The organism is Paenibacillus sp. FSL H3-0302 (assembly GCF_037982245.1).
Taxonomy (GTDB): Bacteria; Bacillota; Bacilli; order Paenibacillales; family Paenibacillaceae; genus Paenibacillus_AQ; species Paenibacillus_AQ odorifer.
Window position 1 is genome coordinate 230,687 of the sequence record NZ_CP150284.1, and the last position, 57,671, is coordinate 288,357.

Genomic DNA, 57,671 nt, shown 5'->3' on the forward strand with positions numbered 1-57,671 from the left:
GCACGATAGGAGCATAGAGGTCTGCTTTTTCTAACTTTGTGATTGATTGTTGGAATATCTCTGTCCAGCGAGTAAGATCGATCAGTGGGATTTTTCTTCTAACTGCAGACATAAGTAGCCGATCCTGCAGATCGTTGACGGAATTGATGATTAGCGATACATTATCGCCTGCATAAAGCAGTGGATCATCCGCATTATTATCAACTACGACTGTTTGTACCCGTGTGGACTCAAAAGGTGCTGCTTTTTGCGGTGACCTTCCTCCCAATATAATCTCGAGATCGGGATGTCGATCGTGTAATATTTGAGCAATTTGTCTGCCGACGGCACCGTATCCTCCTACAATAAGTACCTTTTTCCTATGCATATCTGCAACCTCCGTTTAAATGTTTATATGTTTAAGTTATTTAACATATTGCTTAAAAAAATAGGAATGACAAGTGCTAGTCAGGTTAATGGCATTAATTAGCACTGGCATTCCTCTTCAACGAAATGGACAAGTTGTTTCATAAGCGCTATCGCTTCGTCAAACTCAAGTCTGTAGAACATTTCCGTGCCCTTCTTCTGAACCTTAAGCAGCCCTGCTTGCCGTAATATTTTCAGATGATGAGAGACTGTAGGCCGGGACATGGGGATATGCTCTGCAATTTGGCTCACATTCATACTCTCTTTGTCGATCAGCAATGCAATGATTTGCTGACGTATAGGATCTCCCAAGCCTTGGAAATAGGGGCTTAAATTCTCGAAAATATGAATCGCCTTCTGATTACTATTAGATTCGTTCATAACTCCCTCCGTTATAATGTTTAATTGTTTAAACGTATCATAATATATTTCAGGGAATAATTCAATGCGTTGATAATCTCCGTTATTTTGGAGGAATCCTAGTTTATTAAATATAATCAAGGGACATATGGATATTTGTATTAAAATTGTGAGGTCATATGGTAAGGCGGTTTTATGGATGAACTCAAGTAAAAAATAATCATGTCCTTAAACAAAAGACACCTCGATGGGTGTCTTTTGTTTAAGGAATTCCAGAAGGTAGCATACAAAGCTCGGCTTATTCGCGGGGATAAAAAAGGATCAATAAGAGGCTGCTCCTTTTTATGTTCTATTTTCCACTAGGTAATAATTTATTCAATAAGATTGCTGCCAATGAAGCAGCTAGGATAGGTGAGCCTAATAAATACTGTACGAATGTAGGCAAAGAGTTCAAGTAGTCACCAGGAATGAGTACCAAAGCCAAGGTGATGATCATTGGTAAGGCAATAATGTACATTTCTTTTTCGCCGATGGTTACATTTTTCATTACTTGCACACCATTAATTGCGATGATGCCGCAGATGATGGCGAAGACGCCGCCGATTACAGCGGATGGAATGGAAGAGATCAAAGCGGCGAGTTTACCGGAACAACCAAAGAGGACAAACCATCCTCCTACAGCGAGAAAGACCCGGCGGCTGGCAACACCTGTAATGGAGATGATCCCTGCATTAGTTGAATAACCTGTAACAGGAGTCGAACCGAGCACAGAAGCAATAAGACAGCCAATTCCTTCTCCAATTACGCCGCGGTTAATATTTTTGTCTGTCAAAGGTTTATTGATTACATTGCTGACCGCAAACCAGGTGCCTGTTGTTTCAGCCAGCAGCACGATATAAATAATAACCATGGTGATAATAGCTGAAAAGTTGAAGGAAAAGCCGAAATCGACAAAAGCGATCCGCGGCATGCTAAACCACTTGGCACTACTTATCGCTGAGAAATCTAAAACGCCCATAATATTAGCGGAAATACATCCGACTACTAACGCCATCATTACGGAAAGAATTCGGAAGACAGATCCTTTATTACGGAACAAAGTACCGAGAACCACAAAAATAAGCAGTGTAGCACCTGAAATAAGGGCTAATAATACATTTTGATTAATTGAAGCCCCGGAGGCTCCGTAGATATTATCTCTGATCGCAACAGGCAATAAAGATAGACCTACAATGAAAATGATTGTGCCACCTACGATAGGCGGAATAAAGTTTTTAACGATTTTATTAAAAATCCCCGCATAACCCAAAATAATAACCAGGATGGCCCCGATTAAGCTGGCACCTAACACGGAGCTCCAACCGAGCTCTCCGCCACCACTAGCTGCATAAATACTGACGATCGCACCCAGCGGAACATAAGAAGGACCTTGAGCGATAGGCAGCTTCATACAGAAATAGGTTTGCACAATCGTTGCAAGTCCTGCGGCAATAAAGGTGGATTGGATTAACGCGCTGGACTGATTGGGCTGTAAGCCGATTAACATCGCAATAAGGAATGGCACTACATAGACATCCATAGCCAATACATGTTGAAAGCCGAGAATGACGGATTTACTAAATGAAACTTTTTCATCGGGTAGGACAGTTAGTAGCTGTGATTCCAAATGTGCTTGCTCTTGTACGTTTACTTGTGTTTTCACTCCGATGCCCACCTTAAGTTTTCTAGTTTAATTAATCTTTAACGCGAATGAACTTTTTCACCCTGTACCCAGACTTCACGGATATTTTCAGGTCTAGCCAGATACATTATCTTTTGAAAAATATCTTGCAAATCTTCATTCTCATCAAAGACGGGCAATTTCGCCGAGGGTACTTTCGTATCGATTATTTGAACATCCCATGCATAACCTTCTAGTAACCGGCCGATAGGTAAGCTTAAGCTTTCTCCGCCGCCAGCGGTAGCAAGATAAAAGGATTCATGGATCGTAATTCGCGATCCGGGTACTCCGCGGTTTTGTGCAGAAAGTGAGGGATTCACTCCATCCTCCAGCATTCTTGAAGACATAACGGCTTGTCTAATGTTGTCGAAGAGACTAGGTGAAAAACCTCCGGAAATATCAGAGCCTAAACCAATCTCAACGCCTTTGGCATGGAAGTCAGCGATCGGAATGACACTATTGGCAAAATACGCGTTGGATATCGGACAATGCGCAATAGCTGTTCCTGTCTCTGCAAACAAATTCACATCATCTTCATCTAAAAAATTACAATGTGCCATGACAGATTTATCACTGAGCAGACCAAAATCATGCAAGGCAAAAGCATCGTTCTTCTGGAACCGTTCTTGCACATAACCATGTGCCCAATCACTTTCACTACAGTGCGATTGCACATACGTATCATATTTAGCGGCTAGTTCTCCCAAGCCTTGTAAAGCCTCATTAGTGCAGCTTGGAATGAACCTTGGTGTCACTACTGGATAAACGCCTTGTTTAGTAGATTTAGCGAGTTCTTGTACAGCTAGTATAAATTCTTCCGTATCCACTAGTGCGGTGTGGGTGTCGGAGTCGCGGTAATTCTCAGGATTTCCCTGCGGATCGTCCATAACCACTTTTCCAACGAGTCCACGTTGTCCTTTTTCCGCACATATTTTAGCCAATAATAGACTGGCCTCTTTATGCACCGTTGCAAAATAAAGTGCTGTAGTGGTTCCGTTTGCGAGCAAAGTGCCAACCACGTCATCGTAGACTTTTTTTGCAAAAGCCAGGTCCGAGAATTTAGACTCCAGTGGGAAGGTATAAGTATTTAGCCAATCATAGAGCGGGATATCTAATGCAGTTCCAGATTGAGCCCATTGTGGCGCGTGGACATGCAGGTCGATAAAGCCGGGTAAAAAATACTGGCCTTCAGCTAATAAATGAAAATTGTCCTGACCTTGATAAGCATCAAGCAAGGGTTGATAGTCGGGGTGATCCGGTGCAACGATCATTTCTATCATCCCATCCGAATTGATACAGAAGAGATGATCCTTTAAAATTTGTATTTCTTTTGGGGATAGGCTAGAAAATGAAGTGCCTAGGAATATTTGCATATAATTTCTCATGATTTCCGCCTTAATGTTCGTCTTTTGGTGTGCATTCGTTATTATAATCCGTGAAAAAGGATAAGTCCAGACCAAAAGTCGAATAAAGGCGTAATTGACGGATAGGAGAAGCTGAGGAATTGAAAGCGAATATGACACATAGACGTCACGTTCGCTAGGCTAGAATACAGAAAAAGATAGAGGGAAGTAAAAAATGCTGATCGGCTTCGATTTCTTTACGGTTATAGGAAATGAATGCGGTTACTATCTTGTGATATAATAGATGAAATCGATCAATAGTTTGAGAAAATTGGATTAGGAGTGTTGCCTGGATGAGAAGATACAACATTTGGCGCCCGTTGATGTTAATTATTGTTGCTGTACTTACAAAAAGCTTGGTCACTAACCTGTGCATTTTGTTTGGTATGCAGGCTGAATCAGCAAGTAGTATGGGGACGCTGGGCATGGTCATTGCCGGTTTAGTGATGTACAATCGCATGACAAATCGCCGACGTAAATAAGCTGGCCGGATAGATTATAAACGTCTGGTTATTATGTTATAGTAAAGATTGAAATAAAACTTGTATCGACCTGAAAAGGAGTACTTCATGACACAGTTTGTCTACAAACAAATTATTGATGACTTAAAAATGAAAATTTTTGCTGGGCAGTTTCCCGATATGAAATTACCGGATGAACGAACGCTTAGTGAAACTTATCAAGTGAGTCGTAGTTCTATTAAAAGTGCTCTGACTAAAATGGCAAATGCCGGCATTATTTTTAAAAAGCGTGGCTCAGGGACATTTATAAATCCTTTATACATAAAAAATGAATCTATTTTTAACTACGAAGGCTCTAATTTAGGTGTCACCGACAATTTTCAAATGAATGGGAAGAAGCCAAAGATTAAAGTTTTGAAATTTGAGGTCATTCCACCAACGGAAGAACTACAACGGGATCTGTTTTTAGGCCCTCATGATTTTGTTTACAAAATCATTCGCTTACGTCTTTTTGATGATGAACCCTTTATGATTGAAACGGGTTATATCCCAATCAAAATCGTGCAGAATTTAAATCAGACCATTATTGAAGGATCTATCTTTAATTATTTGGAGGATTCACGAAATCTGGCGGTAACCAAATCCTTTTTATCGATATCCGCAGAACCCTCTGAGGCTACGGATCAAGAGCTGCTGCATTTGCAGGCAAATGAGCCAGTAAGCATTATGGAAGGGATTTTCTTTTTAGATAATGGCACGCCATTTGAATTCTCCCATATGCGCTTCCACTATAAATACTTAAAATTTAATACCTTTGTGTCCGTTCATTAAAAGTAAGACTGGGGAATTTTTCTCGGTCTTATTTTTTTTGTTTTGCGCAAAATAGATGAAGGATAAGGAGCAAATACCCCCGCAAACTTCAGTCCATATTTTTACATATATATTAATATTGACGTATTTTTACAGACAATTGACACTGTATTTCATACTATGTTCATATTTTCACAAAATTGGACCGTATCATTTGTTGAAAAGGTTGAATTAATTTTTCGCGGCGGTATGATGTACTTGTGGAAGAAATTACGGCAATGTAGACACAGAAAAAATTTTGGGGAGTGGAAGAAATGGTATTATCCATGGATGTTGATTACTCATCAAAAACTTATTTAGAGAAGCTTGATGCATACTGGCGCGCAACTAACTACATCTCTGTAGGTCAACTGTATTTGAAAGATAATCCGTTGTTAAGAGAACCGCTGAAAGAAGCAGACGTAAAGATTAAGCCCATTGGACACTGGGGAACTATTCCAGGCCAGAACTTTATTTATGCCCATTTGAATCGGGTCATTACTAAATATGATTTGAATATGTTCTACATCGAGGGCCCTGGTCATGGCGGTCAGGTTATGGTTTCGAACTCCTATCTCGATGGTAGCTATACTGAAATTTATCCGGAAATCACACAAGATATCCCAGGCCTGAAGAAATTGTTCAAACAATTCTCTTTCCCAGGTGGAGTTGCTTCCCATGCTGCCCCTGAAACACCTGGATCGATCCACGAAGGTGGCGAATTAGGTTATTCTCTATCCCATGGTGTAGGTGCAATTCTGGATAATCCAGATTTAATCTCCGCTGTTGTTATTGGTGATGGAGAGGCTGAAACTGGCCCATTAGCGGCTTCATGGTTCTCCAACCGGTTCATCAATCCAGTTACTGATGGTGCAGTTCTGCCGATCTTGCACTTAAATGGTTTCAAAATCAGTAACCCAACGATTCTGTCTCGTCAATCCAAAGAAGAAATTACTGCATACTTTAAAGGTATGGGTTGGGAACCGTTCTTCGTTGAAGGCGAAAATCCTGATCTAATGCATCCGGAAATGGCTAAGGTGCTTGATACCATCGTTGAAAGAATTGAAGCGATTCAAAAGAATGCACGTGACAACAATGACCTGACGCGTCCGGTTTGGCCAATGTTGGTCTTCCGTTCTCCTAAGGGCTGGACGGGTCCAAAGCAATGGGATGGTGTTCCGAATGAGAACTCTTTCCGTGCCCATCAGGTGCCGATTCCAGTGGATCAAAAAAATATGAAGCATGCTCCAGCGTTATTGGAGTGGATGAACAGCTATAGACCAGAAGAATTATTTGATGACAATGGTCGTCTGAACGCTGAACTTGCTGAGATTCTGCCAACTGGCGACAGACGTATGGGAATGAACCCAGTTACTAATGCTGGCAACCAAATTAAAGATCTAAACTTACCGAATTTCCGTAAGTTCGCACTTGATAATTCCAAACCAGGTGAAGTAATAGCACAAGATATGGCCGTTCTGGGTAAATACATGAAAGATGTTATCTCTCTGAACGAAGAGAACCGCAATTTCAGAATTTTCGGACCGGATGAAACAATGTCCAATCGTCTGGGACCTGTCTTTGAAGTGACGAAACGTCAATGGTTGGATCAAGTGATTGAGCCGAATGACGAATTCCTAGCTTCTTATGGCCGTGTTATCGATTCCCAATTGTCTGAACATCAGGCAGAAGGTTTGCTTGAAGGTTACGTATTGACAGGTCGCCATGGTTTCTTTGCAAGCTATGAAGCTTTCTTGCGTGTCGTGGATTCGATGATTACTCAGCATTTCAAATGGCTACGTAAAGCAACAGATCAAAGCTGGCGTGCGGATATTCCATCATTGAATGTGGTAGCAACTTCAACTGTATTCCAACAAGACCACAATGGTTACACTCACCAAGATCCAGGTTTGCTAGGTCACTTGGCTGATAAAAAACCAGAATTTATCCGTGAGTATTTGCCGGCTGATGCCAACTCCTTGCTGGCTGTCTTTGACACCGTCTTAAATGACCGTCAAAAAATTAACTTGATTGTTTCTTCCAAACATCCTCGTCCACAATGGTTCAGTGCGGATGAAGCACAAGAGCTGGTGGATAAAGGACTGAAGATTATTGACTGGGCAAGCACCGATCAAGGTGGAGAGCCTGATGTTGTCTTTGCTTCTGCAGGTACAGAACCAACTATCGAAAGCTTGGCTGCCATCTCTATCCTGCATGAAAAACTGCCGAACCTTAAAATTAGATATATCAACGTGGTAGACTTGTTGAAACTGAGAAGTCAAAAATTAGATCCGCGTGGCTTATCTGACGAAGAGTTTGATCAATTTTTCACAAAAGATAAACCAGTTATCTTCGCTTTCCATGGATATGAAGGTCTGATTAAAGACTTGTTCTTTGATCGCCATAACCATAACCTGCACGTACACGGATACCGCGAGAATGGCGATATCACAACACCATTCGATATGCGCGTATTGAATCAAATGGACCGCTTTGACTTGGCGAAGGAAGCTGTTCTGAGCTTGCCTAATGCTAACGACTATAAAGCGATCGCAGATGAAATGGATGCTATCGTTAAGAAACATCACCAATTCATTCGTGAAGAGGGTATTGATTTGCCAGAAGTAGAGAACTGGGTATGGAAAGCTTTGAAATAAGCGTATAGCCAGTACCATAGGAAGTAATACAAAAAGACACCTTTAGAGGTGTCTTTTTATTTGTTTAAATTACCATACAAAACAATTATAATCATTTTTTCATCTTTACCACTGTAAATATATGTGAGTAAATAGTTGGGTAAAGAAAGGGGAGAAATGTATGACATCTATTGATAAACTTCCCAAGTCTATAGAAATACAGCTTACAGAACAACCTTTATTTCACTCTGTATCCGATTTAATGAAAGATGGGCAATTCGGTGAGCAGTGGCTTGTATTGACTGAGAAGGAGATTTCCGTTTGGGGAACGGACGGGAAACTGGTCTCAAAGCTTCTAGTCTCGAATATTACTGATGCCCGGGTAGTAGGCGGGGTAGGCGGCGGATCGTTGCTTGTGGATACCCAAGAGGGGCCTATTATACTTATACGTTATACAGCATCACTTACCTCTATATTTGGTTTTGCTTCTAAATTAATTGGCGCTGTAGCTAAAGGCGAGGAACGGCCAACCGCTTCTGAAAAAGAGTTTCCAAGAAATTGTCCAAAATGCCGCAATCCACTGCCGGAAGATTCGCAAGCTTGTCCGGTGTGCAAGAGTAACGGCAAGGTTCTATTTCGGATGCTGAGCTATGCCAAGCCTTATAAGATCCAAATGATCGCTGCGGCGATTATGTTGATTTTTACTACATTGGTAGAGCTTGTTCCACCATTTTTGACGAAGATGATCGTTGATAATGTGTTGACAGAAAAGGATATGGGCTCAACGCTTCTATGGATTGTGATCGGGCTAGCAGCCACGTCCTTAGTAATTACTTTAATGCAGACTGTACGTGGACTTATAGGGGTATGGATTGGTTCCAAAATCATGGGTGATCTTCGTCATGATGTGTATCATTCCTTGATGAAATTATCTTTATCTTTTTTCGACCGAAGACAATCTTCGCAATTTATTGGACGGGTGAATAATGATTCAGAGGCGATGCGGCAATTTATGACTGACGGTGTAATCTGGGTCTCGGGTGAATTGCTACGGGTAATCGCTATTTTCACTATTATGTTCAGTATGGATTGGAAGCTAACGCTGCTTGCTATGCTGCCTATGCCGCTTATGGTGGTGCTGTCGACCGTGTTATGGCCGATGATTGGCAGACGTTGGTACCAGCAGTGGAGATCTATTTTTAGATTAAACGCTTTGGTTGGCGATTCTTTGCAGGGGATTCGTGTAGTCAAAGCATTCGGTCAGGAAACAACAGAGATGTCACGTTATACAGTCGCCAATAAGGAGCTGGTTCGGCATAATATTCGGATCGAAGGCTTATGGCAGGGGATGTTTCCTGCTTTTGCGTTGGTTGCTGGTGTGGGTACGTTATTAATTTGGTTTTATGGCGGGAAAACGGTGCTACAGGGCCAATTATCCATCGGTACGCTAATCGCTTTGGTGACCTACCTTGGGATGCTTCTTGGACCTTTGCAGTGGGTGAGCCAAATGATCAACTGGGCCAGCCATGCGATTTCAGCAGCAGATCGGGTCTTTGAAATTATGGATACTCCGTCAGATGTGCCTGATACTGTGAATCCAGCAGCCATCGGCCGCGTAAACGGTGAGGTTGAGTTTAAGCGGGTTACTTATGGATACGAAAAACATCATCCTGTGCTCAAGAACGTGGATTTAAAAGTGGGTGCGGGCGAGATGATTGGTCTGGTCGGACATTCAGGTGCCGGTAAGTCGACTTTCATTAATATGATCTGTCGCTTCTATGACACAGATGAGGGAACCATTACCATCGATGGTGTGGACATCCGAAATATCAGCCAGTCAGATCTGCGTAGTCAGATCGGTGTAGTGCTGCAGGAGACGTTTCTATTCGACGGAACGATTGCTGAGAATATTGCCTATTCTAAACCGGACGCTACGGAATTAGAAATCATGCGCGCTGCAAAAATTGCCAACGCCCATGATTTTATCGTTCAATTGCCGGATGGCTATGATACAAGAGTTGGGGAACGTGGCCATAAATTGTCCGGTGGAGAGAAGCAGCGAGTGTCTATTGCCCGAGCAATAATTCACGATCCGCGAATTCTAATCCTAGATGAAGCAACAGCTTCTGTAGATACAGTGACCGAGCGGCAAATTCAAGAAGCGATCTCGCGACTGGTAAAAGGCAGAACGACATTCGCGATTGCCCATCGATTATCCACGCTAAGAAATGCGAACCGTCTTGTAGTGCTTGAACGCGGGAAGATCATTGAAGTGGGTACACATGAGGAATTGCTTGCTGCAGAAGGTGCTTACTTCAAGCTAGTTGAGGCACAGAAGGAAATGTCGCAGATTAAGGGGGTTGAGATGCATGAGTGATTCGAATCTTGTTAACGGGGAATTGAATCCTAAAGATCCCTATGAGATTAACATTCTTGAACCGGGTGCAATCTCTTTTAGCCGCAGTCAAGGTGGCGTGTTTCAAGGAGTAGTGGAGGGTCAAGTCTATGAGGAATTAATTCTTTTTCGTATATTTCCATTCCAATATACCACGGAGTATATTTCAGTTCGTAACTCCAAGAGTGAGGAGATCGGAGTCATTCGTGACATTGATCAGCTCGATGAAGAAAGTCGGGTGGAAGTGGACACAGAGCTCCGGCTGCGGTATTTTCTTCCGGTTGTAACCCGCATTGATTCTATTAAGCAAAAAGCGGATATGTGGATTTGGGAGCTGCAAACGAATCTGGGCCAGACCCGGATCGTTATGCGGAACCTGCACGAGCATATGCAGTATCCAAGTCATAAACGAATCATTCTTACGGATATCAATGGAAAAAGATGCGAAATCCGTGATTATCTAGCCCTGGATGTTCAGAGCCGAAGCAAGCTGAAGGATGTTTTATAGTCTAGTTATGAAAAAGCTCCGCAGCCATTTGTTGATGGCCTGCGGGGCCTCTTTTTTTATCCGTAGTTTCTGCTAAGGAAAAATTTGATGGCGTTCTCTCTTCGGTATGGTAATATATTACAACCGGATCTTAACCATAGGGGAGGTATGTGAGTGAAGCATAAATGGATCAATTCGCCGTACACCTTTGCTTTAGGGATGTTTGCGATGATGGTTCCCAGTCAGGCATTTAGTTCATTTTACAGTTACTTTTATGTTGAAAAATTAGGATTGGGCATTGGACTTGCTACATTAGCCAGAACCATCTTTCTGATCTGGGATGCGGTAAACAATCCGTTATTCGGCTATTGGTCAGATCGCACAGATACTCGTTTGGGTCGACGCAGACCATGGGTGTTTGGCTCAATTCCGTTATTCATGCTGGCATTTGTACTGGTTTTCTCCCCTCCCGGCGGATTATCTGAAAATGGATTGTTCACTTGGTTTCTAGTCACACTTATTTTCTATGAGGCTGTCGCCACTGTGTTATGGGTGAATTATGGAGCGTTACTCCCGGAGCTCTTCCGTGGAGACCGTATTCGGGCAAAAGCCTCTGCGATTCAGCAAGGCTATCAAGTTGTAGCTTTGTTAATCGGTACTGCCTTAACCCCAATTATTTTTGCAGCTATTGGTTTCTCTAATATGGCTATAGTGTATGCCTGTCTCTTTGGAGTGTTTATGTTTTTATGTATGATGAATGTCCAAGAAAAGAAGGAGCCCACAGAGCAGGAACCCTTGAAGTTGATTCCGGCTTTTCGGGAGACCATTCGGAATAAAAAGTTTTGGGTGTTTAATATTTCGAACTCTTTTGCCCAAACGGTGAATGGACTTGTAAGCTCGATGATTCCTTTTTATGCAAAATATGTACTTCATATCTCAGAGGCTCAGGTATCGATTTTACTCGCAGCTGTTTTTGTTTCGGTCATTCCATTAGTATTCGTGTGGTACTGGATGATTCGTAAGATGGACGGGGTTAAGGCGTGGCGGTTATCACTGATCTTATATGCGTTATCGGTAATTCCGTTATGGTTTGGTTATGACCTCTTAAGTGGCGTGGCTGCTGGCGTAGTTGTCGGTTTCGGATTAGCCGGATTTCTAGTGACCCCAGCAATAGTAGGTGGCAAGATTATTGATGAGGATGCGGAAAAAACAGGTCTGAGAAGAGAAGGAATCTACACGGCTGTAAGCGGATTCATCACTCGTTCAAGCGGGTTAATCTCTGCGTTAGCTTTTTTCATTGTAGGTATGATCTTTGGCTATCAAGGCGGCGATGACCCAGGGTCCAATCCTGAAGCGACATTTAGGTATTTAATAAGTGTGGTGCCATTATGTCTTTTGGCCATAGCTGTTGTCATATCCTTCACAATGAAATTTACATTTATGGACTCTTTGAGAGGTGAGGCTGACTATGAACAAAAAATTAATCATCAATTGTGATGATTTTGGGCAAAGTCCCCCCATGAATCAGGCGATAAAACATCTGCTGGAAGAGGAAAAGGTATCCTCAGCAACGATTATGGCGGTGGCCCCTGGCTTTGAGGAGGCGGCTACATGGTGTAGTCGCAGGCAACAACGGAATGTGGGACTTCACTTGACGATGACTAGTGAATTTGAGGCTTTGCGCTGGGCGAGCCTGACGGGGGAGGCTTCTCTTCACGACGAGAGCGGACATCAATATAGGACGGTAAAAGAGTTCGAACAGGGGGCGCAGACAAAAGCCGTACTAAAGGAGATAGATGCGCAGTACGAGCGAGTGAAACAGTCGGGAATAGTGATTAGCCATGTAGACAACCACATGGGTAGTTTATACGGAATGGAAACAGGACGCAGCTTGCTTCCGCAGACGTTGTGGAAAATTTCCCGCTGGGGATTGCCCTCACGATTCTTCAGATACATCCATGCTGAGGATCCGCTTTTGGCATCGCTGAAAAATATTGAACGACCAGTTGCCCTTGGAGCAGGGCTGGCGGATACGTTTGGGGTGCCGATTCCCGACTATTTGCTATCGCATCCTTTTGGTGTAGAGGAAGGCGAGACGTATGAAAGGTTTAAAAGATCTATTATTGCTAAGCTGTATTCGTTGCCGGATGGCGTTAGTGAGACCTATATTCATCCCGGGATAGACGATCCATGGATGCAAGCAAATATTCCGCACTGGAGTAAGCGAGTTTGGGAGTATAAGTTGCCCTTTGATGATGATTTTACCTATGCCCTCAGTGATGCTAAGGTTGAATTGACGAATTATCGTTATGTACAGGAGCATCTAAAACGTCCACGGTTAAGATCTGCAGGCAGATTGTTAAAGAACCTGATAAGATTATGAGCAAAAATAAAAGACACCTTGAGGGGTGTCTTTTGATTATCCCATTAATCCTTTTAGCCCGTTAAGGAAGGGGGAAATAGATTTAATCATATTGTAGCCCATCTTCATAACCGGCATAGTTTTTTGTACCATTCCAATAAAGTTGCCGATTCCCCCGAACCCGCCAAATCCGCCAAAACCACCGCCTCCAGAACTGGCAGCCCCTGCTCCTGCGGAGCCTAGAGCGCCTCCACCCATTCCGAAAAGTGAGCCGAATAAGGGCATTAATCCTGATACGTTTGCTTTCCGGGAGCGGGAAGAAGAGTGTTTTTTTGATTTTCTGTGTTTGTTTTTACGTGGTTTGGAAAGGGTCAGTCCATTCTTATCGAGGCCGGTTATCCATCCTATATACGTACGTCCATCATGTAACGTAATGCACACGGGTCTACCTTTCAGCTGTTCAGCACGTTTGCGAATCTTCGTTGTATTTGCCATTTGTGGATCACCTCATTGGTCTATTTACTTCTATATTACTCAGATATTTTTGTGTTGCTTGTGCTAGTTCATCATAAAAAAATATTTGGGTGAAAGAGCTACCACTTGTGTTGATGCCCATAATAATTCATTACACTCATATAATTTAATGTGCGATAAATAAATTATGGAGGGGTGAAAACTTGATATCAGCATGGATTGGGAGTATTACTTTTTTGGGAGCAGTGATTCTTTATATACTGCTGTCTCTGGGATTGCCTTATGGGGAATTTGCAATGGGAGGAAGACATAGAATTATGCCTTCACAAATGAGAGTCGCGTGTGGAGTTTCAGTAGTGATACAGCTAGTTGCCATCCTGTACTTATTGCAGGCAGGGAATGTGATCTCTATTGGATTACCTTTTGATAGAAGGGTATGTTATTTTTTTGCCGTCTATTTAATGCTTAATACTATAATGAACTTATTGTCGAGGAGCATGAAAGAAAAACTTGTGATGACACCCTTATCTTTAATAACTGCAATCTGTTTTGGGATTACTGCTATGAATGGGTAAAAAGTAGTGCCGGACATAGATTCGACTTTTCTAGACTTTATATAGGATTGTTTTTAGGACACATCTGGTGAAGATGTGTTCTTTTTGCATCTATTGACTCTTGACCTATAAAAACGGATTCATAAGTCTAGGTCTTTCTTCTTATGTTATTATATTTAACATTGTTTTATATTATTTTTACAATTATATGATAATTGGTTATGTTTGTGTGATATAATATCACAGAAATTATGTGAAAATGATAGGGAGGACTAATATTATTATGGGATGGAAGACACGATGGAATAAGCCGATTGCTTCTGTATTAGCAACTGCAGTGCTTTCTTTGCAGGTGTTTGGAGGTATTGGTTTGGGTGCAGCTTGGGGTACAGATAAAGCTGAAGCAGCATCCGCAGCCACAGCCAAACTCCGGCTGATGAGCACGACGGACGTGCACACCAATGTCTACGGCTGGGACTATTTTAAGAATGCGGCTTCAGTAACTGTCGGTCTTGACCGCACAGCAAGCTTGGTGAAACAAGCCAAAAGTGAAGAACCCAACACCCTCCTGCTCGACAATGGGGACTTGATTCAAGGAACTCCGCTAGGTACTTATGTGGCGAAGGAATCGGATCTGAAGGATCCTACTAATGTTACTGATATCCATCCGATGATTGCAGCCATGAACGCTATGGGATATGATGCTGCGACTTTTGGTAATCATGAATTCAATTATGGATTACAATTTTTAGATCGTACGATAAACGGTAGCGCTGGTAATGAGATGACTACTGGAGCCAATTTTGATTATGTGAATGCCAATATATATAAAATGGATGGCGTTACAAATGCTTATCAACCTTATGTTATTATTCCTAAGAAAGTGACGGATAGTAACGGCGATGAGCAGACGATTCAAGTTGGTCTAATCGGCCTAGTTACTCCTCAAATCATGGAGTGGGACAAGGTTAATCTGGAAGGCAAAGTTGTCGTTGAAGATATTGCTAAAACGGCAGAAAAATTTGTTCCTGAAATGAAAGCTAAGGGAGCAGATATTATTGTTGCTATGGCCCATACGGGGTTTGATGTTAACGCCGTTGTTGGAGACGGTTCTGAGAATGATATTAACGCTTTGAGTAAGGTTCCTGATATTGATGCGATTACGTTCTCTCATACGCATAAGGTATTCCCAACAGGGAATAACGATACGTTGGACGCGTCGTTCAAAGATCCTGTTACTAAACAACCGTATGCAAACGAAAAGGCTGTGATCGATAATGTGAATGGCCACATTAACGGTACGCCTGCTGTACAAGCTGGTTACGGCGGAGCTTATTTGGGTCTAATCGATCTGAACATTGTATACGATGGTAGTGACTGGACGGTAGACAAGCAAAGTTCAAAAGCTTCTGCTCGTTCTATTTATAAGACAGAGAATAAAGTGAATATACCACTGGTTGAGCCTGATGCAGCTGTAGATGCAGCTGTTGCAGCAGCACATGAGGCTACTATTGCTTATACTGGACAAAAGCTTGGTGTTACAACAGCTCCGATGAACAGCTATTTCGCAATGGTTCAGGATGATCCTACGGTTCAACTTGTTACGTATGCACAAAAGTGGTACGTTCAGAATTATATTGATATCAATGTTCCTCAATATAAGGACCTTGCCATTCTTAGTGTTGGTGCTCCTTTTAAAGCAGGACGCAACGGACCTGATGAGTACACCAGTATTGATAAGGGTGACTTGACTATTCGTAGCGCAAGTGACCTGTATTTATACGATAATACCCTTAAAGCAATCAAAGTTAAGGGTACTGTTGTAAAAGAATGGCTGGAAATGAGTGCGGGCGCATTTAACCGCATCAAACCAGGGATCTCGACTCCGCAGTCTCTGTTGAATACGAAATTTTCAGTTTTTAACTTCGATGTAATCGATGGGGTTCAATATAAAATTGATGTGACGAAAAACGCGAAGTACAATCCGGATGGTACGATTAATGATGCTTCTTCGAGTCGTGTAACGGATGTCACTTACAATGATCAACCTTTAGATCTAGATCAGGATTTCATTGTTGTTACTAATAATTACCGCGCAAGTGGTGGCGGGAACTTCCCGGGTGTTAAAGGTGCAGAGCTGGTTGTAGACTCTCAAGATGAGAATCGTCAGGTTCTGATGGACTACATCAGTGAAGCTGGTACGATTGATCCAACTGCTGATGGTAACTGGTCCTTGGCACCTATCAAAGGCAATGTGAATGTTACATTTACAACAACACCTAAAGCGGCAAATGTACTCCCAGCGAACATTTCCGATACTGGACAGCAAGATAATAAGGGCTTTGGAATTTTCAAGCTAGATCTAAGTGTGAAGACACCTGCACCGACGGAAGATGTGGAGGTTCACCTTCTTGGAATTAATGACTTCCATGGTCAACTCGACACTGTTTCTACAGTGAACAATAAGTCTGTAGGCACAGCAGCTTATCTCGCGACTTATTTGAAAGCAACTCGTGCAAAATATGAGAACTCATTACTCTTCCATAATGGTGACTCCGTTGGAGCATCCGCTCCAGTATCGTCCCTTGAGCGCGATGAGCCGACTCATGCTTGGATGAACATGATGAAATTTGATGTGGGTTCTCTTGGTAATCACGAATTTGACCAAGGTGTTGATGCACTGATGACACAGCTTTATGGTGGTATCGACCCTAAGGATAATAAAGTTAACCATGCTGGATCTGATTTTGATTATGTTAATGCGAATGCAGTGGATGCCAAAACTGGCGAGCCAATTATTAATCCTTATGTAATCAAAGAAGTAGGCGGTGTGAAGATCGGCTTTATTGGTCTTGTAACGAAATCCACACCAAGTAAGGTGGCACCTTCCGGTACGGCTGGCGTGCATTTCCTCACGCCTGAAGAGGAAGTGGCGGCTGTTGAGAAATACGCTAAGGAGCTTCAATCTAAAGGTGTTGAGACGATTATCGTGCTTGCACATGATCCTGCAACAACCAAAGATGGTGTGACTACAGGTGAAGCGGCTGATCTAGCCAATGCGCTTCCTGCGGAATCCCCTGTTGATGTTATCGTTGCTGGTGATAACCATGCACTTGCAAATGGAACAGTAAACGGCAAGCTGATTGTACAAGCTTATTCTTACGGTACAGCATTTGAGGATATCAAGTTGATCATTGATCCTAAAACAGGTGATGTGAAGGACAAGTCTGCTGTGGTAACTTCCACCTTCCATGATGGGGTAACACCAGATCCGGAAAGTGTGGCACTGGTTAATGCTTACCTTGAGAAGCATCCTGAGCTCACTCAACCAGTGGGTACAACGGACGGAACTATCACTCGTACCGATGCTTACAATAATGAGGCTGCACTTGGTAATCTGATTGCTGACTCTATGCGTAATGCTGACTTCGGCGATGGTGCAAAAGCTGCCGATTTCGCCTTTATGAATCCAGGCGGTATCCGTGCGGACCTTCCGAAAGGTCCTGTTACCTTCGGCGATCTGGCTAAAATTCAGCCATTCGGCAACACGCTTGTGAAGCTGACACTAACCGGAGCGCAAATCAAAACATTGCTGCAACAGCAATGGAATGTAAAAGCTGATGGAACACCAGATATCAAAACGCTGCAAATTTCCGGACTGAAATATACAGCGAATATGTATCTGCCAGTAGCCGATCGTATTGCGAGCCTCACACTAACTGATGGAACACCAATTAATCCTACGCAGAAATATACAGCAGTAGTAAATAACTTTATGGCTGCGGGTGGAGATAACTACAAGGTTCTGACTCAAGCTAGTGATTCATTGGCTGGACCTATTGATTTGGACGTGTTCTACGACTACATTGTAAAAACGTTTAATGGCAAAGAGATTAAAGCAGCCATTGAAGGTCGTATTATTAATAAATTAAAGGCTGATTCGGGATCAGGCAGTGGCAGTGGAGGCGGTTCTACCGGTGTAACTCCAACGCCTACTCCAACCGCGAAACCAACAGCAACACCAGCACCATCAACAGCACCAACGGCAACACCTGCACCAACTACTGCGCCAGCAGCAAACTTCAAGGATCTGGGCAAGGTAGCTTGGGCGCAAGAAGCTATTGAAGCATTGGCTGCTAAGGGCATTCTGAAAGGTCTGGATGCAAATACTTTTGCGCCAACCAAAACAGTGACTAGAGCAGAGTTCGTTACGATGCTGGTACGCGCACTGAATCTTACGGGTTCAGCAACAACCAGTTCGTTCAATGATGTTAAACAAGGAGTTTGGTACACGGATTCTATCGCCCTTGCGGTGAAGGCTGGACTTGTACAAGGCTCTGGAAATGGCAAATTTGAACCGGGTCGTGAAGTGACTCGTGAAGAGATGGCCATTATGGTTGCTAACGCACTGAAAGACAAACTACAGCCGATTGATAAAAATGCAGCATTGGGTAAGTTTGCAGACAAATCCAGTATTGCTCCTTATGCACAAGAGGCTATCGCACAGCTAACTCAATTGGGAATCGTCAACGGTGTTGATGGTGGGAAATTTGCACCTAAGGGTATAGCTAATCGCGCTCAAGCAGCGGTTATCATCTATCGCATGCTTGGACAAGCATCATAATTCTATTGTTCTAACTAAAAGTGTATCGATGATCCTCTTGAGGGCATCGATACACTTTTTTTAAATATAAGAAAGTATAAGTGACACCAATACTCCTATAGTCTTCCCTTAAACGCTTACTGCCCTTACAAGGGCACCGAAGGCGCTTTTACTTGTTAAATTTGTTGTTGCTCTTTCTGTGAAATCATGTTAACTTATATTCTGCACTGTATTTTTTTATATCTTGTGCGGTCGTGGCGGAATTGGCAGACGCGCACGGTTCAGGTCCGTGTGGGCTAACCCCCGTGGAGGTTCGAGTCCTCTCGACCGCATACCTAAGTGCATATAAACAGGCAATACTTTTGAATCGCTCTTCAACCTGAAGAGCCTTTTTCTATTTATACGCATAATTCAATTTGACAAACTCTATGTAAAAGAAGTGAAGCAAAGATGGAGCCTAATGTAGGTGTAAATACGAAGCAAAGTGTGCGGTTTCTGGAAAAGTATTTTTCTGGGGAGTCGATAGATTATCGTCAGATGATTGCTTTATTCATCCCTATCCTAGTGGATCAGGCCTTTGTGGTGGGTCTTAATCTAGTGAATACAGCTATGATAAGCTCGTCTGGTGTGGCAGCTATCAGTGCGGTCAATATGATAGATTCTCTTAATATTTTTCTCATTAGTGTGTTTATTGCCGTCTCAACAGGTGGGACGGTTGTTGTTGCGCAGTATAAAGGGAGCGGCAATGACCTCATGGTGTCAAAAGCTACGGCAGGTGCTACGTCATCTGTTTCGCTGATGGCATTTGCTATTGGGATGTTCGGGATTCTTTTTCACAATCCGCTGTTGAATTTACTATTTGGAGCGGCCTCACCGGAGGTTATGGAGAACGCCCGAATATATTTAATCGGGAGCTGTATCTCTTATCTTGGTATAGCTGTTGTGGAAGCGGTATGTGGTGCTCTTCGTGGAATTGGTAGAACGAGGGCCTCGCTTGTACTTTCGCTAATTATGAATTTAACTTATGTCTTATTGAATCTCATCTTTATTAACCTGTTGCATATGGGTGTTCTGGGGATGACCATTTCTATAAATATAGCTAGATACCTGGGGGCGTTCTGCGCACTTTATTATCTATTCCGATTGGACAACGATCTGCATATCCGTATTCGCGATCTTGTAGCGGTTAAGCTGTCTATGCTGAAAAAAATAATGTTCATCGGGATGCCGTTTGCGGCGGAGCAGATGTTCTTTAACGGTGGTAAAATTCTGACTCAGATCTTCATCGTTAGTCTGGGTACGTATGCACTTGCGACTAATGCGATTGCCTCCTCCTTTGCAGGGATTATGCAAATCCCGGGGAATGCGTTGTCCTTGACGATTATTACAGTGGTGGGACAATGTATGGGAAGCAATAATGTTAAGGATGCTCGAAAATTTATTAAATCATTCCTTGTCACCTCTTCTCTTTCCCTGGTGGTGATGGGGTTGCTGATTATGCCTTTTTTCAATCCATTAGTGTCAATGTTCCATCCTCCTGCTGAGATTGTGGGTGATATCTTCCTGATTGTGCTCATCAATACGATTGCGCAAATTCCGTTATGGTCCATAAGCTTTATTACACCTTCGGCGCTTAGAGCAGCAGGGGATTCCAAGTTTACCTCCATGGTTTCAATGCTTACGATGTGGCTGTTCCGTGTAGTGCTCGGATACATCTTAGGTATTGTTCTGAACTTTGGTATACTCGGCGTTTGGCTGGCGATGAATTGTGAGTGGGGGATCAGAGGTTTGATTTTCCTGCGGCGATTTATGGGCAAGAAATGGGTTCAGCATCGTGTTATATAATAGATATAAAAAAATCAAAGGACGCCCTGAGGGGTGTCTTTTTTTGCATGCTCTGATGAGTGCCTTTGGAGAATGCAGCTTGAGTATTTCTTGGGTAGCGGGGTAATAATATGTAGGAATTGCGTCTTTATGCTTACTAAAACACACAACAAGGAGTCTTGCACAATGTCACATTTCGTTAGATCCGTTACTTCACCAAAGAAATTTATCTCCGGCCATAACTTACTGTCAGATCTGAATGAGTATATTAAGGCGTTTGGCGATCATGCCTATGTGATCTGTGATGAGTTCATTTTGGAACGTGCTAAGAAAGAGGCGGGGAGTTCCATCGAAGGTGCGGGGAATAAGGCTACTTTTGAAAAATTCAATTATGAATGTACTCAGGAAGAGATTAATCGTAATCGGGAACTTGCCCGTAAAGCTGGGGCGAATATCATCGTCGGTATCGGTGGAGGTAAAACACTGGACACTGCCAAAGCTACTGCGTATTATGAGAAGCTGCCTGTAGTTATTTTTCCGACGATTGCATCTACTGATGCACCATGTACAGCGCTGGCTGTCATTTATAATAAAGATGGTTCATTTGATCAATACTTATTCCTCCCAAGTAATCCGGATGTGGTCTTGGCGGATACAGCGATTTTAGCTTCAGCGCCTTCCCGTTTTTTCGCAGCTGGAATTGGCGACGCACTGGCTACTTATTTTGAAGCCCGTGCTTGTTATGCCTCTAATGGCGACAATCTCGTACTCATGAAACCTTCTACAACGGGTCTAGGTATATCAAGACTTTGTTATGAAGCTCTACTTAAGAATGCGGTAAAAGCAAAACGTGCGGTTGATCAGAAGCTCTATACACGCGCGGTGGAGGAGACCATTGAAGCGACAATTTATCTAAGTGGTGTGGGTGCTGAATCTGGTGGTCTGGCTGCCGCGCATGCTATCCATAATGGGATGACAGCCGTTCCTTCACTACACAAAGCTCAGCATGGTGAAAAGGTTACGTTTGGTCTTTTAGCCCAGCTAGTACTGGAAAATGCCTCAAATGAGGAGCTGGAAACTGTCATTAAGCTTATCAAGGATGTAGATCTTCCGCTAACCCTCGCCGATCTGGGGTGCACGGAATTTATCGAATCCGAATGGCGCCAAGTTGCTGAAGCTGCTTGTGCAGAAGGAGACACAATGGGCAATATGCCGTTCCCGGTTACTCCGGAAGATGTGTACAATGCGATAGTGGTGGCGAACTCGCTGGCAGAGTCTTATAAATAACTAGCACAACTAATATGTAGTGATAATGAAGGCGCCCTTGGGGGTGCCTTTTGTTTTTATATAGGTTAAGCTGTTGAAGTAGAGTAGGGGTAAAATTATGCTTATAGGTATCGGCTTCGGCATACTTAATCACGGGATAGGGTGCCTACGGAAACGAGATTATTGCTAATCGCCCCGTTGCTGTGCCAATATCACTCTATGTAATAAGGAGGAAAGATGAGAAAAAAACATTTAGGTTATCTAGTCCTTATTATCATAATTATTGGAGCGGTAATAATAGCAGTAATTCACGGAAATTCGGAGCGTCAGAACAAGCAGGCAGCAGGAAGCCTTGGAATGGATTATGTGCGCAAAGAGTACACGGAAAGTGCGTCGCTGAGAGTTGCAACGATTTGCAAACCCTTATTTGGAGGGTCGGGTTATCAGGTAGTGCTCGAGGATTCAAGTGGGCAATCGTATTATGTCATTATCGTTCTCGGAACTACACGTAATCTTGTCACTATGGACGATCTGACGAAAGAGGTGCGGGAAGGTACAACTGTGTTTCCGTGCCACCAATAAAACATGATAAATGAATCGGATCTCATCTATATGATTATTGGGAGGCACTCCTGCGGGGTGTCTGTTTTTGTTATATTAAATTGAATTTTGTTATTTATTTTCGGAATTACTAACATTAATACTAACGTAAACAATAAAATAATTATAACAAAAGGGAATATTTAGATTGTTTTATGCCAATGTAACCGCTATAATCTTGCATATACCGAAATATCTAACGAAATTAAAATATTTTGTTAGTGTTTGTTATTAATAACGAAGCTGAGTATGTGGAGGTGAATAGTTAGCGAGTAGGTCTGTAATTGTCTTCTATAAGGACAGATAGTTATTGGGTTCATAACAGCTGGTTGGCTATTCTTATTATCAAATCCATTCATTTTCGAAGGAGAATTAGGAATGAAAAAAGCGAAAAAGTGGCTGGGGAGTATACTTGCCTGTGCAATGATAATGTCTCCTTTCCCCTCTGTAATTTCTGCAGCAGCAGCGCCATCGACTGTGGGATTCGGTGATACACAGGGTCACTGGGCACAACAAAATATTGCGAAGTGGGTAGAAAATGGCGTATTAAACGGGTATCAGGATGGTTCTTTTCATCCCAATGAAGGAATTACAAGAGCTGAGTTTGCTACGATCTTGAATAAGGTATTTGGTTTCTATATGAAGTCAGATCAATCTTTTTTTGATGTAAAAGCGACCGATTGGTATGCAGATCAGCTTTCGTTGGCACGATATGCTGGGTATTATGAAGGATACTCAGAGAATAAAGCACAAGCTACTGATTATATAACGCGTCAGGATGCGGTGACGATGTTGGCTCGGATATTTACTCTTCAAGCCACTGAAAGCGCTTCATCGATGAGCGGATTTAGTGATTCCGCTCAGATTCAGGCTTATGCTAAGGATGCAGTTCATGCGCTCTCAGGTTTGATTACAGGGTATGAGGATGGAACCTTTAAGCCGCTTGGAAGGATCACCCGTGCCGAAGTTATAACGTTAATTAATAAAATAGTGAAGAGTTATTACTCGCAATCTGGAAGCTTTGAAGGAGGAATAGTTTCTGGGAATGTAGTCGTTAATCAGGATGGTGTTGTGTTAAAAAATGCAACGATAAACGGAAACCTGTATCTAACTGCTGGGATCGGTAACGGCGAAGTGACCCTTGAGGGTATTAAGGTTACTGGCACCACATTTATTGCAGGTGGCGGGATAAACTCCATTCTTATTAAGAATAGCTCATTAGGCAAAGTAAATATAAATCGTAAAGAGGGTGAGGTTCGTGTCCTCACGAGTGGTACAACCCAAGTTTCTCAGCTAACGGTAGATAGTCTAGCAAGACTGGAGTTTGGATCTGGGACGATGATCACCACGGCAATTCTAAATAGAACTGTGGGGCTGATCCTAGGTGAAGGCGCATCGATTGCTAATCTAAACGTAGCTGTCAAAGCGACTGGAACCACCCTTTCCGGTCAGGGCGACATTGCAAAAGCGGACGTTAAAGCAACAGGAGTAACGTTGAACGGTAAGCCCATTGCTCCTGGCACAATTGTCATTATCAAAGGCAATCAAGGTCCTGTAGCAACGACTACCCCAGCGCCTACCTCGGCATCAGGCTCATCAACAACGCCGGCAGGTTCGACTAATCCAACCGCGGCACCTACAGCGACACCAATACCAACGGAAACACCGACACCAACAGCGACACCGACAGCAACAGCAACACCGACAGCAACAGCAACACCGACACCGACAGACCCGACGGGTCCTATGGGACGTATCGAGAATTTAGCGGATGTTGGTGCAAGTAGTGAGACTAGATCGCTATTCGCCTATTTACAGGATATCCGCGGCAGTGAGATCTTGTTTGGACATCAGCATGCTACTACAGAAGGACTTTCTATTACTGAAAAGGACGGAACGCAGTCTGAGGTCGAGAATGCAGTAGGCGACCTTCCGGGGCTGTTCGGCTGGGATACGCTTAGTCTTGAAGGTTTTGAGAAACCAGGCGATCTAGGCGCAACCCAGCTGGAGAATCGTGATAAATTAATCGGCGTGATGAAATCTGCTTATGAAAAAGGCGGCGTGCTTACATTAAGCTCGCATATGCCGAACTTCGTCACAGGAAAGGACTTTTATGACACCAAAGGGAATGTGCTTACGCATATATTACCCGGCGGTGACAAACATGCGGAATTTAATGCATTCCTGGATATGATTGCGGACTTTGCGAATAACTTAAAAGATGATGATGGTAAAGCTATTCCAGTCATTTTCCGTCCATTCCACGAGCAAAATGGTGGCTGGTTCTGGTGGGGTGCGCCTTACCGTACGAAGGAGCAGTATGCTGAAATTTATCGTTATACCGTTGAATACTTAAGGGACAAAAAAGATGTGCATAACTTCTTATATGCGTTCTCACCGGGAAGTCCATTTAACGGCACAGATGCGACATTCCTTGAGACGTATCCGGGAGATGACTATGTCGATATCCTTGGCTTCGATAATTATTATGACGGAACCACTGAGGGTTGGTTTGATTCAGTCGTGAAGGATGCTAAGCTGATCTCGAAGCTGGCGGATGATAAGGGGAAAATCGCAGCATTTACTGAGTTCGGTTATTCGGGTGTGAAGCCAACTGGAACGAAGGACCTGAAATTCTTTACCAAGCTAATCGCTGCACTGCAGTCTGATCCGGATGCTAAACGGATGGCGTACATGCAGACTTGGGCGAATTTCAATACAGATTCTATCTTTGTCCCTTATAGAAATGCTCCAAACGGGCTAGGGGATCATGAACTGCTCCCTGATTTTGTAGACTATTATAATGATCCGTATACAAGCTTCAGCCATGAAGTGGCTATTGCGGATGCGTATTCGAAACAGGTAACTACAGAAACCGAGCAACCTTTTTTACACATTGCCTCACCAACGGCAAACCAAACAGTGCCCACGACAAAAGCATCGACCCTTCGTGTTCGTGTGTTGAATCAGGACGTGGATAAAGTAACCTACCTGATTGGGGATGACACAACAGAGTACAGCATGGCAGCTGACGCAGAAGGTTTCTATTACTTGGCAGATTGGACACCAGGTGTAGCCTTCGACGAAACTGGCGTGATGCTTACTGTTAAGTCCTATGAAAAGGATGGTTCTGTACTTTCACAAACGATCCAAATCTTTGTAAGTGACGTAGAGGGCAATGGGGACCCATTGATTGTAGATACTTTTGAGAATTACAAAGGGAATGATGAATTACTTCGTGCGGCATTAAGTCCTGCGGGTGATCTAAATACGATCTCACTTGATGCGGACCATAAAAATGATGGCAAGTATGGCCTGAGATTCGATTATAATGTGGATGGCCAAGGTTATACAGGTCGTACCAAAAACATGAATAATGCCGACTGGTCGGACGCCAACAAATTGAAGCTCTGGATTGCACCTGATGGCAGCGACCACAAGCTTGTTATTCAGGTCAATGCAAGCGGCATTTCTTTTGAAGCTTATCCTTCACTGGCAGGTACGACACCTGGCTTGGTGGAAATTCCATTCAGCCAGTTCGCTCCAGCGCCATGGGATACAGGAAATGCCGGTAAAGTAATCACTAAAGAGAACCTTAAGGACATTCGGGCAGTGTCTATCTACGTAAATAAAAAGGACATAGTAGCAAGTACGTCTGGTACGCTGTACTTCGACGATATTGCAGCGTTTAATGATGGAACGGGTGGCGTTCCTAACGGGGGCGAAGGCCCTGGCAGCACGCCAGAACAGGCGAAGCTGTTGTATGGTTTCGAAAAAGATACTCAGGACTGGACAGTAGAGCAAAATAATGCGAGTGCAAGCGCGGCAGTGATCTCGACTGATGAGGCTGCTGAGGGAACTCATTCGTTAAGCACCTTGTTCTCACTCGATTCAGATGGAGCTTTTGAGCTCACCAAAAATGGCAGTCTGGATCTGAGCGCGGTAGATAAATTAAGCGCACAAATTAAACTGTCGAACGGAACAGCGGATGCACGTTTGTATATTAAGACGGGATCAACCTGGTCTTGGGCTGACAGTGGAGCTGTGAAAGTAGATTCGAGCGGATTTACTACGGTTTCGCTCAACTTGGCAGGTATTGCAGATCTTAATAGTGTAAAAGCCATAGGTATCAAGCTCGAGGGATTCAGTGGTACGGGAACTTCTACGCTGTATCTGGATGATGTTCGGACCCTGAAGAATGGTACCGCACCTGAAGCTGTCGTCTATGGCTTCGAGGACAATACACTGCAAGGCTTCAGCATCAATGTGGATGAAAATAATAAATATAATACAGCGCTGGCTCAGAATCTATCGGTGAGCAATGCTGTGTATGCTGAGGGAACTCATTCGATGCAAGCGGACTTAACATTGAATGGAGGGCAATTCCAACTGCGTCGTATGGTGGTTACCAACTTAGCGAATGCATCAACAATTACGCTTAAAATCAAGGTTGTACCTATTGATGCAAGCGATGTTAGCGGTGTAATGGCTCAGCTGTTTACCCAAAGTGGCTCAAGCTGGGGAACATGGACTGCTTCTACGGCTACACCAGTAGATGCCAATGGATTTACTACAATAACACTGGATATCAGCAAGGTAGCGGATCGTAATTTGACCCAAGCGATTGGCGTTCAAGTCATGACCACAGCAACTGATCCAGTAGGTAGTGCTACCGTATATGTGGACGAAATCACGATTAAATAGAAAGTAGTAAAGCCGGAAGCGAACATTTTACGATGTTCACTTCCGGCTTATTTATTTAGCATCAAATTTATTCATTTTAAGTCGAGTATCTGCTTGAAATTAACGAAGCTTAATAGACCCGCCATCTACCATGATAGTCTGGCCCGTAATATAATCGGAATCTTCACTCGCTAGGAATACCGCAACACGCCCGATATCACTTTCCAGTTCACCCAATCTTCTCAAAGGGATTTTCGAAATCATATTTTGGTAATACTCAGGGTTTGCTTCTGCCCATTCAATCATGCCAGGGGAATTAGCAATTGGAGCAATGATGTTTACGTTGATTCCAAATGGACCAAATTCATTAGCGGCTACCCGGGTAATTCCACGGATGGCTTCTTTTGCAGCAGCATATGTTCCTTGATTGGTATCCCCGTTGAGGCCAGCGCCCGATGCAAAATTAATAATTTTACCTTGTGCTTCTTTTAAATACGGTAGTGCTGCTTGCATGAAATAGAAGGTTGGATAGAAGCCTGTATCAAAAGATAAATCGAAATCAGCCTGTGTAGTTTCTTCAATAGATTTCATTCTGGATGCGTGGGCATTGTTTACTAAAATATCTATTTTTCCAAATTTATCAGCTACTTGTTTAACAAGGTGAGCTATTTTATCGTGTTCCTTGAGGTTCGCTTGAATAAAGATAGATTCAGGTTGATATTCTTGTAATTCTTTAATTGTTTCTTTGCCGGTTTCTTCATTGAGGTCAATAATAGCTACCTTAGCGCCTTCTTTAACAAAAGCCAGGGCCATCCCTTTACCAATACCGCCTGCTCCACCAGTAATAATAGCTACTTTTCCTGCAAGTCTGCTCATGTTGGTATCTCCTTTTTGTGAAAAAAATGTAGTATCTAACTCTTATCAGAGGTAAGGTGTAATTGTTACTTCGACTATATATTACCCAAAATAGTAGCTATATTTACCATGAAGTAGAAACGGCATTATTTACCAGTAAAAATATAGATGGTGACCGACGATGAATGTTCAAGTAGCTGATGAGGCCTGTTCCAGCTCTTATGTACATGTTGAGCGATTGAATTAAGCGGCGCACCAAGTGATGAACAATTGATGATTCATGTGTCGCACCAAGTGATGCTGCAAGTGTTGCAATAAGTGAAGTATTTATAGAGTAATTAGGGAAAACTTACCTGATTTTCGGCCGATTTAGTAACTAATTAAGAAATCCCCCTAATTATTAGGGAGGAATTCCCTGATTTCGTGCATTTAGAGTGAATATCGGCTATTTTCAGGGAGTTTTTCCCTAATTAGTTTAAACCCTACCGCAAGCCGTACGAAAAACTCACCTAATATATCGTCCACCGCTCACCGCCCAGCCGCCCACCATCCAACCGTCCAACCCAATATCAGAGAACACTACGCGTGGTATATAGTCATATGGCACAGTAAAATCCATTACTTTTCTATTCCATAAAAAAGAAGCTGCCCCAAGTAGAGTTCACTACTTTTGAGACAGCCTCTTATGGATATTTATAAAGGAAACCCCATCGAGATTACCGCACCACCATTTGTTCGGTTGCCTGCGCTGATCTGACCTCCGCAACGCTCGATGATTGCGCGGGAAATAGCCAGTCCAAGTCCGGATTCTCCGTCTTTTCCTTTTACAAAACGATGGAAGAGATAGGGAAGCAGATCGTCCGAAATTCCAGGGCCATCGTCACTTACGGATAACAGAGCCCGGCCCTCCTTGACCGAAACATGGATATAGATATGTTGATTAGCATAACGTGCTGCATTGGAAACTACATTAAGAAGCGCCTGTAGCAGCTTATCCCTATCCGCACGGATCGTAAGAGAATCTTGATGATCGTGGGAGATATGGAGGGTTAATTCTTTTTTCATTAATAGAGGGTTCATTCGTTCGATGGTTTCTGTCAGTAGATCTTTTAAACAAATAACCGTAGGCTTGAATATATCTTCCTCGCTGTCTAGCTTCGCAAGTAAAGTCATTTCGGACACGAGCTTCTTCAAGCGGCTGCTTTCGCTCATGATAATGTCTAGCCCTTTTATTACATTCTCACCTTCAAAAACACCATCCTTAATCCCTTCAGCGTAGCCGGAAATGGACATTAAGGGAGTTTTTAATTCATGAGACGCATTCTGGAAAAATTGTTTCTGCACATGGTTGAAACGATTTAATTCATCTGCCATGTCATATACCGATTGAGCGACAGATCCAAGCTCTCCACCAGCTTTAATTAATTTAACATCTGAGAAGTGCCGTTCTTTGACTTTGCGGAGTTCTTGTTGCAGCCTCATTAGAGGTTGAATCAGCTTCTTGGTGATAAATAGGCCAAATAGGAACATAAATGCTCCCGCTGCGCTGAAAACGATCAGCAGTCTTTTGAGCAAAGCTTGTTCAATAGCAGTGACTGCGCTCATAGGGGTTAGTAGAGTTAGCGTGCCTATAGGTGTAGCCTTCACTTCAGTAATATACCGTGTATCTGTTCCATTCCAAATGTTCTGGAGCTCAGTGGCTTGGCCTGTGACACTCTTGGCATCATAGTTTATTGCAATTGAACTCATCTCTGATGATGTGGACAAGACTTTTCCTGTCTCATCGCTAAGAATGGCTTCGACGCCTGCAGTGCTTAGAGAAGGTAAGGTCACCGGCAGAGCTTCCAGCTGAGTGCCAATCTCCCCGATGTATTTACTTTCTTCAGTCAATGTAACTGACATCGCCGCCCCAATGGTTCTTAAATCCTCTTTTTGTGTTCCGACAAAATGGTTGAGTAGTACAAAATGGATCACGACTGCAGTAATAGATAGTAGCAATACCAATGCAATACTAAAGGCTAAATTAATCTGATGTGCTAGTTTCATTCGTATGCTCACCCCCATCTGTTCTCATGCGGTATCCGTGTCCCCATACAGCCTCAATGGGCAAATGCTCCAGTTTTTTGCGCATCCGTTTAATGAGATGATCCACGGCGCGATCACTTCCAAAATAGTCGTCCCCCCACACATAGCTCAGCAGCTCATCTCTTGTAAATGCCCGGTTAGGGGCATCAGCGAATACTTTTAGCATGGTGAATTCCTTGCTGGTCAAGTCTACCTCTTCACCACACCAGAATACACGTCTTTCTTCCGGCAATAGTAGAAGCTGGTCGATTTCAAGACGGGTGGAAGTGGTCTGACTATTCAATTTTTCGGCCTGATTACTCATTTTGTACCAGCGTTGAAGCTGCCGTTTGATCCGGGCGACTAATTCACGAGGGCTGAACGGCTTGACTAGATAATCGTCACTGCCAAGCTCCAATCCTAATATTTTATCCACTTCATTATCTCTTGCGGAGATCATAATGATCGGTACTTCGGCTTCGTTACGAATCCTTTTACAGAACTCATAACCATCCATGCCGGGGAGCATAACGTCGAGTACCCACATATCCGGGGGGCTAGTCTGCCACAAGGTCCATGCTTCCTCAGCGCTGCCAAGGCCGATGGTGTGGTAGTTTTCTTTTTGTAAATAAGCTTCAACAAGATTGCGTATATGTTCATCATCGTCGACTACGGCAATGAGATATGGATTATTCATTTCGGGTTACCTCCAGATTATTCTCCTACAAGTATATCAATCCAGAGGTGGGTAGGGGCGGCTGCCATTGTTTTTCCACAAATTAACCAATGTTCTGCCACACCCATTATGTAAGCTTGGTCTTGTAAGATCATTCGAATCGACGAGGAGTGTTGTATTTATGAATCAACAGATGTTATTTAAAAAGTTAGCGCTGTCCGCCCTGCTAGTGTCCGCCGTTGCTGCACCGTCTGCAACGAACGCAGCAAGTGGAGCGCAAGACGGAAACACGAAAACAACGGCCGCAGCCGTGGTTACTGCTGCCTCTAAAGGAACAATTGCCACTAAAGTAACCACTATTGATTGGGTAGATCCCCTAGAGTTGGCTAAGACCTACGCACCTAATACCCAAGAAGATTGGAAGAACACCTTGGATCAGTATTATAAGGTTGCTGGATTTAGTGTAACCGCACTTGCCGAGCTTGTGCCTGCGGAACTGGTGGAGGGAGTTCAATTATCTAAAGAAATACTATCCACCGAAGCTCTACCTGCAGGATATATTGAAGCTGGTCGTAACCTTGAAGTAATACCTGTAGTCGATGATATGCAGGTAGATAGCAATATCACTACTTCAATTAAAGCTGTAGACGCGACTTCAATTGCTATTTCCATTCCAGATCTTAGCGACGCGGATAAAGCTTTTTTCAAAGCCCAAGATGATCTGAATAGTGCCGCTAAATCCAAAGATGCGACTGTGATCAAGGAAGCTTTAGCTAATCTGTTGGACCAATATAAAGAGAAGATCAAGGAGCTTGAAACAGCTAAATAACGGCGATTAGCGAGGCTTGATACAGAATAGAGATACTGAAAAGGGTAAAGATAAAAGACACCTCGCGGGGTGTCTTTTTAATATGCATATCAATCTTCACGCTTTGCCTTTGGCCCTTACTTGCTTCCGCCAGTTCACACCGATCACCCCGGCGATGATCATCACTGTACCGGTCCAATGGTACCATTCCAGTTGCTCATTCAGCAGAAGTACACCACCGAGAATAGAGACAACTGTTGAAAGACTGCCGAAAATGCTCACGCGTGAAGCTTCCATCCGTGATAAAGCATAGTTGGAGAGGAAGGAGGTTATGAGGGAGGAGAGTACGCCGAGATAGAGCATGGAGAATATAAATTTCGGCTCTTGAAAAGGTGTGAAATACTGATCCAAGGTTCCTGCCGAACCATGCTTAATGATCGACAGTCCATTAAAAAATATAAATCCGAACAAAGTAATCATATAGGTAAGTTCTTTGGGACTCCAGGTACGTGTCAGCTTTCGAGCTGCAACATTATAACCGGCAAGGGATAAAGCTGAGATTAGGATGAGCAAGACGCCCCAAAGACTAGAAGAAGAAATACTCAAACCTGGAATGGCAAAGATAAGAATAATGCCTGCAACTGAGATTAATGTAGAGATCTTTTGGAAGCTGCTCGTGGTTTCCTTCAAGAACATCGCCGCCAAAAGGATGGTGAAGATGGGCATTGTCGCCTGAATAATACCCGCTACAGCGGAGGTTGTATACAGAAGTCCATACGCTTGAAGGGTGAAATACAACGCTGGATACATTAAAGCCAGTGGGATTATCACTGCTGCCTTGGATATTCCAAACTTCACCCGCCCCCACCCTGGAAAAGTAAATAAAGAAGCGGCAAGGAAAGATAACGTGAAGCGATGAGCTAGCGTATCAAAAGGATCCGAGACGGTTAGGGCCATTTTTACAAATATAAAGGAAAACCCGACGATAATAGCATTCATGACAGCTGCTGCTATCGCTTTTTGAGTAGAAGATGTATTCATTAGTAAAGACCTCCAAAGTGTTGCGCGCATTTAGGTACCGGTCCTGTTCTGCTCTTTATTCTAAGGCTAGAGTAGCTGTGCTACAATGTAATTATTATTCATCTGTACCGGTACAGAATAAGCTTGGAGGAAGGTGAAAGGGATGTATAAGTATTCGGAGTTAATCAACGAGCTGGAAGCGCAAATTGCCGAGGATACGTATCGTGAGGGAGATAAATTACCGTCTATCCGGGAGTTGTCCTTAGGTTATGGATGTAGTAAAAGTACAGTAATTCGCGCTTTACAGGATCTTCAGGACAAACATTTAATCTATGCCGCCTCAAAAAGTGGTTATTATGTCATGAAACGAAGCGGACAGCGAAAAGACGAAGGTACACATTGGATCGATTTTACGGTGTCTGCACCCGACCCGGATATTTTTCCGTATCTGGATTTCCAACATTGTATTAATAAAGCGATTGATATGTACCGCAATGACTTGTTCATCTATGGAACGCCGCAGGGGCTTCCTTCTCTTATTCGTGAAATGCAGCGGCATCTGGCTTCTTATCAGGTATTTGCCAATCCGGATCAGATTTTTATTACCTCAGGTGTGCAGCAGGCGCTTGGCGTATTGACCCGAATTCCTTTTCCGAATGGCAGGCAGCGAGTGCTGATTGAGCAGCCGAGTTACCCGTTGTTTATGGAATATCTGAAGACGTATGGCATTGAGACAGAGGGGATAAAGCGTTCGGATGCTGGGGTGGACTTGAATGAATTAGAACGGTTATTTAAGACAGGCCAGTTCAAGTTCTTTTATACCGTCCCGCGATTTCATAATCCGCTTGGCGTCTCCTATACCCGTACCCAGAAGAAGGCGATTGCTCAGCTAGCAGCTAAATACGATGTGTATATCGTTGAAGATGATTACATGGCGGACTTGGAGCAGGATGCAAAAGAGGATCCGATCTACGCTTATGACGATGCTTCCCATGTAATCTATTTAAAAAGCTTTTCCAAAATTATATTTCCGGGTCTACGTGTCGGTGTCGCTGTACTACCAGCGGTCCTGTGTGACTCTTTTAACCGATTCAAAAGACTGATGGATATAGATAGCTCTATGCTGTCTCAGGCTGCCCTGGAGTTGTATCTGAAAAGCGGAATGTTCGAGCGCCACCGAAAAAAGATGCGTTCCTGCTACGAAAAAAGATCCACGCTGCTCCATGAATCGATTATGAGAGAGTTAGATACAGCGACAGCACAACATTATTCCTACCATCCAACCGGCCAGCTTGGTGTGCATACGTATCTGAAGCTTAGTGACAGCGTAAAGACAGAACAGATGATCAAACGTCTGCAAAAAAAGTTCATTCGCATCGAAATGGCGGACAGCGGGTATCTGCCCTCTTTTAATAAAGAGAAGATTCTAAAGCTCAATGTATCCAGTGTAAAAGAGCCGGATATTCGCTCTGGCATTGAACAGGTAATGCAAGAAATACGCTGAGAGCGCAGCAATAAATGAGTGGATGATAATGGTGGAAATGCTGGGAGCCCATTGGAGTAGAAACAAAAAAGCGTTCCTCCAGTAACAGGGATCGTTTTTTTGCGTTGTGGGTCGTTGGCAAATCTGGCAGCAGTGAACTGATGGACAGCAGATCTCATTATCGGTACAACTTGCAGTAATCTCTGGTTCTTCTATAAATATCCGAACACATTTTCTGTGCAATCTTCGGCCGAGTCATGCGGACCCAGATAACGTTATTTGCTAGTTTTTAGCCTTTGTAGCAGGTTTTCGGACACCAGCGCCGCTATTCAATTAGAAAGGGGTTACATTGGGTGGTTTTCATGCTAATAACGGCTATGGGGTCCGCTAGCACTCTAAAAATGTGAAAAAGCCGCTTTTAAGGTCAGCTGTGTCCGATAGCGAATTCGCTAAGTGCAAATTACCAAGATGCTTTATTCATTTTTGCTTCGGTAGCGAGTATCAGCAACAAGCGCAAAAAAAGAGACCGGGTTCGGTCTCTTTTAGTTATTTCTCGATAGGAGGTATGAATTAATTCGCAAAAAAGTTCGGCAGGAACTCTTTATTAGCTTCCAGCATTTCGTCCAGCATCCGAATCGCTACGTCCACGGACGGAACAAGCGGGTGATGTGCGAGCGCCTGAAGGGCAAGGGCGCGGTCTCCGGTTACAGCGGCGTCAATCGCCAGCTGTTCATAGGTTTTGACAGCATGAATGAGTCCTTTAGCCATGGTTGGAATTTTGGTCAGTGGCAGAGGTAACGGGCCGTTTTTGGTGACCACGCAGTTCACCTCAATGCTGGCGTCATCTGGCAGGAAGTCCAATATGCCACGGTTAGCGACATTTAGGGTCTGAATGTCGTTTGATCCGTTATGAAGCGATCTCATGAGATTAACAGCTGCTTCTGAGTAAAAAGCACCGCCGCGCTGTTCCAGCTGCTTCGGCTTCTCGCTTAGCTCTAGATTGCCATAAAGCTCGAAGAGCTCTTCTTCTACACGTTTGACGACTTCAGCACGGTTAATGCCTTGCTTATGGGAGTCCATCTGCTCTTCGAGCATGGCATCGGTCATATAGAAATATTTTAAATAGTATGAGGGCAGTGCATGAAGGGATTGCAGGAATTCCGGGTTCCATTCTCTTGCCGGTACGTTCTTAGCGCTGTAGCTGGTTGTATCTGCAAGCATATCATCCAGCTTGTCTTCACCTTCAACATCGATACGAGTAATCCAGTGCAAGTGGTTGAGGCCCACAAATTCGGCATATACGCGGTCTGCTGCTACATTATATTTGGCAGAGACTTGCTTGATCAGGCCGATAGGTGCGTTGCACAGGCCAATACTTTTTACCTTAGAGTATTTCAGAACGGCTTCGGTGACCATCCCAGCAGGGTTAGTGAAATTGAGCAGCCATGCGTTGGGAGCCAGTTCCTCGATATCACGGCATACATCCAGAATAACAGGGATGGTGCGCAGTGCTTTCATCATTCCCCCAGGACCTGTTGTTTCTTGGCCAATAACGCCATATTTGAGCGGAATCGACTCATCACGAGCACGGGCATCAAGCATGCCGACACGCATCTGAGTGCTGACGAAATCGGCGCCTTCGATCGCTTTACGGCGGTCTGTTGTCAGGTGAACCTCAATCGGAAGGCCGGATTTCTCCACCATACGTTTTGCCAAGTTACCTACAATATTCAGCTTGCGAAGACCAGGCTCAATATCTACAAGCCATAATTCGCGCACGGGAAGTTCTTTATAGTGAAGAATGAATCCCTCTACTAATTCTGGGGTATACGAAGAACCTCCACCGATAACTGCAATCTTTAATCCTTGGTTAGCTGCCAAGATTAATCACTCCTGTCTTGTAGTTTGTTTGATCGATTCATAATCCTGAAATTTCCGCATCTTCTCATATACTTCACTACTAATGGTCAACCCATCTTGATCCATAGCTGACCATACTGCACCGACTACAGGCTCTGTGGCAAGGGTAACCACTGTTGCCTGAGGGGCTGCAGCGTGTACAGCTTTCTCGATAGGCTGGCGAATCCAACCGCGATCCCCTCGGGTTAGCAGACTTCCTGCCAGCACCACATCGAAGGTCTCCTGCTCCATGCCTAGCTTGTGAATGATAGCTGCCGCAGACTTCCCTAGTTCAACCCCTTGCCGATGTAAGATCTCCAGCGCTACGGCATCTCCTTCAGCTGCTGCTTCAAAGAGCAGGCGGGTAACATTTACGGGGACTTTTTTCCAATGATCAAGGAAATCGTGAAACATATGCCCAACTTCCTCATAACCTAACATTTTTAGCAGTAAGCCTGTTAATAGGGTGGGCTGTTCCCGGCCGTCCCAAGCTCGGATAACGGAACGAAACACCTCAATATTGAGTGCGCCACCCCCGCCAAAATCACCGTACATATAGTCAAAGCCGCCGCATTGATAATGCTCTCCCTGCAGGTTTCTGCCTGCTGAATTGGTGCCGGTGCCGCAGATGAGCGCGACACCATATGGGCGATTCGTTCCGGCGCGTAGACCGATCATAGTGTCACAGTTAATGGTGTATTTGGTGAATCCTATCTGGCGTATCATCGGATGGAGAATAGCATAGTCGGCCTCGCGATCAGCACCGGCAAGTCCGAGATAGGTATGCTGGATGTCTTCCAACCGGAGTCCGGCTTCAGCCAGCGCCCCGAATGTGGCCTCTTGAATACTGTTGGCGGCCTCAAGGGCGCCTGTCTGGTGGTTGCCGTTACCACTCTTGCCTTTGCCAAGAACATTGCCATGTTCATCGCTTAGCAGAGCATAGGTTTTCGTGCCTCCCCCATCGATCCCCAAGTAGTAAGTCAATGGTCGTCACTCCTAGTGTATAAATTTAATCTACTCAGCTCCGGTAGATTCACGTACGATAAGTTCAGGATCAATCCGCATCCCGGCTCCACGTTTCATCTTTCCGGAGATGCGTTTGAGCAGCATATCCGCGGCTGCCAGCCCGATTTTGTCTGCAGGCTGACGTATTGTTGTCAGATGTGGATGAAGCTGTGAAGCAATATAATGATCGTCATAGCCGACCACTGCCACCTCTTCGGGTACCTGAATGCCCGCTTCCATCAGGGCATTGATGACTCCAAGCGCGATATTGTCATCCCCGGCGAAGACGGCGGTGGGCAGCTTTCCTTCCTTCAGCCAACGTTTGCAGGTATCGTATCCCATCCCAATATCGAAATCACCAGGCACGATCTCAAAGGGGGCCAGTCCTTGTTCCTGAAGCGCCTGTAGAAATCCACTGCGCCGCTCCCGCGTACTCCGGAACATTTCCTGACCGCAGAGATGGGCGATTGAAGTGTGTCCCAGCTCCAGCAGATGACGCGTAGCTGCGTATCCCCCCTTGAAGTTGTCGATCGTGATGGAGTAGGTATCATTTTCGGGCTTCTGATTATCTATCAGCACATAAGGAATACCCCGCCGTTTTAACTCCACAATATAATTGTCCTCTTCCATCGGAGAGAGCAGAATTAAACCGTCTACACGATCCTCCTGAATTAAATAATGGCTATCATCCGATTCGATGCCTGTTGAGATGGATATGGCTAAAAAATAACCATGCATCGCTAATATTTCATTCAGCTCTTTGACCACTGCGTCAAAAAAGGAATCTTGCAGGGTAGTGACAATAATGCCGATAATTCCCGTCTTACCGCTTGCCAGACTGCGTGCCGCAGCATTAGGGCGGTAATCCAGCTCTTTAATTGCCTCCAGCACCTTTTGGCGATTATTCTCGCGTACCGATTCGGCCCCATTTAACACCCGGGATACGGTTACAACGGATAATCCGGATTTTTTGGCTACATCAAAAATACTAACTTTCATCTTTAATTCTCCTCACGGCAGATTTTCCGATCCTGTTTTCTACTTTCAGTATACAGGGTTGGCAGACTGTCCGCTAAACGTATGATTTCACGCAGGTATACCGTCCCTAAAGGGGGCGGTATACCTGCCAAACAGTTATCGCTGAATGATCTCTGTAACCTTCTTCTGAATCGTCGCCATCACCTCTTCAACCGTCTTATGTCCAGTTTCTACTGGCTGCAATTCATTAATGAACATGTCATTAATTTGCGAGTAGTTGGTGATTAAGTGGTTATAGGATTCGAAGCCGTAGTTAACAGCACCCTCGTAGACATTTTTGATATCCTGTGGATCGATACCTTCAAAATGTTTATAGTAAGCTTCTGCAGCTTCGGTGTTGACTGGTGGGTTACCGCCACTAAGCTCAATGGATTTCTCTTGCACTTCGCTTGTGATCAGGTATTTGATCCATTCAAAAGCTTCCTTCGGATGTTTGGAGTCCTTCAAGATCAGCAGCGGATCGACATAAAGGGTGCTGCGTACCTTTTCGTTTCCTCCCCATGGTACAGCGGCTACGCCAATTTTGAAGGGGAAGTCATTTGCACCTGCAAGGTTCCATGAGCCTCCGATAGACATGCCGATTTTACCAGCAACAAAGGGATCGCCGTTCTGTCCAGCTACACTTTTGCTCCATTCGGAAGAAGGAGAGACTTTATCCTTAAAGACAAGATCAAAAAGCTTGTTGTAGGCAGCGATCACTTCAGGGGAGTCAAAATAAGTCTCGGAAGGCACGCCGCCATTAGTCCATGTATCTTCTGAGTAAGGCTCCGCTCCAAAATATAACGGCCGCATATCGCGTTCGGACCAAGTGAAGTCTACGCCATATTGAGTTTTGGCGATATCATCGGATACAAGCGTCATTTGTTTAGCTTCATCGACCATTTTTTCAAACGTCCAGCTCTTATCTTCATAATCGCTTGTTGGATAAGTCAGTTTGGCAGCATCAAACATGTCTTTGTTATAGAGCATTAAGGTGACATACATATTGACCGGGATGCCGTAAGTGTGATCTTTAACCTTGTAGATACCCATTAGATTCTCTGGGATACTATAATCCTCTGCCTTGAAACCATCCTCTTTCATAAGGTCGGTCATATCGAACAACATACCCTTATTGTAGTATTCTGCGAAACCTCCATACCCCCAGTGACTTGTCACGTCGGGCGATTTGCCGCCGGCAATTAGCGTTTGCAGCTTGCTGTCGAACTGCTCATAAGGCGCTTTTTCCACTTTCACTTTAATATTCGGATGCAGCTTCTCGAAATCAGGGATTAATTTTTCGACAAATGTGCGGTCTTCTGAATCTATTGTGTAATGGGTAATCGTTACCGTTTCTGCTTTACCTCCAGAATTAGTAGAGTCACCGTTTCCTCCAGATAGGGCGTTACCCGCCGATTTGCCGCCGCTACAGCCTGATAAGGCTAGAACAACGAGCATGGTAGCTGCAAGTAAAAGCGCAATACTTTTCCTGTTCTTGTTCATTAGCTAAACCCTCCATGATTTCAAGTATATTTGGCCGCCGGATGGCGGATTATTACTTAATCCCTGTAAGTACAATCCCTTCGACGAACTGTTTCTGGGCTACAGCAAACAGCGTAACGATTGGGACCATAGCTAGAACCGAAGCAACCATTAGCAGATGCCAAGGTGGAATGCGGAACCTCGATGAGGTAAGAGAAGCCATCCCGACGGGTAGCGTGAACTTATCTGATGAGCTTAAGTAAAGCACTGGCGTAAGCAGATCATTCCAGTTGTAGATAAAAGCAAAGATAGCTACGGTCGCAAGTGCAGGTTTGGAGAGTGGGATTGCTATGGTAGCCCACATCCGTATTTCACCACAGCCATCAATGCGTCCGGCATCAAACAGCTCTTCAGGCAATGTGGAGAAGAATTGGCGCAGCAGAAAAATATTATAGGCTGAGCCGAAGAAAGCAGGCACGATCAGGGGTAAAAAGGTATCTATCCAGTTCATTTGCGAAAAGAGTACAAATTGCGGAATCATAATGGCCGGATAGGGTAACATCATGGTGCTCAGCAGCAGGATGAACCACACCTGATTACCTGTACCTCTGAATCTGGCGAATCCATAGGCAACCAGCGCCGAAGAAATCAAGGTTCCCACAACACTAAAGCCGGCGATAATCAGACTGTTTTTATAAAGTGTACCGAACTGCAGGGTATCAAATATTTCTGTGTAATTGCTCCACTGCCAGCTCTCCGGAAGAAAGGTGGGTGGGAACTTCAGCATCTCGCGTTTGGACTTAAGTGAAGTGGAGACCATGAAGAACAAAGGAAGCAGCATCAGAAATGTTGTAACTACTAGAGTAATAAAGCTGAAAATCTTAACAGGCTCCGCTTTCCGGCGGCGTTTGGTTCCTTTAGTCCGGGGGCTTAGCGCTCTGACTGTACTCATTTGCGTCCGCCTCCTTCATAGTGAACATAACGGTTAGACAATTTCATAATTAGTGCGGTGCAGAGCATAACTACGATAAGGAGCACCCATGCCAAGGCTGAGGAATAACCGGCACGATATTCTTTGAAAGCGCTGGTGTAGAGATTATAGACATAGAACCAGGTAGAGTAATTCGGCCCCCCTTGAGTCATGACAAAAGCTTGGGTAAAGACTTGGAAGGAATCAATTAGTCCCATAATCAGTTGGAAGAGCAGCACGGGAGAGATCATCGGTAAGGTAATGTTCAGGAAGATTCTGAAGCGCCCGGCACCGTCAAGGTTAGCGGCTTCGATCAAGCTAGCCGGTACGCCTTGCAGACCTGCGAGGAATAAAATCATTCCTGAGCCTGCTGTCCAGAAAGTCATGATGATCAAGGCATATAGTGCAGTGTCTGGGTTCATCAGCCAAGCCGGTCCATGAATGCCGAACCAGGAAAGGATGTAATTGAAGAGCCCGATCTGCGGGTTGAAGATCCAGTACCACAGCAGGGACATGGCCACGCCGGATACCATGCTTGGAAAATACATTGCTGTTCTGAAAAAGCCGCGCAGAGGAATGGTCTGGTGGAGCAATAGTGCAAAGCCAAGACCGAGCGCAAGCTGGATAGGTACACCGATGAAGGTATATCTCAGCGTGACAACCACCGATTTCCAGAACAGGTCATTGTGAAACATCTCGGTGTAGTTAGCGAGCCCGATAAATTTAGGTGGGTGTATGATGTCATAATCAGTAAAGCTGAAGTAAAGCGATGATAAGATAGGATAAAGGGCGAATACTAGGAAGCCGATAATCCAAGGAGAAATGAACAGATACATGTAGAACGTCTGCCGCCTGTTCTCGCGATTGATCATGACACACCAACCTCTCGTTTTAAAGTATAAGCGCTTTAACTTTTAATCATACTAACACTATTAATTAGCAATAATACTAGGTAAATAGAGATTAAAGTTTAATCGCTTTAACTTTTTGTTTCGCTTTAATAAGCTTATCATAGAGGATGATCTCTAAATAATCAACACTTATTTTAACTATAAAAGCGCTATCAGTCATTAAACATAACATACAGTCTGTCATTTTTGTGAAAAAGGGACCTGAAATAAGATTCGGGAGTTTATTGTGTTAACTATTATAACGCAATTTTATTATTTTTTATTAATATTCCTCATGCTATGATTAGGTTTGGTCATATTTTGTTAGAAATGAGGAAACTGAATGACGACTAGACCTTACTTAAAAATGATCCAGCATTCTGTTACAGCCTCAGGGATTAGCTTTGAGGAAATTACACCGAATTTCGTATATAGAGCGACAGATGGAGTGAAATCATTTGTGATGGTAGACGCTGAGATCGGACTAAACAACAGTGCTTCTACGATCATTGCCATGAGTAAATCTCTAACTTATGATGTTTTGCATAAGGCGAATATCCCAGCCGTAGAACATATTTATTTGCCGCATCCAGACTCCAAATTTAGCAATTTGAATCCTTATCCATTGGCTGAGCGTTATTTCCAAGCGTACAATGGGGAGGTAGTTATGAAGCAGGATAACGGGGCGCAGGGAAATCATGTGTACAAAATCAATGAGATAGCCGATCTGCATGAAAAGCTGGATTTATTATTTTCTTTACAGCTTAATGGGGCAATAGGTCCTTATTATGAAGCGGAGATTGAGTATAGAATTGTAACTTTTAATCATCAGGCGCGTGTATTCCTTGGCAAAAAAAGAGTTCGTTCGTGGAAGCATAATTTGATTAACGGAGCTGTTACGATTGAGGTGAAAGATCAGGCCAAACAAGAGGCGCTGGCGGAGCTTGCCTCCTGGACCTCTAAAGCGCTGGGCCTTGATTTCTGCTCAGTAGATATCTTAGAGACAAATCAAGGCTTGATGGTGATTGAGGTCAACCATAAGGTGATGTTAGATGAATATTGTAAGCAAAATCCAAGTGAAGTACCTGGCCTCTCAGACCTTTACAGGGAAGTTATTCTTCAGCGTATGAATCAGTTATAAGCCGATATTCAGCAGCGATTGCCCGAATAATCTTTTGGCATTTCCGATTAGAGTTTGCGTACCCACGATTACAATAATCTCCGAAGGTGATTGTTCTTTAACATACGTAAGAGCATCCTCTAAATAAGGGAATTCGGTACTTTTTTCGAGAAAACTTTTAGCGATAAGCAGGGCATCCGTTGGGAAAATTAGATGGCTTATATCGGGTTTGGTTACGATTAGTTGATCCGAGACTGTACTCATGACTTCGATGACCCCTGTGTAATCTTTATCCTTAGGGACACCGATGATGGATGTGACGGTACGGCTGCGCTCAGGATTCACTAATTGAATAAGTTCAGCCAGATAGCTTGCAGAATCTCTATGAATAGCTCCGTCAATAATCGTCAGTGGATCATGACAGATAACTTCACAACGTCCCGGCCATTGTAATTGTTCAAAACAGTGATGTACGATCTCCTGATCAAGGGGTCCCCCTGTAATCTCTTCACAAAGTGCGACTGCGCTGGCAGCATTGACCGCTTGAAACTGTCCCAATAGCGGAAGGGTCAAGGCTGGATAAACGGCTGGCTTCGTCCGGACATCAAAAGTAGTTCCGACAGAAGTGGTTGTGATAGATTCAGCTAAAAACTGTTCTTCATAATATTGCACAGGGTTGGAGGAGAGGTTGTCCTTCATGATCGCAAGAACGTCGGATTTCTGTTTGCTAACATAGACGTTTGTTGTGTTGTTTTTGACAATCCCCAGCTTGTGCAGTGTAATGCTGTTCAGATCAGGTCCCAAATGGGCTACATGCTCTTCCATAATCGGGGTAATGACAGCCCAGTCATTGCTCAGGACATTGGTGTCATCAAACCTTCCTCCTCTACCGCATTCAATCACATTGATATCTGTACCCTTCTCCTTAAAGTACAAAGCCGCAATAGCCAAAGCAACCCCAACCGGACCTTGATATTCATCAGCAGCAAGCTGCTCTTCGATCTCGTAGAAGCCCCCGCGAATTACATTACCTAATCGTACAAAATCTTCTGTGGCTATTGCCTGCCCATTGATCCGGATTCTTTCGTTGAAATCTACCAGGTGAGGGGAGGTGAATAACCCCACTTTATATCCCAAGTGACTTAACAGAGAGGAAATAAATCTAGAGGTGGAGCCCTTACCTTTACTGCCTGTGACCAGTATGTATTTTTGATTGCGATCCGGACTTCCGACTGCATCCAGTAATGCTCTGGTTAACTCCGGTTTTCTAACTTCTTCATCCAAAGTTTCTGTAATGTTGTTAATGGCCCTTAGGTAAGAGCTGTAGATCATATCTTCTACTTGGGATTGTGAAGTGAATTCCACGGAAATCCCTCCATTTAATTAATTTTGGCGCGTTCCTCAGATAGTGTTGTGTAGATGATAATCGGAAGTAACACAAGAGAAATGATGACGGTCAGAGCGATGCTCCAGTTCAAATCTTTATATAGCTGTACTATGGTGAACAACAAAGCGATAACAGGTAAGACCAGTTTGTTTAAGTGCTTTAGGAATAAGGAGTACATACTTCTTTTTACGGTAACTGATGTGCCGATGCTTGGGATTTCTAACTCGTTACGCGATAAGGCGGTGATCCCGATAAATAAGTGGCCGTCGATAAATTTAAGCTGCTCATTATCCGCATGAAGCTTGACTGACTGGGCAATATGCTCCGTATCGATGTCTAAGATGGGGATGGTGATTTGTTTGGAATTATAGGAGATCACGATCTGGTCTGTTTCTTCCATGCCTAGCAGTTTTCTAACATTCGGATGAATTCTGCATAAATTCTGGTGCTCATCAAAAGGGTAAGGATGACCCACTCTGAGGGTGAGCTCTCTTTTGCCAATAAAAAAGTTCCCTAATGCACTTAAGGGCCGTTGGATCAGTTGATTTATAAGTTTATGTATGCCTGGTTTGGGTTGAGAACGCGTCCTAGCGCGAGTAATGATTAATGGGTCATGCCCCTCGGAATGGGTTTCAAGCAATAACATAATGTATCTGTTGAAGTAAAGGGTATTCGGTTTGGCTGTGCTATCTTCTCGTAAAGTTAGGTTTACCCGGAAGCCATTTTTGGGATTGATAAGTTCTACTTGATTCGTATATTTACGGACGAGTGCTGGACAGGCTTTTACATAGGGTTTGGCAATCTCGTCCACTTTAGGAATTCCCCGAAGAACTGTGTCGTATTCTGGCTTCGTTATTGTTAATCCTGTAGTCAGGCAGTCCCCGAGCTTGTCCTTTGCCCGCTTGGATAATTGGATTGTACCTCTTGGCACCTCATCTGCCGATAAAATTAAACAGCTGACTTTGACACCATTCTCTGCTGTAAGATCAACGAAGATATGCTGCACTAAACCTAATTCCTTTAACTCTTCGGAGTTCATTGTGATTTCTTCACGAGGTTGAAGGCTTTGTTTGTCTAGAATAGTAAAGGTTTGCTCGATAATAATGTCAGACACCGCCCAATAGTTTAATGATTTGTTCAAGGGAATGAATGGTTTTTTGGAATAAATCAAACGCATTCGGGTTACGATAATTTCGATTAATTTCAATTTGAATACTTTGAACTAACAATTCCTTAGCGCAATATGAAGTAATCGTTCCAGGATGGGATGCAGAAAATGTATGATTTTGTCGAACATTGGTAATACCATTATTGTTAAAGATGTCTATGACGTCATTTAAATTATTCTCTCGTATAGAGGTTCCGTACAGTGTCCCTAGGTCAATATCAAACTCTCGAAGTTTGGAAGCTCCGTGCAGATCGATCACAAACTGAATGCGATGTTCTTTGACAAGCGCTCGTAGCGCCGCCTTATATTCTCCACCTAAGATGTAATTTGGGTCTTCTTTGGAAAAGCTATTCGAATAAATACAGTAGCAATTGGTGAGCTTTTGTAACAAGAGGGCAAGGGAGCCTGTATACATGTCAGCTGGTTTAACAGCATGTTCTCGAAAATGATTAATGGCATGTGGAGCTGAGACAAGTACAGGAAGGGAGCCTTCTACAATGGAGTAAGAGGGATCTACCCCGATATCGCCAAAATAATTATTATTGGAGAATTGTAGCTCATACTGTTCGATCAGAGATAAAATATGCAATCACCTATTCATAGTTATTTAATGGGTCGTTAACCATTAGTATGTCCTAAGCATTCACCATTCATGAATAAGGATGAATCTATTATAACGCTTGCAAGGTTTGCCGTGGGCAGTTTTTCCATAAAATGATTCTAAAAGATTGGCTATTGAAAAGTTCAAAATGGTGTGCTAATATTTCAATTGAAAACGTTACCGATAAGGATACCGAGAAGGATACCAAAAAGTAGGCTGGGGATTACTTAAGCAAATGAAAACGCTGACATAATTTTCACTAACAGCATCGGAACGTCTTCATGCGAAGTAATCTAATAAAAAGTACGAGGGGGAAGAAGAATGAAGAATATCAAAAAATATTTAGGGCTCATGTTAGTAATGTCTATGGTTGTTGTCTTAGCGGCAGGATGTGGGAATAAAGAAAATAATTCTGCATCCAATGATGGAAACGCTACATCTGGTAAAAAAGGGTCAGTTTATTTCTTGAACTTCAAACCTGAGATTGCAGAAATATATGAAAAGATCGCTAAGGATTACGAAGCAGAAACAGGAGTTAGGGTAAAAGTCGTAACGGCTGCTGCGGGTACTTACGAAACTAAATTGAAATCCGAAATCTCCAAGTCTGAAGCGCCAACTATTTTCCAAATTAACGGACCTGTTGGTTTTCAATCCTGGAAAGATTACACCTTGGATTTGAAAGATACTAAGCTTTACAGCTATCTGTCCGACAAAAGCTTGGCTGTAACTGAAGGTGAAGGCGTGTATGGTATCCCTTACGTAGTTGAAGGATACGGCATCATCTACAACGACGCAATTATGAAGAAATACTTCGCTTTGGCTGATAAAGCGGTATCGATCTCCTCCACAACTGAGATCAATAACTTCGACACTTTGAAAGCAGTAGTAGAAGATATGACGGCTAAAAAAGACCAACTGGGCATTAAAGGTGTATTCGCCTCCACTTCCCTCGCTGCTGGTGAGCAATGGAGATGGCAGACTCACCTTGCAAACTTGCCGCTGTACTATGAATTCAAAGACAATACTGAGTTTGACAACACCGTTCTTGCGGGTCTAGCTTCTAAAGAAGTTGAATTCAAATACAACGATAAATTTAAAAACATCTTCGATCTGTACATCAAGAACTCTGTAACTAAAGAATCCTTGCTGGGTAGTAAATCCGTAGCTGACTCCATGGCTGAATTTGCACTTGGTAACGCAGCTATGGTTCAAAATGGTAACTGGGCTTGGTCACAAATCAACGATGTTGACGGTAACGTAGTTAAAGCTGAAGAAATCAAATTCTTGCCTATCTACACAGGTATGGAAGGCGAAGAAAAACAAGGTTTGGCTGTAGGTACAGAAAACTATTTCGCAATCAACAGCAAAGTATCTGCTGAGAACCAACAAGCTTCTATCGCTTTCCTGGAATGGTTGTTCTCCAGTGAAAAAGGTAAAGCTTATGTAACTAACGATCTAGGTTTCATCGCACCATTCAATACCTTTGAAGACAGCGAAAAACCAGCAGATCCACTTGCTAAAGAAGTATCTGCTTGGATGGAAAAAGATCTTACTTCTGTAGCTTGGACATTCGCAGCATTCCCAAGTGAAGAATTCAAAAACGTCTTTGGTGATGCGCTCTTGCAATACGCTCAAGGAAACAAAACTTGGGATGAAGTTGTAACCATCTTCAAGGACACTTGGAAGGCTGAAAAAGCAAAATAATAAATGCATGGAAAGATGCTTGAATAACTCTCAGTTGTCATACAGATAAAAGCTTAGTGCCACTGGGCTCCCTCGGGATTCAGTGGCACTAAGCAACAATTGGAGTGGATCTTGCTACATCTGTTTCATCATTTTCCATACTGAGATAGGAGAAGACTCCATGGAAAAATCGATAAAAAAATATTTTGCTCTTTTTGCATTACCGACCATAATAGCCTTTGGAATTGCCTTTGTGATCCCTTTTCTTTTGGGTATATATTTGTCTTTTACAGAGTTTACTACAGTCAATGATGCAACATGGATAGGGTTTGGCAATTACGCTAAAGCTTTTTCGAATCAAGAGTTTCTAAATGCATTAGGTTTCACCGTTAAATTCACAGTTTTATCTGTTCTTACTATTAATGTGTTCGCCTTCATCTTGGCGATGTTATTAACTAGAAAGCTAAAAGGAACCAACGTATTTAGAACGATCTTCTTTATGCCTAACTTGATAGGCGGTATCGTATTAGGATACATCTGGCAGTTGATTTTTAATGGGATTTTGTACAAATTTGGTGTCACTTTGACCTCTGATGCAACGTATGGATTTTGGGGACTAATCGTTCTTATGAATTGGCAATTGATAGGGTACATGATGATTATCTATGTTGCAGGTATTCAGAATGTTCCTAAAGATATAGTAGAAGCCGCAAGAATTGATGGAGCTTCACGTTCTAAGATTTTGCGTAATGTGACTATTCCACTCGTAATGCCGTCCATTACTATTTGTTTATTCTTAACCTTATCCAATTCATTTAAATTGTTTGACCAGAACTTAGCGTTGACCGCTGGTGCTCCTTCTAAGCAGACCTCCATGTTAGCACTGGACATCTACAATACATTCTACGGAAAATCAGGATGGGAAGGTGTCGGTCAAGCGAAAGCCGTCGTATTCTTTGCTTTAGTAGCCTTAATCGCCTTAATACAACTTGTCATTACTAGAAGAAAGGAGGTTGAGAACTAATGCAAAAGACTAGAGCAAAAGATTACTCTATATTCACCATTTTGTTGGTCTTGGCCATTGCGTTCTTATCTCCTATTTTTATTGTTCTGATGAACTCCTTCAAGGGTAAGTTCTACATTAGTGATACGCCGTTCTTATTCCCTAATGAGACTACGTTTGTTGGTTTAAAGAACTATACTAGTGGTGTAGCAAAGATTGATTTCTTCAGTGCCTTCGGAATGTCCTTGTTTATTACGGTATGCTCGGTGGCTGTGATCGTGTTATTTACTTCCATGACTGCATGGTACATTACCCGGGTGAAGTCCAAATTCACAGGCATGATGTATTATGCGTTTGTATTCTCGATGATCGTGCCTTTCCAAATGGTTATGTTCACAATGACTAAGACTGCAAACGTGCTGCATCTCGACAATCCGATTGGGATTATCTTAATCTATTTAGGGTTTGGATCAGGGCTATCTGTGTTTATGTTTAGCGGATTTGTGAAGTCTATCCCGCTTGAGGTTGAAGAAGCGGTAATGATTGATGGCTGTAATCCACCTCAGGCCTTCTTTAAAGTGGTATTGCCCATCCTGAAACCTATTGCTGTAACTGTAGCTATCCTTAATGTAATGTGGGTATGGAACGACTTCCTATTGCCAGACCTGCTGATTGGTACAGAGTATAAAACGATTCCTATTGCGATCCAGTACCTAAAAGGTGGATACGGATCGATTGACATGGGAGCTATGATGGCGATGCTGGTCTTAGCTATTGTGCCAATCATCATTTTCTACCTGACTTGTCAAAAGTACATCATCGAAGGTGTCGTTGCAGGTGCGGTTAAGGGTTAAGCTTGATCTACCTCGTTAAATAAATTAATATTCATGTAAGAAGCGAGTAGGGTGTTTTTCTTGGTGGGTGACCATCAGGAATCCCCTGCTTTCTTATTTTGACTATGAAGTTGAATAAGGATTAAGGAGTTTGATAGATACTAACAAGTAAAGGATAGATAGAAATGGAGAGACTGACTATTATAGACATCGCCAAATTATGCGGTGTTGGCGTGACTACTGTATCAAGGGCTATTAACAATCATCCGGATATTAATGAAGAAACAAAAGCGATGGTTATGAGGGTTATCAAAGAAAATCATTATGTCCCGAACAACAGTGCAAGAAATTTAAAACGTTCTGATTCGAAAACGATTGCAGTATTGATTAAAGGGATATCCAATCCATTTTTTAGCCCGATGATCAAAGTGTTCGAAAAAGAGATTCAACGCAAGAAATACTCCTTCATCCTACAGCGAGTTGATGAGAATCAAGATGAGATCGAAGTGGCGATTGAGCTGGAGAAAGAAAAAAGGCTAAAGGGAATTGTCTTTTTAGGAGGGCTATTCTCACACTCTCAAGAGAAATTACAGCAATTAACGGTTCCATTTGTCCTTAGTACGATCGGAATGACGGAAGAGTTTGATTTGAGCGACTATTCTTCTGTATCTGTCGATGACTTTAATGAGAGCTATAAGATTGTGGACTATTTATGTAATCTGGGGCATGAGAAAATCGCAGTCATTACTGCACCAGAAGAAGATGTAAGTATCGGTAAGTTAAGATATGAAGGTTATAAAAGGGCTTTAGCTGATCATGGAATCGCTTATAATGAGCGGCTAGTGCGGCGGATGAAAGAGGATATCGACAGTTACAGTATGGAAAATGGGTATGCGGTTACAAAAGAATTGCTAGAGTTAGGTGAAGAGTTCACCGCTATTTTTACCTTATCAGATAGTATGGCTATCGGCGCCTGTAAGGCAATATTTGAAGCGGGCAAGCAAGTCCCGGAAGATTACTCTGTGGCTGGTTATGACGGATTGGATATTTCCTTCTATTATAATCCTTCTATTACTACCATCAAACAGCCGGTAGTGGAGATTGCGGAAGCGACGATTAAGATTCTTTTTGATCTCATCAATAAGAAGGTTAAGCATGCGCATCAGATTTTCCCGGCTGAATTAATAGTTAGAGAATCTACAAGGTCTTTATTGTAGTTTCAACAAGTGAGTATGTTTAAGTTTATTTACGAATCGGGGTGGGGAGATAGAACCGCAAGAGATTAAACCTAACGATATCAACAGCATCACACGGTTTATCACCGCATTTGGTGATCCTACTCGGATTCGGATTGTTACGTTATTAGGGAATAAAGGTCGGCTGAATGTTGGGGAAATTGCAGGTGAATTCGAAATAAGCAGGCCAGCGATTTCACATCATCTCAAAATCCTACGGGATGCCCGCATTGTTGACCATAAAAAGAGAGGCCAGGAAGTCTATTACTGGCTGGCGCGTGAACGGCTAGCAACAAACTTTAGGGCGCTTGCTGATTTGGCAATGTCGTTTAATCATGGGGACTAAGCCATCTCAAGGGAATGGTTCAGTCCCATTTTAGGATAACCAGGCATTTACCATATCGGAGACGGGTTTATAGATAAATATCATCCATCCCAATGGGTTAGAGACCGAAATATGTAACGCATTAATAAGACTGAAGAAAGTTCCCAGCAACAGAAGAAATGAGAAAACCCACATCTCCTTGATTAATTTTTTCCTCCACATCAGGGGAACTTCAATGGCTGCTATAACGGCTACAACTATGAGAATCACTACTATACCCAATATTCACAACCTCCCAAACCATCTAGTTTCGAGATATTAAGTCTTTGCTCAGTGCTCTTCTGAACATTACTACGCTTAACAAAACCAGGGGTAGAAATAACCCAAAGGTTATAACATAATACACCCAATAATTATCAAAAATTTCGCCGTAATAAGTGTAATTTGGGGCTATAAGAGGTGCTAGTGCGACCAAAATCAACCCTGTCGGTAAGGATAACACTCGATACTCCTTCAATTTTAATAATTGGGACAACCCCAGAATAAAAGCATAGAAATACAAAGTTACTTTTATAAAGAAAGTTAACATCCACTGTAGAGCTATCATGGCTTCCACCCGCTCAAAGATTCCACCAACAGATATGCGCCTTGCGATGTTATAGCTGGGATATATATCTCTGGCCGTCAGATCCGGACCTAAGACCAGTATGGAGACGATGAGCGTTATGAAAATTACAGTCCCCCCTAGGAGGGTGCCTTGTAAAAAACTCCTTGTTATCTTTTGTTGTTTATCTACATAAGGAAGTATCATTAGAAAGACGACTGGTTCTAAAAAAGTGTAGGCCGTAATGGGAATAGTCCCTCTCAGTACTGGCTTTATTCCATCTTCCAGGATGGGGAATATTCTGATAATTTCCATCTGAGGAACAATTGCGACCGTCAGGATCAGAAATAGGATAACGACCATTGGAGTGAAGATCTCTCCCGCTCGTCCGATAACCTCAATACCGAGCCGCGTTGCCATAATTACGATAAGTATAAATAAGAGCAGGATGGCCGGGATAGGAGTTCCAGGCAACATTTCTGAAATCACAAAATCACTGATCTCCCTCATACTTCCAGCGATAACTATAAGAAAAAACAATAAAGTCATAAGCGATAGAATAGTCCCAAGCCATTTTCCGAAGACCTTTTGAATTGCCTCAATAAGCGTTAATTTGGGATATAACTTTGCGAACTTGCTGTACATATAGTTGGCCAGCAAACCTAATGCCATTCCAATTAAAGCTGAAATCCAGGCGTTTTGTGTGGCGTAGTGTGTGGATGAAGAAGGGATTATAAGGATGGAATCCCCAATAGTAAGGAGCATAACCAGTAAGGTTAGCTGGCGAGTACTTATTTTTCCCTTTTCCAACATGGTTTTGTTCACTCCAATTCATCACTTCGCCTCTTCTAGGAAAGAGTTAGTCACTTTCCCTAACAGGCGAATCTTAATATCCATCTTTACGCTTACTGGAAGGTTAACAAAGGTCTCATCCCAATTGTTTCGCAGTTTCTTCCACGCCTGCGGGTTAGAACGATGGATGATTTCGCCGAATCCAAAAATATCACTTTTGTATTCAGTTTGTACCTTTTTAATTGTAGCTTCGAATAGATTTATTACTTTTTTATTGGCGATTTGTTCTAATTGAGTGATGGTCTTTGGGTCCCTTAGATCAAGATTTCTGCATTGTACCTCTCCTAAATCTGATTCTAAATGCTGCTCAATAGTGATTTCTGGTTTGCCACTATGGATGCTGCCTTTCATTTTGGAACGGGCTTCAAATACATCAAGTGAAACCTTTTTACCTTCGGGACATTGGATATAGAAAACAGTGCTCCTTACTTTATTGGTTAAATAGTTATACACTTTTGATTCCTCTGGATTTAGCCAACCAATCAATTTGTCCTCCTTGAATATGGCCAATCCGGAGTATTTCAATTCCGTTGGAGAGTCTACCGTTTCAACATTCTTCGGAGTTTCTCCTTCATCTACACTTCCATCGATGACAACACCTGTTAAGACTGGATTTTTACCTTTACTCACAAGTTCTGTAATTAGGGTTCCTAATGTCACAGTAGATGTAGGTGCCCAATTTTTCTCAGAGGTTTCCAGACTGGAAAACAATCGCACGGCAGGAATCTTTTCAAGACTGGTTAATATTTTCAACGCATCTTCTGCCCTCGCATCCTTTGCTACCACTATAAAATAATCATTTCGCGTATCGTTGTCTCTTGACATGAAATCAAGAACATCGCTGATTCCCTCTTTAGCCAAATCCTCGCCAAGGACTAGGATTCGTAAATGAGAGATATAAATTTTACGTGGACTAACGGTTGTGATTTTTCTAAGGGCTTCATATACGGTATTTCCCGTCGCTTTATAAAGGTTGACTGGTGCCTGAGGAGAGCCCCCCTTTGAGCCAGCGATTTGACTGGGTAAGACCACTTGCGCAGAAACTTGATATTGATCTCCGATTTTATCGATACCTATTCCTACAGCAATCGCAAGATCATTTAATTCTCGGCGGCTCCAGCAACCTGTTACAAATATTTGCATGAGAATAAGAACACAAATCAGAAGCGATCTTCGTTTCATGAATTATTCCTCCGTGAGATCTCCGGGTTTCTCCGGTGGTGAACTCTTTTCCCGAACGATATTTTTTTTATTGATAAGTCTAGGGCGGGTAAACATAGCCCAATGCGGCATTCGGAAAAAGGTGTCCTTTTGATCGGCGAGATTATAGGGAGCAAACGGACTCAAATAAGGAATTCCAAAGGAACGTAAGCTGCACATGTGAAGAACTATCGCAATAACGCCGATAATGATCCCAAACAATCCAAAGGATGCAGCAAGGAACATCATTGGGAAACGGAGCATTCTGATGGTCAGGGCAAGATCGAAGGATGGCAGCACAAAGCTGGAGATAGCAGTAATAGCGACGACAATAAGCATGGCAGCAGAAACAATGCCGGCATCAACTGCCGCAGTCCCAATCACTAGGGTGCCTACAATGGATACAGATTGGGCTATGGTTTGAGGCATTCGTACACTCGCTTCTCGTATAATCTCAAAGGCAAGCTCCATTAAGAGTGCTTCAATAAATGCTGGAAGCGGCACGCCCTCCCGTTGTGCGGCTAGACTGATCAGCAGGGTTGTGGGCAGCATCTCCTGATGAAAGGTAGTAATAGCTACATACAAAGATGGGGCAAGTAGTGAAATGAAAATACTGAAGTATCGAAGCATTCGTACTAAGGTGCTAACATCGGCACGTTGATAATAATCTTCCGCCGTCTGCATGAAGGAAACAAATAAGGTAGGCACCGTCATTACTATAGGTGTCCCATCTACTAATATGGCTACTTTTCCTTCCATAAGAGCAGCTGCTATAACGTCAGGGCGTTCCGTATGATGGATCGTTGGAAATGGGGTATAGGTTTCATCCTCGATTAATTCTTCGATATAGCCACTTTCCAGGATCCCGTCAATGTCGATCCGATCTAAACGTGAGTGTACTTCTTGCAGAATCTCATCACTAACAATGCCATTGATATACATGAGGGCTACGTCTGTCTGTGTTACACGTCCAATTTGCTGTGTTTCTAACCAAAGATTGGGGTCTTTTATTTTCCGCCGGATTAATGCGGTATTCGTGCGTAAGCTTTCTGTGAAGGCTTCCTTAGGTCCACGAATCACCGTTTCAGTGGCACTTTCCGTTACGCCACGGTCTTTCCAGTCACGCATGCCTATGGTGAACCCTTTGGTATATCCATTAAGTAAGAGGATCACATCTCCGGATAATAGAGAGGTGAATAAAGAATTGAACTCCGTCGCATCTTTAATATCCCCTACAGTGAGCATGTGATCTTTTAATAATTGATAGTTGGCTGTTTGTGTATCAAGACTTGGATCTGGAAGTTCTAAGATTAGTGATTCCAGAATGAAATCCTGAATAGCTTTACTATCCGCCAATCCATCTGTATAGAAAATAGCTGCTTTAATCTGGTGTTTGGAACCAATAAAGAATTCTCTAATCACGAGATCTGTACTATTGCCGAGTGTTGTTTTTATATATTGAATATTATCTTGAAGTTTTTCTTTAATGGGTTCCTTGGGTAATTCTTTAGTGGGGTTAGGGTGCCCTAATGAAGGGTTCTTAAAAACTTTTGTTATTGTTCTGTTCAGAAATCCCATAGTTGTTATCCCTCTTCCGCTGGTGCTGTAAATATAGCTATTACCAGAATGAGGTGGGATTATTCTGAACCATGGATGGGTCAACGCATATCAAAAAAGCCGCAGAGAGATTCTCTGCAGCTAGCTAGAAGCGCTTAATTAAGACTTTAAGACGTCCAATCGTTATATAGATGCTTCTCCGTTAGGATGGACAACAACTGAATACCAACCTCATTATGGCCACCTTCAGGGATGATCAGGTCAGCGTATTTTTTGGATGGTTCGATAAAAGCTTCATGCATGGGTTTAACTGTACTCAAATATTGATGATGGATCGACTGGATGCTCCGTCCACGTTCTTCAATATCTCTAAGGACCCGGCGGAGAATGCGTACATCAGGATCGGCATCCACGAATACCTTGATGTCGAGCATTTCACGGAGATTCTCGTCAGAAAGGACGTGGAGTCCCTCGATGATTACAATATTGTTTGGCTTCAGTTCTACCGTCTCTGTAGTGGAGCGGGCATGGACTGTAAAGTCATACACGGGAGCGAATGCGGTCTGTTCTTCGCGCAGAGATTTAAGATGCTCAATGAGCAGCTCGTTATCGAAAGCGAAAGGATGATCGTAATTAATGGATTCACGTTCAGCAAAGCTGAGATGTGAGTGATCCTTATAGTAGTTATCTTGAGATATGAAAGTTACCTTTCCCGTTCCAAGACGGTCAATGACGGAGCGGGCTACGGTTGTTTTTCCCGAGCCGGTGCCGCCGGCGATACCAATAATGAGCATGTGATTCAATAACCCTCCCTAAGATTGCCGTTGCAATTCCAATATTGTAGCACAGCGCTCATGTTTTTTCACCTTAGATCGGGTAAAATTAAGATGGGATTTTTGGAAATTCGTCTATATTAGGGACAAGGCAAATCCGGAAGGGGTTATCCAACGAATGAACGGAAAAAAAACCGTACAAGAGGCTTTTAATGAAACGGCCTATCGAATCGCAGGGAATGGGAATAGAGATGTGCAAGTGTTGAAGGAAGCCTTGGCAGCCGTAGAGAACAGTACGGCATCTGATATTTATGGAACGGGCGAAGTGATTGAAGATTTCCAGACGAAAATGGCGAATATCCTGGGCAAAGAAACCGCGGTTTTCTTTCCGAGCGGAACGATGGCGCAGCAAATCGCTTTAAGAATTTGGTGCGATGAAAAAGAGGTGAAAAAAGTAGCCTATCATCCCTTATGTCACTTGGAGATCCATGAGCAGGATGGCCTGAAGGAATTACATCATATTGAGCCTATCTTGCTTGCGGACAAGAACCGATTAATCACTTTGGAGGATGTGGCGAACCTAAAGGAGGATATCGCCTGTCTGTTGCTGGAATTACCCCAGCGCGAGATTGGTGGTCAGCTGCCAGAATACACGGAGCTTGAAGCTATTTCTGCTCATTGCCGTGCATGCGGCATTAAATTGCATTTGGATGGGGCGAGATTATTTGAGATCCTTCCGTATTACGGGAAGTCAGCAGCTGAAATCTCTGCACTCTTTGATAGTGTGTATATATCCTTTTATAAAGGAATTGGAGGAATCGCTGGGGCAATTCTTGCAGGCAGTGAAGATTTTACGAAGCAATCAAAGATATGGAAACGGCGGCATGGTGGAGACTTAATCAGCTTATATCCGTACATCATTTCTTCTGATTATTATTACCAGCAAAGAGAAGGCAACATGCAGCAGTATTATGAAGGTGCAAAGGAGCTTGCTGCTTGGGTTAATCAATGTCACGACGTAACCACTCTGCCCGCTCAACCTGTCTCCAATATGTTTCACATGCATTTTCAAATGTCTAAGGAACAAATTGAACCGATTCTGTCAGCGGTGTATGAGGCGACAGGAATCGGTTTAAGCGCGGGTATAAGAGCTACCGGGGAACATACTTCTTATTGTGAGATCAGCATTGGAGACAAGTATGCCGACATCCCAAAAGAAAAGCTTAAAGAGTTTTTTCTGCTGCTCGATAAGCTAATGAGCGAATCATCTGCCGAGTAGCGTGCGGAGTAAGGAGATTCGTAATAGTTGTTTTTTAATAAGCTTCATGCGAAACTCATTTTTTAATTGATTGTAGATCAGCGGGCAATGGTTAAGCGCCCAATGGTACATGAATTTAAAGTCTGTAGCGTCTTTTGCAGAATTTAATAAATAGTATGAGATCGTATCGTAAGCATTGTGGTTGAACCATTCCGTCATTTCCTGTGCGTTATATCCATATTTCTGCACGGCCATATTCTTAATGAGTTTCTTTTCTTCCAGATTCTCAATTAAAAATCCTTGGCTCAGATTAAAGGTGATATTGTTCCCGTGTATTCTGTACACGCCAGCAATCACATCAATGAAGCCCGCATCACCTACCAGCAGGGAACGCAAATAGATGGAAGCATCGTTGACCATATTCATATCTAGGATATCCATAGCCATTAAGGCCTCTCGTTTAAAGACAGTAGTTAAAGTAGAGGCGGGTTTTGGATATCCTTTTTTCTCGAAATTCATGAAATAATCGCGTTTCTTAATAATGCTGCTAAGCTGCAGATTGGAGATTTTTAGTTGTTTGGCTTTGGAATACTCCAGAAACACATTCGCAGCTACAAATGATATTTCGGGATGAAGGAGATGGAAGCGGACAGCTTTACTGAAATAATTCATGTCGATCAGATAATCATCATCATCGAGAAAAAGAACATATTCCCCATCACCATGTGCAGCGAAAGCTTTTCGGCGATTATTTCCAGGTCCGCTATTGGTAGCATTGCGCATGTAAATGACCCGTGGCTCCGCCCCAAAGTGTTGCTGCA

General features: G+C 43.2%; 44 protein-coding genes and 1 tRNA gene (2 of these 45 running past the window's edge). 21 read left to right on the plus strand and 24 right to left on the minus strand.

Features of this window, described 5'->3' with window-relative positions:
* From MHH50_RS01105 to guaD, 4 genes are all read right to left on the minus strand, one after another.
* Positions 1-367 carry the 5' portion of a saccharopine dehydrogenase gene (locus MHH50_RS01105; RefSeq protein ID WP_076310080.1) on the minus strand. 713 nt of this gene lie to the left of the window's left edge, so the window shows 367 of its 1,080 coding nt (coding positions 1-367); the start codon lies at positions 365-367; its stop codon lies off the left edge, out of view.
* A gap of 98 nt (positions 368-465) precedes the next feature.
* Positions 466-786 (minus strand): metalloregulator ArsR/SmtB family transcription factor, encoded by a 321-nt coding sequence (locus tag MHH50_RS01110; protein WP_076126921.1) that lies wholly within the window; start codon positions 784-786, stop codon positions 466-468.
* A gap of 328 nt (positions 787-1,114) precedes the next feature.
* Positions 1,115-2,467, minus strand: a complete 1,353-nt coding sequence (locus MHH50_RS01115; RefSeq protein WP_076126923.1) for a solute carrier family 23 protein — start codon at positions 2,465-2,467, stop codon at positions 1,115-1,117.
* A gap of 38 nt (positions 2,468-2,505) precedes the next feature.
* A complete protein-coding gene (gene guaD / locus MHH50_RS01120) occupies positions 2,506-3,870 on the minus strand; it encodes a guanine deaminase (RefSeq protein WP_076310079.1) in 1,365 nt (454 codons plus the stop codon).
* A gap of 311 nt (positions 3,871-4,181) precedes the next feature.
* Between guaD and MHH50_RS01125 the strand changes: the two genes are divergently transcribed.
* From MHH50_RS01125 to MHH50_RS01155, 7 genes are all read left to right on the plus strand, one after another.
* A complete protein-coding gene (locus tag MHH50_RS01125) occupies positions 4,182-4,370 on the plus strand; it encodes a hypothetical protein (RefSeq protein WP_036687195.1) in 189 nt (62 codons plus the stop codon).
* Positions 4,371-4,457: 87 nt separating this feature from the next.
* Complete coding sequence (locus MHH50_RS01130) at positions 4,458-5,180, plus strand: GntR family transcriptional regulator (protein ID WP_076126926.1); 723 nt, start codon at positions 4,458-4,460, stop codon at positions 5,178-5,180.
* A 293-nt stretch (positions 5,181-5,473) separates the two neighbouring features.
* Complete coding sequence (locus tag MHH50_RS01135; RefSeq protein WP_175618986.1) at positions 5,474-7,855, plus strand: phosphoketolase family protein; 2,382 nt, start codon at positions 5,474-5,476, stop codon at positions 7,853-7,855.
* A 160-nt stretch (positions 7,856-8,015) separates the two neighbouring features.
* Positions 8,016-10,211 (plus strand): ABC transporter ATP-binding protein, encoded by a 2,196-nt coding sequence (locus MHH50_RS01140; protein ID WP_076126928.1) that lies wholly within the window; start codon positions 8,016-8,018, stop codon positions 10,209-10,211.
* Positions 10,204-10,737 (plus strand): DUF1854 domain-containing protein, encoded by a 534-nt coding sequence (locus MHH50_RS01145; RefSeq protein WP_076126929.1) that lies wholly within the window; start codon positions 10,204-10,206, stop codon positions 10,735-10,737. The genes MHH50_RS01140 and MHH50_RS01145 overlap by 8 nt, the downstream gene beginning before the upstream one ends.
* 153 nt (positions 10,738-10,890) lie before the next feature.
* Complete coding sequence (locus tag MHH50_RS01150) at positions 10,891-12,213, plus strand: MFS transporter (RefSeq protein ID WP_076126931.1); 1,323 nt, start codon at positions 10,891-10,893, stop codon at positions 12,211-12,213.
* The gene (locus MHH50_RS01155) at positions 12,185-13,099 is read left to right on the plus strand and encodes a polysaccharide deacetylase family protein (protein ID WP_076126933.1); all 915 of its coding nucleotides are present in this window, start codon (positions 12,185-12,187) and stop codon (positions 13,097-13,099) included. The genes MHH50_RS01150 and MHH50_RS01155 overlap by 29 nt, the downstream gene beginning before the upstream one ends.
* Before the next feature lie 36 nt (positions 13,100-13,135).
* Here the strand turns inward: MHH50_RS01155 and MHH50_RS01160 are convergent, their stop codons facing one another.
* Positions 13,136-13,573: a hypothetical protein gene (locus tag MHH50_RS01160; RefSeq protein WP_076126935.1), complete on the minus strand. Its 438-nt coding sequence runs from the start codon at positions 13,571-13,573 to the stop codon at positions 13,136-13,138.
* An 816-nt stretch (positions 13,574-14,389) separates the two neighbouring features.
* Here MHH50_RS01160 and MHH50_RS01165 point away from each other — a divergent pair.
* The 6 genes from MHH50_RS01165 to MHH50_RS01190 all read left to right on the plus strand — a co-directional run bounded on the left by MHH50_RS01165 (position 14,390) and on the right by MHH50_RS01190 (position 27,103).
* A complete protein-coding gene (locus tag MHH50_RS01165) occupies positions 14,390-18,730 on the plus strand; it encodes a bifunctional 2',3'-cyclic-nucleotide 2'-phosphodiesterase/3'-nucleotidase (protein WP_340011739.1) in 4,341 nt (1,446 codons plus the stop codon).
* Positions 18,731-18,957: 227 nt separating this feature from the next.
* Positions 18,958-19,041, plus strand: a tRNA-Leu gene (locus MHH50_RS01170).
* Between the two features lie 118 nt (positions 19,042-19,159).
* Positions 19,160-20,554 (plus strand): MATE family efflux transporter, encoded by a 1,395-nt coding sequence (locus MHH50_RS01175; protein WP_076126938.1) that lies wholly within the window; start codon positions 19,160-19,162, stop codon positions 20,552-20,554.
* Positions 20,555-20,719: 165 nt separating this feature from the next.
* Positions 20,720-21,820: a glycerol dehydrogenase gene (locus MHH50_RS01180; RefSeq protein WP_076101108.1), complete on the plus strand. Its 1,101-nt coding sequence runs from the start codon at positions 20,720-20,722 to the stop codon at positions 21,818-21,820.
* A gap of 216 nt (positions 21,821-22,036) precedes the next feature.
* Positions 22,037-22,381: a hypothetical protein gene (locus MHH50_RS01185; RefSeq protein ID WP_076179139.1), complete on the plus strand. Its 345-nt coding sequence runs from the start codon at positions 22,037-22,039 to the stop codon at positions 22,379-22,381.
* A 396-nt stretch (positions 22,382-22,777) separates the two neighbouring features.
* Positions 22,778-27,103, plus strand: coding sequence for a glycosyl hydrolase (locus MHH50_RS01190; protein WP_340033860.1), 4,326 nt, complete (start codon positions 22,778-22,780; stop codon positions 27,101-27,103).
* A 99-nt stretch (positions 27,104-27,202) separates the two neighbouring features.
* On the opposite strand, the gene MHH50_RS01195 is transcribed toward MHH50_RS01190, so the two are convergent.
* The 3 genes from MHH50_RS01195 to MHH50_RS01205 all read right to left on the minus strand — a co-directional run bounded on the left by MHH50_RS01195 (position 27,203) and on the right by MHH50_RS01205 (position 30,698).
* Positions 27,203-27,958 carry an SDR family oxidoreductase gene (locus MHH50_RS01195; protein WP_076206080.1) on the minus strand — a complete coding sequence of 252 codons (756 nt, stop codon included), beginning with the start codon at positions 27,956-27,958 and terminating at the stop codon, positions 27,203-27,205.
* Between the two features lie 672 nt (positions 27,959-28,630).
* Positions 28,631-29,983, minus strand: a complete 1,353-nt coding sequence (locus tag MHH50_RS01200) for a HAMP domain-containing sensor histidine kinase (protein ID WP_340033861.1) — start codon at positions 29,981-29,983, stop codon at positions 28,631-28,633.
* Entirely contained in the window at positions 29,961-30,698 is a 738-nt protein-coding gene (locus tag MHH50_RS01205; RefSeq protein ID WP_076126944.1) for a response regulator transcription factor, read from the minus strand. Before MHH50_RS01205 ends, MHH50_RS01200 begins: the two co-directional genes overlap by 23 nt.
* 160 nt (positions 30,699-30,858) lie before the next feature.
* Between MHH50_RS01205 and MHH50_RS01210 the strand changes: the two genes are divergently transcribed.
* Entirely contained in the window at positions 30,859-31,506 is a 648-nt protein-coding gene (locus MHH50_RS01210) for a hypothetical protein (protein ID WP_076126946.1), read from the plus strand.
* A gap of 96 nt (positions 31,507-31,602) precedes the next feature.
* Here MHH50_RS01210 and MHH50_RS01215 read toward each other — a convergent pair whose 3' ends face one another.
* Positions 31,603-32,526, minus strand: a complete 924-nt coding sequence (locus MHH50_RS01215; RefSeq protein ID WP_340033862.1) for a DMT family transporter — start codon at positions 32,524-32,526, stop codon at positions 31,603-31,605.
* Between the two features lie 142 nt (positions 32,527-32,668).
* Between MHH50_RS01215 and MHH50_RS01220 the strand changes: the two genes are divergently transcribed.
* Positions 32,669-34,009: a PLP-dependent aminotransferase family protein gene (locus tag MHH50_RS01220; RefSeq protein ID WP_312150769.1), complete on the plus strand. Its 1,341-nt coding sequence runs from the start codon at positions 32,669-32,671 to the stop codon at positions 34,007-34,009.
* Positions 34,010-34,558: 549 nt separating this feature from the next.
* Here the strand turns inward: MHH50_RS01220 and MHH50_RS01225 are convergent.
* The 6 genes from MHH50_RS01225 to MHH50_RS01250 all read right to left on the minus strand — a co-directional run bounded on the left by MHH50_RS01225 (position 34,559) and on the right by MHH50_RS01250 (position 41,233).
* A complete protein-coding gene (locus tag MHH50_RS01225) occupies positions 34,559-35,869 on the minus strand; it encodes a 6-phospho-beta-glucosidase (RefSeq protein WP_076126950.1) in 1,311 nt (436 codons plus the stop codon).
* A gap of 6 nt (positions 35,870-35,875) precedes the next feature.
* Positions 35,876-36,871, minus strand: coding sequence for a BadF/BadG/BcrA/BcrD ATPase family protein (locus MHH50_RS01230; RefSeq protein WP_076282644.1), 996 nt, complete (start codon positions 36,869-36,871; stop codon positions 35,876-35,878).
* A 30-nt stretch (positions 36,872-36,901) separates the two neighbouring features.
* Positions 36,902-37,891: a LacI family DNA-binding transcriptional regulator gene (locus MHH50_RS01235; RefSeq protein ID WP_036687224.1), complete on the minus strand. Its 990-nt coding sequence runs from the start codon at positions 37,889-37,891 to the stop codon at positions 36,902-36,904.
* Between the two features lie 135 nt (positions 37,892-38,026).
* Entirely contained in the window at positions 38,027-39,412 is a 1,386-nt protein-coding gene (locus MHH50_RS01240) for a sugar ABC transporter substrate-binding protein (RefSeq protein WP_038568191.1), read from the minus strand.
* A 52-nt stretch (positions 39,413-39,464) separates the two neighbouring features.
* Positions 39,465-40,343, minus strand: coding sequence for a carbohydrate ABC transporter permease (locus tag MHH50_RS01245; protein WP_038568194.1), 879 nt, complete (start codon positions 40,341-40,343; stop codon positions 39,465-39,467).
* On the minus strand, positions 40,340-41,233 hold the full coding sequence (locus MHH50_RS01250) for a sugar ABC transporter permease (RefSeq protein ID WP_036687229.1): 894 nt from the start codon (positions 41,231-41,233) through the stop codon (positions 40,340-40,342). Before MHH50_RS01250 ends, MHH50_RS01245 begins: the two co-directional genes overlap by 4 nt.
* Positions 41,234-41,594: 361 nt before the next feature.
* On the opposite strand from MHH50_RS01250, the gene MHH50_RS01255 reads away from it, so the two are divergent.
* Positions 41,595-42,392 (plus strand): hypothetical protein, encoded by a 798-nt coding sequence (locus MHH50_RS01255; RefSeq protein WP_340033863.1) that lies wholly within the window; start codon positions 41,595-41,597, stop codon positions 42,390-42,392.
* Here MHH50_RS01255 and MHH50_RS01260 read toward each other — a convergent pair.
* Genes MHH50_RS01260 through MHH50_RS01270 form a run of 3 tightly spaced genes read right to left on the minus strand, consistent with a single transcriptional unit; the run spans position 42,387 to position 45,515 of the window.
* A complete protein-coding gene (locus MHH50_RS01260; protein WP_340033864.1) occupies positions 42,387-43,736 on the minus strand; it encodes a Mur ligase family protein in 1,350 nt (449 codons plus the stop codon). The genes MHH50_RS01255 and MHH50_RS01260 overlap by 6 nt on opposite strands.
* Before the next feature lie 14 nt (positions 43,737-43,750).
* Positions 43,751-44,899 carry a hypothetical protein gene (locus MHH50_RS01265; protein WP_139330175.1) on the minus strand — a complete coding sequence of 383 codons (1,149 nt, stop codon included), beginning with the start codon at positions 44,897-44,899 and terminating at the stop codon, positions 43,751-43,753.
* A complete protein-coding gene (locus MHH50_RS01270) occupies positions 44,865-45,515 on the minus strand; it encodes an N-formylglutamate amidohydrolase (protein WP_340033865.1) in 651 nt (216 codons plus the stop codon). The genes MHH50_RS01265 and MHH50_RS01270 overlap by 35 nt, the downstream gene beginning before the upstream one ends.
* Before the next feature lie 333 nt (positions 45,516-45,848).
* Here MHH50_RS01270 and MHH50_RS01275 point away from each other — a divergent pair, with 333 nt between their 5' ends.
* The 4 genes from MHH50_RS01275 (at position 45,849) to MHH50_RS01290 (ending at position 50,263) form a co-directional block, all read left to right on the plus strand.
* Positions 45,849-47,231, plus strand: coding sequence for an ABC transporter substrate-binding protein (locus tag MHH50_RS01275; RefSeq protein WP_340033866.1), 1,383 nt, complete (start codon positions 45,849-45,851; stop codon positions 47,229-47,231).
* 160 nt (positions 47,232-47,391) lie between these two features.
* On the plus strand, positions 47,392-48,234 hold the full coding sequence (locus tag MHH50_RS01280; protein WP_036687240.1) for a sugar ABC transporter permease: 843 nt from the start codon (positions 47,392-47,394) through the stop codon (positions 48,232-48,234).
* Positions 48,234-49,067: a carbohydrate ABC transporter permease gene (locus tag MHH50_RS01285; protein WP_036687243.1), complete on the plus strand. Its 834-nt coding sequence runs from the start codon at positions 48,234-48,236 to the stop codon at positions 49,065-49,067. Before MHH50_RS01280 ends, MHH50_RS01285 begins: the two co-directional genes overlap by 1 nt.
* Before the next feature lie 164 nt (positions 49,068-49,231).
* The gene (locus MHH50_RS01290; RefSeq protein ID WP_076126967.1) at positions 49,232-50,263 is read left to right on the plus strand and encodes a LacI family DNA-binding transcriptional regulator; all 1,032 of its coding nucleotides are present in this window, start codon (positions 49,232-49,234) and stop codon (positions 50,261-50,263) included.
* A 394-nt stretch (positions 50,264-50,657) separates the two neighbouring features.
* Here MHH50_RS01290 and MHH50_RS01295 read toward each other — a convergent pair whose 3' ends face one another.
* The 5 genes from MHH50_RS01295 to udk form a co-directional block, all read right to left on the minus strand.
* A complete protein-coding gene (locus tag MHH50_RS01295) occupies positions 50,658-50,888 on the minus strand; it encodes a hypothetical protein (RefSeq protein ID WP_254847760.1) in 231 nt (76 codons plus the stop codon).
* 22 nt (positions 50,889-50,910) lie between these two features.
* On the minus strand, positions 50,911-52,023 hold the full coding sequence (locus tag MHH50_RS01300) for an endospore germination permease (RefSeq protein WP_076219030.1): 1,113 nt from the start codon (positions 52,021-52,023) through the stop codon (positions 50,911-50,913).
* A gap of 21 nt (positions 52,024-52,044) precedes the next feature.
* Positions 52,045-53,244, minus strand: coding sequence for a Ger(x)C family spore germination protein (locus MHH50_RS01305; protein WP_076126972.1), 1,200 nt, complete (start codon positions 53,242-53,244; stop codon positions 52,045-52,047).
* Between the two features lie 3 nt (positions 53,245-53,247).
* Positions 53,248-54,840 (minus strand): spore germination protein, encoded by a 1,593-nt coding sequence (locus MHH50_RS01310; protein ID WP_076126974.1) that lies wholly within the window; start codon positions 54,838-54,840, stop codon positions 53,248-53,250.
* A gap of 146 nt (positions 54,841-54,986) precedes the next feature.
* Positions 54,987-55,613 carry a uridine kinase gene (udk, locus tag MHH50_RS01315; protein WP_036687251.1) on the minus strand — a complete coding sequence of 209 codons (627 nt, stop codon included), beginning with the start codon at positions 55,611-55,613 and terminating at the stop codon, positions 54,987-54,989.
* Positions 55,614-55,770: 157 nt separating this feature from the next.
* Between udk and MHH50_RS01320 the strand changes: the two genes are divergently transcribed.
* Positions 55,771-56,871 (plus strand): beta-eliminating lyase-related protein, encoded by a 1,101-nt coding sequence (locus MHH50_RS01320; RefSeq protein WP_312150752.1) that lies wholly within the window; start codon positions 55,771-55,773, stop codon positions 56,869-56,871.
* On the opposite strand, the gene MHH50_RS01325 is transcribed toward MHH50_RS01320, so the two are convergent.
* Positions 56,857-57,671, minus strand: partial view of a glycosyltransferase family A protein gene (locus MHH50_RS01325; protein ID WP_076126977.1) — the 3' portion only. It continues 502 nt past the right edge of the window; the window shows 815 of its 1,317 coding nt (coding positions 503-1,317); the start codon falls outside the window, past its right edge; it ends in the stop codon at positions 56,857-56,859. The two genes, MHH50_RS01320 and MHH50_RS01325, sit on opposite strands and share 15 nt — an antisense overlap.

Coding starts and splice junctions, on each gene's coding strand:
- MHH50_RS01245 (WP_038568194.1), bottom strand. CDS start 40,343: ATGAGTACAGTCAGAGCGCTAAGCCCCCGGACTAAAGGAACCAAACGC.
- MHH50_RS01205 (WP_076126944.1), bottom strand. CDS start 30,698: ATGAATAATCCATATCTCATTGCCGTAGTCGACGATGATGAACATATA.
- MHH50_RS01285 (WP_036687243.1), top strand. CDS start 48,234: ATGCAAAAGACTAGAGCAAAAGATTACTCTATATTCACCATTTTGTTG.
- MHH50_RS01280 (WP_036687240.1), top strand. CDS start 47,392: ATGGAAAAATCGATAAAAAAATATTTTGCTCTTTTTGCATTACCGACC.
- MHH50_RS01240 (WP_038568191.1), bottom strand. CDS start 39,412: ATGAACAAGAACAGGAAAAGTATTGCGCTTTTACTTGCAGCTACCATG.
- MHH50_RS01275 (WP_340033866.1), top strand. CDS start 45,849: ATGAAGAATATCAAAAAATATTTAGGGCTCATGTTAGTAATGTCTATG.
- MHH50_RS01290 (WP_076126967.1), top strand. CDS start 49,232: ATGGAGAGACTGACTATTATAGACATCGCCAAATTATGCGGTGTTGGC.
- MHH50_RS01130 (WP_076126926.1), top strand. CDS start 4,458: ATGACACAGTTTGTCTACAAACAAATTATTGATGACTTAAAAATGAAA.
- MHH50_RS01140 (WP_076126928.1), top strand. CDS start 8,016: ATGACATCTATTGATAAACTTCCCAAGTCTATAGAAATACAGCTTACA.
- MHH50_RS01165 (WP_340011739.1), top strand. CDS start 14,390: ATGGGATGGAAGACACGATGGAATAAGCCGATTGCTTCTGTATTAGCA.
- MHH50_RS01200 (WP_340033861.1), bottom strand. CDS start 29,983: ATGAAACTAGCACATCAGATTAATTTAGCCTTTAGTATTGCATTGGTA.
- MHH50_RS01215 (WP_340033862.1), bottom strand. CDS start 32,526: ATGAATACATCTTCTACTCAAAAAGCGATAGCAGCAGCTGTCATGAAT.
- MHH50_RS01180 (WP_076101108.1), top strand. CDS start 20,720: ATGTCACATTTCGTTAGATCCGTTACTTCACCAAAGAAATTTATCTCC.
- MHH50_RS01155 (WP_076126933.1), top strand. CDS start 12,185: ATGAACAAAAAATTAATCATCAATTGTGATGATTTTGGGCAAAGTCCC.
- MHH50_RS01175 (WP_076126938.1), top strand. CDS start 19,160: ATGGAGCCTAATGTAGGTGTAAATACGAAGCAAAGTGTGCGGTTTCTG.
- MHH50_RS01250 (WP_036687229.1), bottom strand. CDS start 41,233: ATGATCAATCGCGAGAACAGGCGGCAGACGTTCTACATGTATCTGTTC.
- MHH50_RS01310 (WP_076126974.1), bottom strand. CDS start 54,840: ATGGGATTTCTGAACAGAACAATAACAAAAGTTTTTAAGAACCCTTCA.
- MHH50_RS01125 (WP_036687195.1), top strand. CDS start 4,182: ATGAGAAGATACAACATTTGGCGCCCGTTGATGTTAATTATTGTTGCT.
- guaD (WP_076310079.1), bottom strand. CDS start 3,870: ATGAGAAATTATATGCAAATATTCCTAGGCACTTCATTTTCTAGCCTA.
- MHH50_RS01145 (WP_076126929.1), top strand. CDS start 10,204: ATGAGTGATTCGAATCTTGTTAACGGGGAATTGAATCCTAAAGATCCC.
- udk (WP_036687251.1), bottom strand. CDS start 55,613: ATGCTCATTATTGGTATCGCCGGCGGCACCGGCTCGGGAAAAACAACC.
- MHH50_RS01255 (WP_340033863.1), top strand. CDS start 41,595: ATGACGACTAGACCTTACTTAAAAATGATCCAGCATTCTGTTACAGCC.
- MHH50_RS01190 (WP_340033860.1), top strand. CDS start 22,778: ATGAAAAAAGCGAAAAAGTGGCTGGGGAGTATACTTGCCTGTGCAATG.
- MHH50_RS01210 (WP_076126946.1), top strand. CDS start 30,859: ATGAATCAACAGATGTTATTTAAAAAGTTAGCGCTGTCCGCCCTGCTA.
- MHH50_RS01320 (WP_312150752.1), top strand. CDS start 55,771: ATGAACGGAAAAAAAACCGTACAAGAGGCTTTTAATGAAACGGCCTAT.
- MHH50_RS01110 (WP_076126921.1), bottom strand. CDS start 786: ATGAACGAATCTAATAGTAATCAGAAGGCGATTCATATTTTCGAGAAT.
- MHH50_RS01220 (WP_312150769.1), top strand. CDS start 32,669: ATGTATAAGTATTCGGAGTTAATCAACGAGCTGGAAGCGCAAATTGCC.
- MHH50_RS01185 (WP_076179139.1), top strand. CDS start 22,037: ATGAGAAAAAAACATTTAGGTTATCTAGTCCTTATTATCATAATTATT.
- MHH50_RS01160 (WP_076126935.1), bottom strand. CDS start 13,573: ATGGCAAATACAACGAAGATTCGCAAACGTGCTGAACAGCTGAAAGGT.
- MHH50_RS01300 (WP_076219030.1), bottom strand. CDS start 52,023: ATGTTGGAAAAGGGAAAAATAAGTACTCGCCAGCTAACCTTACTGGTT.
- MHH50_RS01235 (WP_036687224.1), bottom strand. CDS start 37,891: ATGAAAGTTAGTATTTTTGATGTAGCCAAAAAATCCGGATTATCCGTT.
- MHH50_RS01135 (WP_175618986.1), top strand. CDS start 5,474: ATGGTATTATCCATGGATGTTGATTACTCATCAAAAACTTATTTAGAG.
- MHH50_RS01195 (WP_076206080.1), bottom strand. CDS start 27,958: ATGAGCAGACTTGCAGGAAAAGTAGCTATTATTACTGGTGGAGCAGGC.
- MHH50_RS01305 (WP_076126972.1), bottom strand. CDS start 53,244: ATGAAACGAAGATCGCTTCTGATTTGTGTTCTTATTCTCATGCAAATA.